This is a genomic window from Enterococcus sp. DIV1206, from assembly GCF_051712485.1.
Lineage (GTDB): Bacteria > Bacillota > Bacilli > Lactobacillales > Enterococcaceae > Enterococcus > Enterococcus faecalis.
Window position 1 is genome coordinate 2643015 of sequence record NZ_JBIOOZ010000001.1, and the last position, 57671, is coordinate 2700685.

General features: G+C 38.7%; 58 protein-coding genes and 1 pseudogene (1 of these 59 only partly in view). 5 read left to right on the forward strand and 54 right to left on the reverse strand.

Annotation, left to right across the window (positions count from 1 at the left end):
• Together IGK86_RS13090 and IGK86_RS13095 are read right to left on the reverse strand one after the other, a co-directional pair.
• Positions 1-247, reverse strand: a pseudogene (locus IGK86_RS13090) (iron chelate uptake ABC transporter family permease subunit); its annotated part reaches 629 nt to the left of the window's first position; the annotation flags it as partial.
• Positions 244-1191: an ABC transporter permease gene (locus tag IGK86_RS13095; RefSeq protein WP_002354960.1), complete on the reverse strand. Its 948-nt coding sequence runs from the start codon at positions 1189-1191 to the stop codon at positions 244-246. The pseudogene IGK86_RS13090 and the gene IGK86_RS13095, both read right to left, overlap by 4 nt.
• A gap of 184 nt (positions 1192-1375) precedes the next feature.
• Here IGK86_RS13095 and IGK86_RS13100 point away from each other — a divergent pair, with 184 nt between their 5' ends.
• On the forward strand, positions 1376-1828 hold the full coding sequence (locus IGK86_RS13100) for a YueI family protein (protein ID WP_010707017.1): 453 nt from the start codon (positions 1376-1378) through the stop codon (positions 1826-1828).
• Between the two features lie 214 nt (positions 1829-2042).
• Here the strand turns inward: IGK86_RS13100 and IGK86_RS13105 are convergent, their stop codons facing one another.
• The 3 genes from IGK86_RS13105 to gshAB all read right to left on the reverse strand — a co-directional run bounded on the left by IGK86_RS13105 (position 2043) and on the right by gshAB (position 5035).
• Positions 2043-2144: a putative holin-like toxin gene (locus IGK86_RS13105; protein ID WP_162780856.1), complete on the reverse strand. Its 102-nt coding sequence runs from the start codon at positions 2142-2144 to the stop codon at positions 2043-2045.
• Between the two features lie 330 nt (positions 2145-2474).
• Positions 2475-2576, reverse strand: a complete 102-nt coding sequence (locus tag IGK86_RS13110; protein WP_224800345.1) for a putative holin-like toxin — start codon at positions 2574-2576, stop codon at positions 2475-2477.
• A gap of 188 nt (positions 2577-2764) precedes the next feature.
• Entirely contained in the window at positions 2765-5035 is a 2271-nt protein-coding gene (gshAB, locus tag IGK86_RS13115) for a bifunctional glutamate--cysteine ligase/glutathione synthetase (protein ID WP_016617384.1), read from the reverse strand.
• A 170-nt stretch (positions 5036-5205) separates the two neighbouring features.
• On the opposite strand from gshAB, the gene IGK86_RS13120 reads away from it, so the two are divergent.
• Entirely contained in the window at positions 5206-5706 is a 501-nt protein-coding gene (locus IGK86_RS13120; RefSeq protein ID WP_016617385.1) for a cysteine hydrolase family protein, read from the forward strand.
• A 345-nt stretch (positions 5707-6051) separates the two neighbouring features.
• Entirely contained in the window at positions 6052-6948 is an 897-nt protein-coding gene (locus IGK86_RS13125) for a YitT family protein (protein WP_002354953.1), read from the forward strand.
• Positions 6949-6998: 50 nt separating this feature from the next.
• Here the strand turns inward: IGK86_RS13125 and IGK86_RS13130 are convergent, their stop codons facing one another.
• From IGK86_RS13130 to IGK86_RS13250, 25 genes are all read right to left on the reverse strand, one after another.
• Positions 6999-7397, reverse strand: coding sequence for a VOC family protein (locus IGK86_RS13130; RefSeq protein ID WP_002354951.1), 399 nt, complete (start codon positions 7395-7397; stop codon positions 6999-7001).
• A 119-nt stretch (positions 7398-7516) separates the two neighbouring features.
• The gene (locus IGK86_RS13135) at positions 7517-8002 is read right to left on the reverse strand and encodes a cupin domain-containing protein (protein WP_016617386.1); all 486 of its coding nucleotides are present in this window, start codon (positions 8000-8002) and stop codon (positions 7517-7519) included.
• 160 nt (positions 8003-8162) lie between these two features.
• Entirely contained in the window at positions 8163-9491 is a 1329-nt protein-coding gene (gene ftsY, locus IGK86_RS13140; RefSeq protein WP_010707013.1) for a signal recognition particle-docking protein FtsY, read from the reverse strand.
• A 2-nt stretch (positions 9492-9493) separates the two neighbouring features.
• Positions 9494-10321, reverse strand: coding sequence for a Cof-type HAD-IIB family hydrolase (locus tag IGK86_RS13145; protein ID WP_010821153.1), 828 nt, complete (start codon positions 10319-10321; stop codon positions 9494-9496).
• A 24-nt stretch (positions 10322-10345) separates the two neighbouring features.
• The gene (smc, locus tag IGK86_RS13150) at positions 10346-13924 is read right to left on the reverse strand and encodes a chromosome segregation protein SMC (protein ID WP_438742562.1); all 3579 of its coding nucleotides are present in this window, start codon (positions 13922-13924) and stop codon (positions 10346-10348) included.
• Between the two features lie 20 nt (positions 13925-13944).
• Positions 13945-14637: a ribonuclease III gene (gene rnc, locus IGK86_RS13155; RefSeq protein WP_002354946.1), complete on the reverse strand. Its 693-nt coding sequence runs from the start codon at positions 14635-14637 to the stop codon at positions 13945-13947.
• A 254-nt stretch (positions 14638-14891) separates the two neighbouring features.
• A complete protein-coding gene (locus IGK86_RS13160; RefSeq protein ID WP_010776174.1) occupies positions 14892-15410 on the reverse strand; it encodes a transporter accessory protein in 519 nt (172 codons plus the stop codon).
• Between the two features lie 352 nt (positions 15411-15762).
• The gene (locus tag IGK86_RS13165; RefSeq protein WP_002368441.1) at positions 15763-16029 is read right to left on the reverse strand and encodes a hypothetical protein; all 267 of its coding nucleotides are present in this window, start codon (positions 16027-16029) and stop codon (positions 15763-15765) included.
• On the reverse strand, positions 16016-17374 hold the full coding sequence (locus IGK86_RS13170) for a hypothetical protein (protein ID WP_002406483.1): 1359 nt from the start codon (positions 17372-17374) through the stop codon (positions 16016-16018). Before IGK86_RS13170 ends, IGK86_RS13165 begins: the two co-directional genes overlap by 14 nt.
• Positions 17319-18101 carry an ATP-binding cassette domain-containing protein gene (locus tag IGK86_RS13175; protein ID WP_002378963.1) on the reverse strand — a complete coding sequence of 261 codons (783 nt, stop codon included), beginning with the start codon at positions 18099-18101 and terminating at the stop codon, positions 17319-17321. The genes IGK86_RS13170 and IGK86_RS13175 overlap by 56 nt, the downstream gene beginning before the upstream one ends.
• Entirely contained in the window at positions 18098-18319 is a 222-nt protein-coding gene (locus IGK86_RS13180; protein ID WP_002368444.1) for a hypothetical protein, read from the reverse strand. Before IGK86_RS13180 ends, IGK86_RS13175 begins: the two co-directional genes overlap by 4 nt.
• 376 nt (positions 18320-18695) lie before the next feature.
• Positions 18696-20477, reverse strand: coding sequence for an oligopeptide ABC transporter substrate-binding protein Opp2A (gene opp2A / locus IGK86_RS13185; protein ID WP_010776175.1), 1782 nt, complete (start codon positions 20475-20477; stop codon positions 18696-18698).
• A gap of 28 nt (positions 20478-20505) precedes the next feature.
• Entirely contained in the window at positions 20506-21429 is a 924-nt protein-coding gene (opp2C, locus tag IGK86_RS13190) for an oligopeptide ABC transporter permease Opp2C (RefSeq protein WP_002365358.1), read from the reverse strand.
• Between the two features lie 27 nt (positions 21430-21456).
• Positions 21457-22419 (reverse strand): oligopeptide ABC transporter permease Opp2B, encoded by a 963-nt coding sequence (gene opp2B / locus IGK86_RS13195; protein WP_002354943.1) that lies wholly within the window; start codon positions 22417-22419, stop codon positions 21457-21459.
• Positions 22419-23363: an oligopeptide ABC transporter ATP-binding protein Opp2F gene (gene opp2F / locus IGK86_RS13200; RefSeq protein ID WP_002354942.1), complete on the reverse strand. Its 945-nt coding sequence runs from the start codon at positions 23361-23363 to the stop codon at positions 22419-22421. Before opp2F ends, opp2B begins: the two co-directional genes overlap by 1 nt.
• Positions 23363-24403, reverse strand: coding sequence for an oligopeptide ABC transporter ATP-binding protein Opp2D (gene opp2D / locus IGK86_RS13205; protein WP_002367425.1), 1041 nt, complete (start codon positions 24401-24403; stop codon positions 23363-23365). Before opp2D ends, opp2F begins: the two co-directional genes overlap by 1 nt.
• A gap of 263 nt (positions 24404-24666) precedes the next feature.
• The gene (gene acpP, locus IGK86_RS13210) at positions 24667-24906 is read right to left on the reverse strand and encodes an acyl carrier protein (protein WP_002354939.1); all 240 of its coding nucleotides are present in this window, start codon (positions 24904-24906) and stop codon (positions 24667-24669) included.
• Between the two features lie 136 nt (positions 24907-25042).
• Entirely contained in the window at positions 25043-26044 is a 1002-nt protein-coding gene (gene plsX, locus IGK86_RS13215) for a phosphate acyltransferase PlsX (protein ID WP_002354938.1), read from the reverse strand.
• A 102-nt stretch (positions 26045-26146) separates the two neighbouring features.
• Positions 26147-28183 carry an ATP-dependent DNA helicase RecG gene (gene recG, locus IGK86_RS13220; protein ID WP_016627513.1) on the reverse strand — a complete coding sequence of 679 codons (2037 nt, stop codon included), beginning with the start codon at positions 28181-28183 and terminating at the stop codon, positions 26147-26149.
• 115 nt (positions 28184-28298) lie between these two features.
• The gene (locus tag IGK86_RS13225; RefSeq protein ID WP_002354936.1) at positions 28299-29975 is read right to left on the reverse strand and encodes a DAK2 domain-containing protein; all 1677 of its coding nucleotides are present in this window, start codon (positions 29973-29975) and stop codon (positions 28299-28301) included.
• Between the two features lie 82 nt (positions 29976-30057).
• The gene (locus tag IGK86_RS13230) at positions 30058-30420 is read right to left on the reverse strand and encodes an Asp23/Gls24 family envelope stress response protein (protein ID WP_002354933.1); all 363 of its coding nucleotides are present in this window, start codon (positions 30418-30420) and stop codon (positions 30058-30060) included.
• Between the two features lie 248 nt (positions 30421-30668).
• Positions 30669-31724 carry an ABC transporter permease gene (locus tag IGK86_RS13235; RefSeq protein ID WP_025188422.1) on the reverse strand — a complete coding sequence of 352 codons (1056 nt, stop codon included), beginning with the start codon at positions 31722-31724 and terminating at the stop codon, positions 30669-30671.
• A gap of 85 nt (positions 31725-31809) precedes the next feature.
• Complete coding sequence (locus IGK86_RS13240) at positions 31810-32493, reverse strand: ATP-binding cassette domain-containing protein (protein WP_010713717.1); 684 nt, start codon at positions 32491-32493, stop codon at positions 31810-31812.
• Between the two features lie 156 nt (positions 32494-32649).
• Entirely contained in the window at positions 32650-32862 is a 213-nt protein-coding gene (locus IGK86_RS13245) for a hypothetical protein (RefSeq protein WP_016617389.1), read from the reverse strand.
• A gap of 95 nt (positions 32863-32957) precedes the next feature.
• On the reverse strand, positions 32958-33713 hold the full coding sequence (locus tag IGK86_RS13250; RefSeq protein ID WP_016617390.1) for a LytR/AlgR family response regulator transcription factor: 756 nt from the start codon (positions 33711-33713) through the stop codon (positions 32958-32960).
• Positions 33714-33921: 208 nt separating this feature from the next.
• Between IGK86_RS13250 and rpmB the strand changes: the two genes are divergently transcribed.
• Positions 33922-34110: a 50S ribosomal protein L28 gene (rpmB, locus tag IGK86_RS13255; protein WP_002354928.1), complete on the forward strand. Its 189-nt coding sequence runs from the start codon at positions 33922-33924 to the stop codon at positions 34108-34110.
• A 102-nt stretch (positions 34111-34212) separates the two neighbouring features.
• Here rpmB and IGK86_RS13260 read toward each other — a convergent pair whose 3' ends face one another.
• The 11 genes from IGK86_RS13260 to gmk all read right to left on the reverse strand — a co-directional run bounded on the left by IGK86_RS13260 (position 34213) and on the right by gmk (position 45925).
• Complete coding sequence (locus IGK86_RS13260) at positions 34213-34857, reverse strand: thiamine diphosphokinase (RefSeq protein WP_016617391.1); 645 nt, start codon at positions 34855-34857, stop codon at positions 34213-34215.
• Entirely contained in the window at positions 34854-35507 is a 654-nt protein-coding gene (rpe, locus tag IGK86_RS13265) for a ribulose-phosphate 3-epimerase (RefSeq protein WP_002354925.1), read from the reverse strand. The genes IGK86_RS13260 and rpe overlap by 4 nt, the downstream gene beginning before the upstream one ends.
• A 23-nt stretch (positions 35508-35530) precedes the next feature.
• The gene (rsgA, locus tag IGK86_RS13270; RefSeq protein WP_002359046.1) at positions 35531-36424 is read right to left on the reverse strand and encodes a ribosome small subunit-dependent GTPase A; all 894 of its coding nucleotides are present in this window, start codon (positions 36422-36424) and stop codon (positions 35531-35533) included.
• 248 nt (positions 36425-36672) lie between these two features.
• Positions 36673-38829, reverse strand: coding sequence for a serine/threonine protein kinase IreK (gene ireK / locus IGK86_RS13275; protein ID WP_010824012.1), 2157 nt, complete (start codon positions 38827-38829; stop codon positions 36673-36675).
• Positions 38826-39575, reverse strand: coding sequence for a Stp1/IreP family PP2C-type Ser/Thr phosphatase (locus IGK86_RS13280; protein ID WP_002354922.1), 750 nt, complete (start codon positions 39573-39575; stop codon positions 38826-38828). The genes ireK and IGK86_RS13280 overlap by 4 nt, the downstream gene beginning before the upstream one ends.
• 1 nt (position 39576) lies before the next feature.
• Positions 39577-40956 (reverse strand): 16S rRNA (cytosine(967)-C(5))-methyltransferase RsmB, encoded by a 1380-nt coding sequence (gene rsmB, locus IGK86_RS13285; RefSeq protein WP_016617393.1) that lies wholly within the window; start codon positions 40954-40956, stop codon positions 39577-39579.
• A 5-nt stretch (positions 40957-40961) separates the two neighbouring features.
• Positions 40962-41903, reverse strand: coding sequence for a methionyl-tRNA formyltransferase (gene fmt / locus IGK86_RS13290; protein WP_002368448.1), 942 nt, complete (start codon positions 41901-41903; stop codon positions 40962-40964).
• Positions 41896-42390: a peptide deformylase gene (gene def, locus IGK86_RS13295; RefSeq protein WP_002371656.1), complete on the reverse strand. Its 495-nt coding sequence runs from the start codon at positions 42388-42390 to the stop codon at positions 41896-41898. The genes fmt and def overlap by 8 nt, the downstream gene beginning before the upstream one ends.
• A 26-nt stretch (positions 42391-42416) precedes the next feature.
• The gene (gene priA, locus IGK86_RS13300) at positions 42417-44849 is read right to left on the reverse strand and encodes a primosomal protein N' (RefSeq protein WP_002365371.1); all 2433 of its coding nucleotides are present in this window, start codon (positions 44847-44849) and stop codon (positions 42417-42419) included.
• 154 nt (positions 44850-45003) lie between these two features.
• Positions 45004-45306 carry a DNA-directed RNA polymerase subunit omega gene (gene rpoZ / locus IGK86_RS13305; protein WP_002354916.1) on the reverse strand — a complete coding sequence of 101 codons (303 nt, stop codon included), beginning with the start codon at positions 45304-45306 and terminating at the stop codon, positions 45004-45006.
• A gap of 4 nt (positions 45307-45310) precedes the next feature.
• Complete coding sequence (gene gmk, locus IGK86_RS13310) at positions 45311-45925, reverse strand: guanylate kinase (RefSeq protein WP_002354915.1); 615 nt, start codon at positions 45923-45925, stop codon at positions 45311-45313.
• A 222-nt stretch (positions 45926-46147) separates the two neighbouring features.
• On the opposite strand from gmk, the gene IGK86_RS13315 reads away from it, so the two are divergent.
• Positions 46148-47629: a DUF1958 domain-containing protein gene (locus IGK86_RS13315; protein ID WP_438742568.1), complete on the forward strand. Its 1482-nt coding sequence runs from the start codon at positions 46148-46150 to the stop codon at positions 47627-47629.
• Positions 47630-47671: 42 nt separating this feature from the next.
• On the opposite strand, the gene IGK86_RS13320 is transcribed toward IGK86_RS13315, so the two are convergent.
• From IGK86_RS13320 to gnd, 13 genes are all read right to left on the reverse strand, one after another.
• Positions 47672-47977, reverse strand: a complete 306-nt coding sequence (locus IGK86_RS13320; protein ID WP_002383233.1) for a hypothetical protein — start codon at positions 47975-47977, stop codon at positions 47672-47674.
• 55 nt (positions 47978-48032) lie between these two features.
• Complete coding sequence (locus IGK86_RS13325) at positions 48033-48917, reverse strand: YicC/YloC family endoribonuclease (RefSeq protein ID WP_016617394.1); 885 nt, start codon at positions 48915-48917, stop codon at positions 48033-48035.
• Between the two features lie 16 nt (positions 48918-48933).
• Positions 48934-49152, reverse strand: coding sequence for a YdbC family protein (locus IGK86_RS13330; protein ID WP_002381076.1), 219 nt, complete (start codon positions 49150-49152; stop codon positions 48934-48936).
• Between the two features lie 175 nt (positions 49153-49327).
• Positions 49328-49798, reverse strand: a complete 471-nt coding sequence (locus IGK86_RS13335; RefSeq protein WP_002354908.1) for an ASCH domain-containing protein — start codon at positions 49796-49798, stop codon at positions 49328-49330.
• Positions 49799-49963: 165 nt separating this feature from the next.
• Positions 49964-50617, reverse strand: a complete 654-nt coding sequence (locus IGK86_RS13340; RefSeq protein ID WP_002354907.1) for a bifunctional 4-hydroxy-2-oxoglutarate aldolase/2-dehydro-3-deoxy-phosphogluconate aldolase — start codon at positions 50615-50617, stop codon at positions 49964-49966.
• A 4-nt stretch (positions 50618-50621) separates the two neighbouring features.
• Positions 50622-51695 carry a mannonate dehydratase gene (uxuA, locus tag IGK86_RS13345; RefSeq protein ID WP_002388613.1) on the reverse strand — a complete coding sequence of 358 codons (1074 nt, stop codon included), beginning with the start codon at positions 51693-51695 and terminating at the stop codon, positions 50622-50624.
• Positions 51696-51718: 23 nt separating this feature from the next.
• Positions 51719-52171: a PTS sugar transporter subunit IIA gene (locus tag IGK86_RS13350; RefSeq protein WP_002354905.1), complete on the reverse strand. Its 453-nt coding sequence runs from the start codon at positions 52169-52171 to the stop codon at positions 51719-51721.
• A 76-nt stretch (positions 52172-52247) separates the two neighbouring features.
• Positions 52248-52754, reverse strand: coding sequence for a PTS system mannose/fructose/N-acetylgalactosamine-transporter subunit IIB (locus IGK86_RS13355; RefSeq protein WP_002354904.1), 507 nt, complete (start codon positions 52752-52754; stop codon positions 52248-52250).
• A 21-nt stretch (positions 52755-52775) separates the two neighbouring features.
• Positions 52776-53648, reverse strand: coding sequence for a PTS system mannose/fructose/sorbose family transporter subunit IID (locus IGK86_RS13360; RefSeq protein WP_002354903.1), 873 nt, complete (start codon positions 53646-53648; stop codon positions 52776-52778).
• Positions 53649-53668: 20 nt separating this feature from the next.
• The gene (locus tag IGK86_RS13365; RefSeq protein WP_002354902.1) at positions 53669-54505 is read right to left on the reverse strand and encodes a PTS mannose/fructose/sorbose/N-acetylgalactosamine transporter subunit IIC; all 837 of its coding nucleotides are present in this window, start codon (positions 54503-54505) and stop codon (positions 53669-53671) included.
• 12 nt (positions 54506-54517) lie between these two features.
• Entirely contained in the window at positions 54518-55621 is a 1104-nt protein-coding gene (locus tag IGK86_RS13370; protein WP_010713712.1) for an iron-containing alcohol dehydrogenase family protein, read from the reverse strand.
• A 14-nt stretch (positions 55622-55635) separates the two neighbouring features.
• Positions 55636-56637 (reverse strand): D-isomer specific 2-hydroxyacid dehydrogenase family protein, encoded by a 1002-nt coding sequence (locus IGK86_RS13375; RefSeq protein ID WP_016617396.1) that lies wholly within the window; start codon positions 56635-56637, stop codon positions 55636-55638.
• Positions 56638-56649: 12 nt separating this feature from the next.
• On the reverse strand, positions 56650-57585 hold the full coding sequence (gene gnd / locus IGK86_RS13380; RefSeq protein ID WP_002378821.1) for a phosphogluconate dehydrogenase (NAD(+)-dependent, decarboxylating): 936 nt from the start codon (positions 57583-57585) through the stop codon (positions 56650-56652).
• Positions 57586-57671 lie beyond the last annotated feature (86 nt).

Consider the following 57671-nt stretch of genomic DNA (forward strand, 5'->3'; position numbering starts at 1 on the left):
CATACAAGGAATCCATCCCTAAAATGTTTGGCGTTAGGAAATGATTTTGCGTGACCGTTTGGAAACTAATGGTTGAAAAAGCCGCAGCGATTCCGACAAATATAAAAGCCAATAACTTTTTCCCTCGTAACGCCAAAGCAAAGGACCAATTGCCATAAGTGTTATAAGTTAAATAACAAAGGCTCACAATTACTACGGCAGCTAAAAGCAAAAGTAATGAAAGCCATTTTTTTAAAGGCCGTTTCATTGTTTGCGCCCCCTTAGTAATAATAAAATGAACAAAATGCTCCCTAATGTTCCGACAACCACGCTGACAGGAATTTCATAGGGGGCAATCAATACTCGTGCTAAAATATCACAGATTAACAAGAACAAACTCCCACAAATCCCAGTTAACCACAAGGTATTTTTCATATGATCGCCATAACGTAAAGACACGAGATTGGGAATCACAACTCCTAAAAACGGAATATTCCCCACCATCAATAAAACGATGGCACTTGCTAAAGCAACCAGCGTCAAACCTAAAAACTGAATTCGCTGGTAATGGACGCCAAGACTATTTGCAAATGCTTCACCCATACCAACGACAGTGAAATGATAAGCAAATAAATAAATAACAAACCACAAAGGAATCATTAAGAATAACCATTCATAATTCCCTTTCATAACTGTGGAAAAATTTCCTTGTAACCAAGCAGACATATTTTGAACCAATTGGTATTGATAGGCAAAAAATGTGGCAATTGAGCCTAGAATGTTACCAAACATCACGCCCACCAAAGGGACCATCACTTGATTCTTACTTGGTAATAATCGAATGAGCGCTAAGAATAATAAGGTCCCGCTTAGCGCAAAAATAAAAGCAATTGCCGTTCGATAGAGAAACGGAGCTGTTGGGAAAAATAACATTGCGACTAAAATACCCAACCTTGCACTATCGGTTGTTCCAGCGACACTAGGAGCGACAAATTTATTTTGTGTGAGTTGCTGCATAATCAAGCCAGAAATACTCATCGTACTACCAGCAATGATTAAACTCAACGTGCGGGGAACACGGGTGGTAAATAAAACAAATTGTTGCTGCGCATCTAATTGAAACAACTGAGAAAGTGCAATGTCCTTCACCCCTATCACTAATGACAATAAACTGAAAAGTAATAGTAGAACAAACAAACCAATCTTTTTCATGAGAAAACTCCATTTTTATTTAATTGAGAATGATTCTCATTCTTAATTACAGTGTATGAGAAAACCATCACAAATGCAACCACTTTTTTTCCTTTCTTAAAAACTTCTTCTCAAGCCGACTGACCAACGACTTATCTAAGATATGCTATAATGGAGGGAAACGTTATGAAAGGAGTGTTACTGAATGGCGAATGATGACTTACAACAACGTCTGGATAAAGGAATGTACGGTACGCCCCTCGTCAATCCTGAAGAACAACACAAATATATGGGTACATTTCGTGAACGCTGCCGTCTCTCCATGACCGTCGCTGAAATGAAAGATACACAGAATCAACAACATTTATTAGAAGAATTAGCGAAGCATCCTGAAGTTACAGTACTTTTAAATGGCGAAATCTCTTCTGACCTGCAAAGTACCTATATTAAATTATTAAATCAGCATGGCGCAACCTTTAAGATTGTTAACAATTTTGTGGAGAACAACCCTGACTCTCTCGGCTTACTGTTAGCTGAAAAACATGCAGTCGATGAACCTGTGATTGACGTTACAGAAAAATATCCTCAAGCAACCGAAACGCCAAAAGAAGAGCCAACAGCTAAAAAAGGCTTCTGGCAAAAACTATTTCACTCATAAAAAGCTCAAGAAAAGTTATGAGTCATTGGATTGTTTAAACATAAGTTATGAGCGCTTCCATTTATAATAGAATTGTGCTATTATAAAGATGAAAAAGAGAGGTATGCGGGTACATACCTCTCCTTTATACCAGCGCCAGTTATAAGAACTGGTGGCTTACTGAGTTAAATTTTTGTTACTATTTAACCGTTCGGCCTGTCAAGCTTATGAACGGTTATTTTTTATTGTTTTTCGTTGCTTCAAGGATACCGAAAATCAGTAACGCAACAAGGGTTGCAAAACTAATCATCAATTCCAATGTCGCTTCGATTGACAAAAAAAATGCTCCTTTCGTTAAAGTGCATCGGATACACATAGGCATCACCTGCCTCTCTAACTCAGAGCCACCGTCATACAACTTTCATTGGTAATAGCTTTAGTATAACCTATTGGGTTCACTAAGAAAACGTTTTTATAGGAATTTTCTATAAAATGATATAAGTTATGAGCGCTTCCATTTTAAATAGAATTATGCTATTATGAAAATGAAAAGAGAGATATGCTACTACATACCTCTCCTTTTATACCAACACCAGTTATAAGAACTGGTGGCTTACTGAGTTAAGTTTTGAATCTTAACCGTTCGGCCTACGAAGCTTGTGAACGGTTATTTTTTATTGTTTTTCGTTGCTTCAAGGATACCGAAAATCAGTAACGCAACAAGGGTTGCAAAACTAATCATCAATTCCAATGCCGCTTCGATTGACAAAAAATGCTCCTTTCGTTAAAGTGCATCGGATACACATAGGCATCACCTGCCTCTCTAACTCAGAGCCACCGTCATACAACTTTCATTGGTAATAGTTTTAGTATAACCTATTGGGTTCACCAAGAAAACGTTTTTATAAAGAATACCGCCAAAAAATCTATTATGAATTTTTTGGCGATATTCTTTTTTTATTGAACCACTTCTGGGTATAAAAGTTTTAAAACGTCCATTGTCAAGCGTCTACCCTGTCCAGCGTATGGATACACATGCATGTGCATGGCTGGATTAAAGTTCGCTTCGATAATCCCGTACGTTAAGCTATCACGTGTGCCTTTTACGTCTTTATCAGGAATGATTAAATCAATGCCACAAATTTTGGCTCCTAAAGCAGCTACGGCCTCAATGGCGATTTGTTTATAACTATCATCAATGACATCGGTCATATCAATCGAATCCCCGCCCGTGCTAACATTAGAATTTTCTCGCAAGTACACGATTTGCTCTTTTTCTGGCACAGAATAGATAGTTAAACCTTGTTCTTTCAACATTAGTTTTTCTAAATCATTTAACTGGATTAATTCTAGTGGTGCACGGTGATTGGTCCCCCGCAATGGATCACTATTTTTAGCGGCCACCAATTCTTCTACAGTGTGTTTGCCATCTCCGGTAACATTGGCTGGCACGCGCAACATGATGGCTTTTACATCATTATCTAACACAAAGAACCGATATTCTGTTCCAGGTAAAAACTCTTCAATTAAAACCGCTGTGTCCTCTTTAAAAGCAATCCGTAACGCTTCCGTAAAGTCTTCCAACGAAGCGCCTTCTTTAAAAATGGTAATTCCTAAACCGTAATTCGTTGATTTTGGTTTCACGACAAACGCTTTATTGGCGTAGCGTAAATGTGCTTCTTGTGACTCAATAAAAGATGAAAATTCTTCACCGCCAGGCACATGGAACCCTGCTGCAGACAAAATTTTCTTTGTCACGGTTTTGTTTTCCATAATCAATGGTACCACGTAGTTATCTTTGCTAGTCATGTTGGCATTTTTGACGTATTCAATGTGCTCGCCATGTTGCAGTTTCAAAAATTGCTCTTGTTCATCTAAAATTTCGATTTCCAAACCTTTTTGAATCGCATCAAATAAGAAAATTTGTGTGGATAATTCCATCTCACGGAAACCAGCTAATTGATAAGGGCGTTCAAAGGCCATACTTTGATATTGGTTTCCAAAAATATTTCCCAGTTCACTGTTGGAGTTTTCTTGAATAATCGTCCACATTTTGCCAGAAACGGTGTCTTGTGGATTCCGCAGTTGTTGATAATACTTACCGACAACTTCTTTGCCTTTACGAATGCCTAGAGCATCTAACATATCAATCATTTCTGAAAAAATCCGATCGCCTTCTGCAATTAACTTAATCGTTTCATGAGGATGACCAAGAGCCACTTGTTCATTAAAAATATCGCCAGTTTTTACCCATTCATCCGCTTCTTCTTTTTCATCTGTCCACAATAAATACAACATGAAATAATGTAAGAAATCCACGGTATCTTCCACAATGCCTAAACGTGAAAAAGGATTTAAGTCTAAATTACGCAACTCGATATAACGAATACCTGTTTTAGGCAGATCAGACATTTGTTTCCCGCCACGTAAGCGTACAGGCGCATAAAATTCTTTTTCTTCAGAAAGTAAACCATTTTCCACCATGCGATGAATATCTTCTAAATAGCGTTCCAATGAGGCATACGATACTTTCACATTGTCATGATTTCTGTAGCCATACGTACTATTCCGAATACTGCGAATGGGTTCTTGCGGTTGGTCGTCATAGACTCTAAAGTAGCCGTCTTCACTAACTGGCGAAGCCCCAAAAAGATACGTAATTAACCAACGATAACGTAAAAAGTTACGGGCAACTTTCATGTACACTTTCGTTTTAAATTGTTTGCAATCTGTCACTTCGGATTGTTCATCATATAATTGCTGAATCAGGGCTTGGTCATATTCAAAATTAAAATGAATTCCGCTGACCATTTGTTTTCGTTTGCCATACTCTTTTGCCAAATAACGACGATATAACACCGCATCATATTGATCTAATTTAGCGATTTTAATCTCTTCATCTTTTGTTGGTAATTGTGGCGGCATACTTAATGGCCACAGCATTTCATCTTCTGGAATCGAACGACGAGCCACATCGTGAATGGCATCTAAAAAACGAAGCATTTCTGTGCCGCTATTTGCTACAGGCGTGATTAGTTCTAATTGTGTTTCACTAAAATCTGTTTGAATATATGGATGATAAGAACGGTTACCAAAAACCGTTGGATGATCAGTTGTCGCTAAAAGCCCTTCTCGTGTACTACGTTGGTTTTCTTTTTCTAAACCAAAACGAGCCATCAATACGTAAGGACGAACATTTTTCTTTTGCATTAATTCTCTATAATTCATCTTGTCGCCTTTCTTTCTACAAACTATCTGTTTCTCTTACTATTATATAGGAAAACGAGTAAATATGCTGTTTTTTTGAACGTTCACTTGGGAATTTTCGAGACACTTTTAGAGAGCGCCTTTTTCCGTTATACTGAAAACAACTAGTTTATAGAAAGTGGGGATTGCTCATGAAAAATCGTGCATTACTTTTAATTGACTTTCAAAAAGGCATCGAAAGTCCGACGCAGCAATTGTACCGTCTGCCAGCAGTGTTGGAAAAGGTCAATCAGCGTATTGCTGTCTACCGCCAACACCATGCGCCCATTATTTTTGTTCAACATGAAGAAATCGAATTACCTTTTGGCTCAGACTCTTGGCAACTTTTTGAAAAGCTGGATGCACAGCCCACAGATTTTTTCATCCGCAAAACACATGCGAATGCCTTTTACCAAACAAATTTAAACGATTTATTGACGGAACAAGCCGTTCAAACGTTAGAAATTGCTGGTGTCCAAACCGAGTTTTGTGTGGACACTACAATTCGGATGGCTCATGGTTTAGGCTATACGTGTTTGATGACACCGAAAACCACTTCCACCTTGGATAATGGACATTTAACCGCGGCACAAATTATCCAACATCATGAAGCTATTTGGGCTGGCCGCTTTTTGACTTTTTTGAGCCTGTGACAAAAATCACTTTGGATTTTTGTTCCGGGCTCAAAATCTGATAAACGGCGGGAACAGAACCAACTCCTTCGGAAATAAGCCGAAATTCTCCAAAAATTAAAGAGCAATTTTCGGAAATTTCTTCTTATTTCTCGGAGCTAAACGGTTCTGTCCCGACCTCTTTTCCAAAAAATTGTTTGTTCACTATGTTTTCTTGTCGGATTTCATGTTAGTATAAGGAAAAAGTGTTCAGTTGATTAGTTGAAGATTTAGAGTGTGGGACATAAGTCGATTAGGCTTGTCTCTCATGTTCTGTCTTTTTTTATGTCATCATTCACTAAACTAATAAATAATTGGAGGTATTTTATGAACAAATTTTTTACAGCCCAACGTTTAAAAGACACCGCCTATGTAACAGTCGGTGCATTCATTTTGGCCATTTCAATCAATGCGGTCTTATTGCCAAATAAACTTGTCGCAGGCGGAGCCAATGGCATTAGTATTGTTATTAATTATGTTTTCGGGATTAGTCCCGCCATTGTTCTTTACGCCATCAATATTCCTCTTTTAGTGCTTTGTTTCTTACTTCTTGGGAAAGAGGTCGGTGTCAAAACCATTTATGGCAGTCTTATTTATCCATTTTTTGTAGGAATTACTTCAGGGATGCCTGTTTTAACACATAATATTTTTCTAGCAGCATTATTTGGCGGTATTATTACAGGTGCTGGCCTAGGCTTGGTTTTCCGTGGCAATGCCTCAACTGGTGGCACAGCAATCATTTCACAAATTGTCAATAAATACTTCAAAGTTTCCTTAGGTATTGCTATTTTATTCGTCGATGGTTTAGTCATTTTATCAGCAATGTACGCTTTTAATGCAGATATTGTGTTATTCTCTTTAATTTGTTTATTTACAATTGGTCGTGTCGTTGACATGATTCAAGTTGGCCTGGTTCGCTCGAAGAATGTGATGATTATTTCACCAAAATATGTCGCTATTCAAGAACGCTTATTACGTGAACTAGATAAAGGTGTGACCTTGGTGCCAATCGAAGGCGGTTATCGAAACGCGAAAGGCATGCTCTTAATGACCGTCATTCGTGAAAAAGATTTTCCCCGCTTAAAAGAAGCCATTCTTGAGATTGATGAAGAAGCCTTTTTGATTTCAATGAGTGCAAGTGAAGTCTACGGAAAAGGATTTAGCTTGAAAAAAGTAGCTGATTCTTATGGTGTTGAAGCTACTAATGCCAATAATTTACAATAGTTTTTTGTATGAAAAGAGCCGCAAAATCTGTAGAGATTTTGCGGCTCTTTTTACATCTTCATCCAGACAGGTTCTAAGCTATTGCCATCCAAATCTTGCACTTCTAAGCCATACATTTGCTCTTCTGGTATTCCCATATCAACTCGGTAGCAGTTGCCTCCGTTAGCTTTGGCGGTTTCACCAAACTGTTTTACGGCTTCGGCACTCTCTAAACTAAAGGAAATTAATGCTCCACTGGTTGTTTGCGCATCAATAATTTGCTTTTCTTGGATAAATTTTCCATAAAAGTCATGGTTCAACAACATAATCCAAAATTGATCATCCCACATCATCGAACTAGCTTCCTCTGTTGAAAATTCCTCGTTCTTTTTGAATCCAAGTTTTTCATAAAATGCTGTAGAACGTTGGACATCCGCTACTGGGAAGTTAACAAAAACCATTGTGCCCATGTGATTCATCCCTTTCTTTTAATCATCTACGACAGCTAAGTGTGCGTTGCGACAAAATCAACAAGCTTGTTTGATTTATACTAGCATATTCATAAAAGAAATGTTACTAAAACGTTTTCTTAAGGTAATTCTCGATAAGCCAAGTGCTGAATGATTTCACTATGTTGTGGATAATCGTTTAACAATTCCGCTTGAGTAAATAACTCGAAGTCTTCAAACTCAAAGCCTGGTGTAACCACACAACTGACTAACGCAAATCCTGTCGCTACTGTAGAGCCAAAGATTGTGCCGGCAGGAACTGAGAACGAAAGCTGTTGTCCTTGAACTAAGTCTTTCCCTAACTGAACAGCTTGATACGTTCCATCAGGAAAAATACAGTGAACGGTTAATGGCTGACCATCGTGAAAAAACCATAATTCATCCGCTTTTAAACGATGAAAATGTGATGGACTTTCTGTGTTTAATAGAAACAAAATCGCTGTATGCAATGCCCGTTCGCCTCGTTTGGTCGGAATCAATTGTTCACTTTTATTGGTTTGTTTAAAATAACCGCCCTCAGGATGCGCTTCTAATCCTAACTTCTCAATCCATATTTGTTCTGTCATCTTCTCCCTCACTCCTTCATTTTTTTCAGAAACGATTTAGGAAGAACTTAGAACATCCGTCTCAATCCTAAAATAAACGGCGGGACAGGAGTAGCTTCTTCATTCTTGAAGCTAAATACTCCTGTCCCACGTTCTTCCCAAACCTGTTTATTTTCTACAACTAAACATCTTTTAATAAGCCTTTAAATAAGCCCATTGCGAAATCGTTGGCATTGAATGGTTCTAAATCGTTAATGCCTTCACCTAGACCAACTAATTTCACTGGCAAGTGTAATTCATTCCGAATAGCAATGACAATACCACCTTTGGCTGTTCCGTCTAGTTTGGTTAAAACTAAGCCAGTGACATCGGTTGTTTCTTTGAACTGTTTGGCTTGCGTCATCGCGTTTTGGCCAGTAGTTGCGTCCACGACTAAGAGAACTTCGTGAGGCGCATCTGGAATTTCTCGTTGGATGACTCGTTTGATTTTTTCTAATTCCTTCATTAAGTTGACTTTATTTTGTAAACGACCTGCTGTATCCACTAGCAAAACATCGGCCTGTTCTGCTTTGGCACGTTCCACTGCATCGAAAACGACCGCTGCTGGATCGCCGCCAGCATTCCCACGTACAACTTCAACGCCAGCCCGTTCACCCCAAACAACTAATTGATCGATGGCGCCCGCTCGGAACGTATCGGCAGCGGCCATTAAAACTTTCTTTCCTTCCAACTTGTATTGATGGGCTAATTTACCAATGCTGGTTGTTTTACCAACTCCATTAACACCAACAAATAAAATCACGGTTAAGCCATTTGGCTGTAAGTTAATTGCATTATTTTCATTAATTCCTGCTTCTTCATACAAATCAACCATTTTTTCAATGATGGTATTTTGAACTTGAGCTGGTTTTTTCACATTTCGCAGTTTCACTTCTTGTCGCAAGGCTTCTGTAATTTTTAAGGATGTATCAAAGCCTACGTCTGCACCAATTAACGTTTCTTCTAATTCTTCAAAGAAATCTTCATCAACGCTTCGGAAATTAGCAAACAATTCGTTCAACCGTTGACCAAATGTTTTACGTGTTTTTTCCAAGCCTTTTTCATATTTTTCTTGGACCTGCTCTTCTTTCGACTCTTCAATTTCTTCTGAAACCTGCGTGTCTGTTGGTTCTGCCAAAGGGGTTACGACACTACTTTCTTCCTCAGGCACTTCCACAACAACTTCTTGTGTTTCCTCTGTCAAGATTTCTTCTGGCTCTTCTTCTAATGCTTCTTCTACGCCAGCTAATTTTTCCATTTCAGCGTTATCTGTTAAATCGGCTGTTTCTGCGACTTCTTCCGCTGCCGTTTCTGGTGTTGTTTGCGCCTCTTCTGCTGCGGTTTCTTTTGATTCAGCAGGCGCTGATTCATCACTTGGTGTTTCGTCTACTGTTTCTTCAACAATCTCTTGTTTTTCTTCTTCCTTTTTTTCAGCGGAAAAAGCTTTTTTAATTTTATCAAAAAATCCCATTCTTATTGGCCTCCTTCCAACGGCGTTAAAATATATTTTTCGACCGCTTTGGCAACGCCATCTTGGTCATTCGTGTCTGTAACGACATCTGCGGCTTCTTTAACTAATGGAATCGCATTTGCCATGGCGACACCTAAGCCAGCGTATTCAATCATCGGTAAATCATTTTCTTCGTCCCCTAGGGTCATGATTTCTTCCGCACGGATTCCTAAATCTTTGGCTAACAAGGAAATACCATAGGCTTTCGTAATCCCTTTTGGCATAAATTCTAATAAGTTATTTCGCGTTTTAATAATTTCAAAGCGCTCATAAAAGGAGGCCGGAATTTCCTTGATGCGTTCATTTAAATACGCTTCATCAATCGCAACAACAACTTTGTTATAAATTCGATTCGGGGTTAACTCTTCTAATTTGTAGGACTCAAAGGTTAATAATTTGTTTAGAGAACTATAAATTGAAGGATAATTAGGTGCAGAAGGCAATTGCATCACGACCTCATCGGATAAGACATCAAACGGCATGTTGAGTGTGGTTGCTAATTGGTACAGCTCATTAATCGCTTCCAAGGGCATCAATGTTTTCTCAATAATGGCCCCTGTATCATTTTTTTGAACCAATCCGCCGTTAAAAGTAATGCTATAATCGCCTTCCTCTTGTAAACCTAATTCTTCTAAGTAAGGACCAATAGCTGCCAAAGGTCGACCTGTGCAGATAACAACTTTCACGCCTGCTTGTTTCGCAGCCATCAGTGCTTGTTTATTCCGTAAAGAAATCTCTTTTTGGCTATTTAATAATGTTCCATCTAAATCAATAGCAACTAATTTTATCAAACGTTCGCTCCTCCTTGCTTCTGGCTAATTGCTTTTTTCAATTGCGCCACCTTCTTTGACCTCTTCCAAGCGAACTGAAACGATTTTTGAAACCCCAGATTCTTGCATAGTCACGCCATATAAAACATCTGCGGCTTCCATTGTCCCTTTACGATGTGTCACCACGATAAACTGTGTGCCATCTTCAAATTCGCTTAAATAATGGCCAAAACGAGCTACGTTGGCTTCATCTAAAGCTGCTTCTACTTCATCTAAAATACAGAACGGAACGGGTCGAACACGAATAATTGAAAAGAGTAATGCAATCGCCGTTAATGCCCGTTCGCCTCCAGACAACAAGCTTAAATGTTGTAATTTTTTCCCTGGTGGTTGCGCCTCAATCTCAATCCCTGTATTCAAGAGATCCTCTGGGTTAGTTAGCACCAGTTCTGCCCGTCCGCCACCAAACATATTAGGAAATACCACTTTAAACTGGCCACGAATTGCTTCAAAGACTTCTTTAAACCGTTCTTTCACTTCTTGGTCCATTTCATCCATAGTTTCAAATAATTGTTCTTTCGCATTTAATAAATCATCACGTTGACTGACTAAAAATTGATGGCGTTCATCGACTTGTTCAAATTGCTCGATGGCACTTAAGTTAACAGGTCCTAACCGCTCAATTTCTTGTTTTAGGCGTTTCACTGTTTGCTGCGCCTGCGCTAAATCATCGATTGGGAAATACGCTTCATAGGCAGCTTCAAAGGTTAAGCTGTATTCTTCCTGTAAGTAACTTAACGAGCTATCTAATTGCATTTCTGCACGATTTTTTAGGACTTCAATTTGTGTTTTATCTGCTAAATACTGTTGTTGGCGTTTGTTTTCTTCCGCTAATTTTGTATCTAACTCGTCTACTTCTTCTTGCAACGCTTGTCGTTGACTACGTGCCGTTTGTAAAGACGTTTGCAATGCTGTTTGTTTCTCCGCTAATTGCGCGACTTGTGCCGCTAAGCCTTCTTCGGTTAACTGGTGATCGCTAGAATGGCTACTTAGTTGTTGTAGCTGTTGACGGATGGCCGTTTCTCGAATCAACAATTCGTCCAATTGTTCTTGTTTGTCTTGCTTTTGACGAGCAAAATGGGCACATTGTTCCGCCGCTACTGCTTGTTCTGCTTGAACTGTCGTCAAGCGTTCTTGCGCTTGGGCTTTAAAGGTTTCCATTTGGCTAGCTTCTTGTTCCACTTGTTTCATTTCAGCATCTAAACGTTCTTTCGTTGCCATTAAGTTTGCTTGTTGCTCTGTCAATGTGGCTTTTTTCGTTTGATATTCGGTTAAGAATTGATGTAATTCTCGTGATTCATATTCAAACAGACGTTTTTCTTTTGTTAAACGAGTAATCGTTTCTGTTTGATTGGCTAATTTATTGTCAATTTCTTGTTGTTTTAAGCGATTTTGTTCACCAGCAGAGCGCAACATTTCTGCACGTTCCGTGGCTGTTTTCACTTCTTGCGAGAGCGCTTGGACTTCTTGTTCTACACTTCTCAGTTGTGTTTCTAATTGAGTCATTTGTTCAGTAATTGTTTGAAGTTCTTGCGCTTGTGAAAATAGGCTTCCTTGGTTGCCACGTTTATTGGCTCCCCCAGTCATCGAACCGCCAGGATTCATCACATCGCCTTCCAATGAGACAACGCGATATTGGTAATTGACTAATTTTGCTAACTGGTTGGCACTCGTTAAATCTGCCGCTAAAATCGTGACGCCTAAGAGATTTTGAATAACGGTTTGTACTTGTTCTGGATAACGAACTAATTCACTGGCAATCCCCACGAAGCCCGGTGCACCAGCCAAACGATTCTGAACCATCGCCGATACAGAGCGTGGCTTAATGGTAGTCAATGGTAAAAAGGTTGCTCGGCCACTGTGTTGTTGTTTTAAGAAGGTGATGCCTGCACGACCATCTTTCTCATTTTCCACAACAATATGTTGCGCCGCACCACCTAAGGCCGTTTCAATCGCCAACGTATATTCTTTAGGCACTTCAATTAACTCAGCCACTGCGCCAACAATCCCAGTTAATTGGTTTTTGTGACGCAATACAGCTTTCACGCCTTGATAGAAGCCAGCGTAATTTTCTTGAATTTCTTGCAAACTTTTTTGGCGTGCCTTCGCTTGTTGCACTTGATTCATCGCTTGGTACATATCGTTTTGACGCTGTGCTAATCGTTCACGCTTGGCTTCAAGCATTGCTTTCAACGCAGTGTATTCTTCCAGCTGTTCTTGTAAGCCTTGTTTTGCAACTTTTTGCTCTTTTTCTAGCGTCTCTTTCATTGCGAGAGCTTCAACCATCTGTTCTTCTAGCGCTTCGTGTTTTGCTAGCGATTGTTGATTTTTAGCTGTTTCTTGTTGATATTGTCGTTCTAAATATTTTAAGTCATTGGCTGTATTGGCTTGTTCTTGCATGACTTCCACATACTGACTGCGCAATTCTTCCATCAATTCTTTAGAAGACTTACTATATTTTTCCACATCTTTCGTTGCCAAAGCCAATGCTTCTTTTAACGTCTGACGTTGTGCCGTTTTTTCTGCGATTGCTGTTTCCAGCGTCTGCAATTCTTCTCGATAACGAACAATTTTTTCGGCCGTTTCTGCCAATGTCTCTTCGTATTCGCTGGCCGTTTGGGAGGTGTGTTTGGAACGTTCAATTAAAACATTTTTTTGTCCTTCTGCTTGTTTCAACGCTTCTGTCACTTGTAATAATTGTTGTTGTTCCGTTTCAATTTGTTCATCTAAACGATTGCGCTTGCTGCGTAAACGTACCAATTTGCCTTCTAAGTCATGGACTTGCTTACTTGCGTCAGCTAACTTTTCTTCAATGGCTGTTAATTCTTTCGTTTTCGTTCCCCAAATAGCTTTTGCTTCTTGAATTTCGGTCACAGTTAAATTGACATCAATTTCGGTAAGTTCTTCTTTCAAAGCTAAATACTTTTTAGCCGCATCTGCTTGGGCGGCTAGAGGAACTAATTGGTCTTCCAACTCGTAAATGATATCTTGGACACGACTTAAGTTGTCCTCGGTTTCAAAAAGCTTTTGTTCAGCCTTTTTCTTCCGTTGTTTGTATTTTAAAACGCCCGCTGCTTCTTCAAAGATCCCACGACGGTCTTCAGGTTTACTATTAAAAATCGCTTCAACTTTCCCTTGTGAAATAATTGAAAAAGATTCTTTGCCTAACCCTGAATCCATAAATAAATCTTGAATATCTTTTAAACGGCACGCTTGTTTATTAATAAAAAAGTCACTTTCGCCCGTTCGTTTTAAACGACGGGTGACACTAATCTCACTATAATCCAATGCTAAATAATGGTCGCTGTTGTCTAACGTCACGGTAACTTCCGCAATATTTAGCGGCTTACGACCTTCCGAACCGGCAAAGATAATGTCGTTCATTTTGCCCCCGCGAAGGTTTTTCGCAGATTGTTCACCTAATACCCAGCGAACGGCTTCCGTGATATTACTTTTCCCACTTCCATTCGGACCAACCACTGCTGTCACATCATCTTCAAATTCAATAATGGTTTTATCTGCAAATGATTTAAATCCTGTAATTTCAATTCGTTTTAAATACACGAATATTGCTCCTTCCAGCCTTACTGAGGAATACTTTTCAGTGCCCGCTCAGCGGCATCCTGTTCAGCTAACTTCTTCGATTTTCCTTGGCCTAACCCAATGAGTTCACCATTCATGTAAACTTCAGTGAAAAAGGTGCGGTCATGAGCAGGGCCTTCTTCTTTAATTAAACGATATTCAATTGAAACATCGCCTTTGCGTTGTAAAACTTCTTGTAATTGTGTTTTGTGATCCATCTCATGTGAAAAAGCACCGGCATCAATTTTCGGAAAAATAACGTCTTCAATAAATTTCTTGGCTGCGCCAACTTTTTGGTCTAAGTAGAGGGCACCTAAAAAGGCTTCAAATAAGTCACATAATAATGATGCACGTGTTCGTCCGCCCGATGCTTCTTCTCCTTTACCTAATAAAATGTAGTTGTCGAAGTGACATTCTTTCGCAAATTTGGCTAAACTATCTTCCCGAACGATGGCTGCGCGCATCTTCGTTAATTTTCCTTCTGGAAGTTCTGGGAATTTTAAATACAAATATTGTGAAACAATTAATTCTAAAACTGCATCTCCTAAAAATTCAAGACGTTCATTATCGGATAATTTTAAATAGCGATGCTCATTCACATAGGATGAATGAGTAAAAGCTTGCTCTAATAGATTGACATCATGGAAAACAATGCCGTAACGTTCTTTTAACTCTGTTGTTAACTGATTGTCCATTCTCCACATTCCTTTACATTTATTTACACCTTGTTTCATTATACTTTTTTTTTCACTTTTTTTAAATGGTTCTATTCAGAAAAAGCCTGTTATTCACTGTGTTCTCATTATTTTTTAGAAAAAAAAAAATAAATCACCTCTCCAGCTATCAAATCAGCCACTGCTACCCCATAAAAAAAGAGAAAACGTAGCAACGTTTTCTCGGAATTTTTTGAATAAACGTACCAGCAAGAGACAATAAAAAAAGGATTCAGTTATTCACTTTCACTAAATATTAACATCTCATTTAAAGATTGGGATAATTCTTCTTTTTGTCGTCTTTTTAATTTTGTTTTAGTCGCATCATGATTCTTTACTGTGCCTATATGAACCTGCACCTCTTTCTTATTATTTATAGCAACAATAAAAGGTACAGAAAGCGACTCATCCCCAGTATATTTTTGATAAAATTTTTGTAATAATTCATCATCATTTTCTGTATAGTCATCATCACGAGTATTTACAGCATAAGCATTCATACTTTCCTTCTCTAATTCTTTATCTAGTATTGGTAATAATTCTAGACACCAAGGACAAGTCGGAAAGCCAAAATAATAAATTCCTTGTTGTCTGTTCACCAGATTTTCCATTATTTTTGAAGTATCAGTATGTACAAACTGTTTTGTCTCGTCATTATATGATACATACTTATTTTGATTAAACGCTAAGTAATAACCAAAAACAAATATAATCAAACTAACAAGAAAAATAATGAACACTTTTCTTTTTTTCATTTATTTCTCCTCCTAAAAATTTGAAAAATTGAAAGCAAAATTATTTCTCCATCTGCAGTAAACGGTAAGAGATTAAAAATATTACTAATACAAGATACTTTTAAAATCACAGTATAATAATTTAATGGCAAAATTATTCCTACTATAACCAAGAAAAGCGGAGATATCGCTGAAATCAATAAATTATCTAGAGGATTATTTCTGTTCGTATACACCACTTTAAATGGGTATAGACCAACTCTCTTTATATAAGCATTGTATTTGAAGAATTTGGCTAAAATAAAATGTAACCACTCATGTACAAGTAACACGACATATATTGACAACACATACAATATTGATAACTTAATAATCATATTTTCTTTTTTCCAAATAACCCAGTCAAAATATAGACAACTAACAATAACAACAAATAGAGTACTAATACCTTAATTGTCAAACCAAAAGTAGTTGAAATTTCATGTTTACTTATACGATTATCAATCGTAATTCCTAATAAGGTAGTGACTTTCGTTGATTCTGTGCGACTGGTATGGAATAGCTCCCATAATGTTTCGATCACAAGAACTAACAAATAGATAACTGTTATACTTCCTAAATATTTACTATTCTTTTTCATTTCTCACCTTCTTAATTACTAACAAATGCAAGAGTACTAAAACAATTAGAATCAACCAACCAAAAGAGCGATTTGTCAATAAACTAACTAGAACAAATACAATAAATAATAACAATAATGAAGTCGTTTCATTTAAACTTCCTTGTGATTTTGGAAATACATATCCCAAAATTATAGCTACTAATGATAACGACAACGCTGTAATTAGTTGAGCTAACTCCCCAAATCCCCAAAAACAAAGCAGTAACAATGGCATTGCCAACATTATCACTAGCAATAGTTGACTCAACCATTCATTTCTAATTTTTATTCTCAATAAATCGTATTGTTTTCTGAAATCAGCAGTAATATCTCCATAGCTTAATAATAAAACGCCTGAAAAGGCCATAACAGTTGTCAAAATGAATAACATTGTTCTTAAACCACTTTGGAAAAAAATAACCAACATAACAACTGTAGTAAAACTAATAAAATACCAATTCGCTTTATAACGAAATATAACTTTATTTAAGAATGGAATGTATATATATTTTGAATGTTGAGACATTTGATTTTCAAGAATACTAATTAGTCTTAATAGACCTATACTAATAAGCATTAAACATACCACTATTAGAAAAAAAGTGATAGGAATCATATAGGAGATACTCCACAATTGGTTTGCTAGAAATAATTCTAAACCATAACGAAAATCAAAAAAATAAAAAGTAGCAAAAATCATTAATAAACTATCACCTATCACTTTGAGACTATTGATTTGTTTCACTCTTCGTTTCAAAAAGAATGTAAACAAACAATGTATAAACTCAATCACCCCAATTACCACTAGGTAAAAAAGATGCTGAACAATAAAAAAAATGACATATTCAATAGGAACAGTCGTCACAAGTTTAATAGCTGGCGTAGAAATGATCATAACTAATTCATAAAGCAATATCATAATTACAAATTTGAATAGCATAAAAGATAAGCTGATGTCTTTCTTTCTAAAAGGCAATGTTTTCACAAAAAATAAGGAGTTTTTATCTAATGCAACAGTATTATCAACTAAAATATATGCTATTATACCTAAAACAAATGTATTACTAAAATAACTATAAAAAGTTATTTTTCGACCTTGTTCTATCAAAATATGACTAATTTTTTCTGAATCTGGTACAATTCTAGCTAATTCACTCATATTATAAAAAAAGTATGCAAAATAGATAAAAAATACACACACACCTATTACGATGCGAGTACTCTTTTTTGACAAAATAGAGTGCTTGAGCAAACCTCGTAAAGCATTATCAATAAATAACTCGATTAATAGGATGATATCCTTTGATGTATTTAATTTTTTCATGAATTTTCTCCGTACTTATCACTTCTTTTTCTAAATTCTCTGACGCCCCTAAAAATGGAGTTAAATTGCCATTGGACATCAATAAAATATTCTCTGAAAACCTTTCAATAATTAATTTATTATGAGAAATAATCACTATCCCTACTTCTCTAGATAAATTTTCAAACAGCTCTAACGTAAGCAATGTTGTCTCAAAGTCAAGTCCATTAAATATTTCATCACCTAATATATAATCAGTGTTAGCTAGTGCTGCTGCAACTATTTGTATTTTTTTCTTCATACCAAATGAGTACGATTCTATTAAATTAGTTCCAGCAAATTTTAAATCAAATAGTTCTAAAAAATCATCTATCCGTTCTATATCACTACAGCGATATCTTGATAAAACAAAGTTTAAGTACTCTTTACCCGTCATATAATTAGGTAGATAAAATTCCGATGGTATATAGAATATACATTCTTTAAACTTTTCAGAATCATTAGAATAGCTCTCAATAAATACCTTTCCAGACGTTGCATCTTTCAATCCTACAATACAATCTAATAAAGTAGTTTTCCCACTTCCATTTATACCTACAATCACACTAACTCGGTTTTTAGGCAATGAGATAGTTATATTATCTAAAACTTTCCTATCAAATTTTTTTGTTAAATTTTCAATTCTTATCATAAGTTTCTTAACAAGAAGCCTCCATAAAATAGAGGCTCCTTCCTCCTTAAATATCAACGTTTACAATTGAAGGTAACGTGTACCAAGTCGGGAACACCAATTTTAATACTCCCAGCAAATGTTCCACCTACCCAACTACAGTAAACTGCATAACCAATACAGCCAATCACTGAAAGTAATATTACAACTGCCCAAACCCATTTTACAGTTATTTCTTGTGAATATTTTGATTGCAACGCAAGCAAATAATTCTCCATATAAAGTGGCATATCCATTCACTCCTTTCTTTAAATATAAGTTTTAGTTATAAACAATACCAAACACACCTTCAAAAACTAACTAAAACTTAATCTAATTGTAACTTATCGTTCTTTATACGTAAAGGTAGTATTATATATATAATAAAAAAAATAACATTTCATAACAAATATGTAGATATACACACTAAATAAAATAAAAAAACAGAACCTCCCATCAAAAACCATACTGCATAAAAAACAATTCATCTATAACAAAAAAATAACGCATACATATAAATTGTAATTGCTTAAAGTAACAAAAATTTTCACATAAAATAAGATGGCCTAAGAAACTATCCTATCCAAAAAAACAGATTCTAGAAGAGCTTTATGTCTTCTAGAATCTGTTTTTTTATTTCCGTGAGTCTGCAGTGACACCCACCGTTGCCCATGGATTATCTTTCGTATCAACTGCCCAAGTAAAGTCAACTACACGGTCGTTGACAGGCAAGACTTCATTTCTGTAAAGCGTTGGGATTACAAACGCTTCATCAATGGCATACTCTTGCCAATCGTAGAAGGCTTTTTTACGTTTTTCTTCATCAAATGATGCTTTTGAATCAATCGCATCAAGTAATTTAGTATTTTCTTCTGACTCAAAACGTGTATAGTTAAAGGCTGAGTTTGGACCATATAAGCCGGTTGGTGAAGGATCTGAACCTGTGCCCCACGCGCCTTGATAGATATCTACTTCTGGGTCATCATTTTTCAATTTATCATAGAAGGCTTGGAAATCAATTAAGCGTCCTGTTGTATACGTTACGTTTAAGCCAATTTCTTTCCATTGTTGGACATAGTAATCAGCAAGTGGTTGTGCAGTTTCGCCGCCTGACATTGAAGCAAACTTGATTTCTAGTGGTTTGCCTTCTTTGTCTTCGCGAATGCCATCGCCGTCTACGTCTTTATAGCCAGCATCATCTAATAATTTTTTCGCTTTGTCTAAATCAAGCGTATAGCCTTTCGCTTCGCTATCATGCAAGCTCTTGAAGACTGGTGGAATTAACGTTGTTGCCCCTGTTCGTAAGCCGTTGTAGAATTTTTGGCCGACTGCATCATTGTCAATTGCATAGCCCATGGCTTGACGTAAGCTTTTATCTGCCATTTTAGCTTTTGGATTGTATTTCACTGTATTGGTTTCTTTGTCAAACGTACCCATTTTAAAGCCAATATACGTGTAGGCTTGTTCGGGACGTCCTAAGATTTGATACCCTTCAGTATCTTTGTATGTTGGATACGTATCTGTTGGCATTGATAATGCAATATCGTATTGTTTCGCTTTCATCGCTTCTACAATGCTCGCAGAAGGAACAGATTTGAACACTAATTTATCTAATTTAGGTTTGCCACCGTAGTAATACTCATTTGGTAGGTATTCAACAGATTCACCTGTCACAATATTACTCATGTAGTATGGTCCAATAGTCACAGGGTTTTTACGAACTGCATCGCTTGATTCCATGTCTTTAACAGCAATTCCTTCAAAGGCATGTTTTGGTAAAACTGAACCCCAAACACCGCCACCTAATTGTTGCATTCCTGGGTGAACTTCTTTGTAAGTGATTTTAACTTCTTTATCATTGACTTTTTCTATGCCAGAAATGGTTGGCGATTTACCATCATGGTAGTCTTCCATACCAACAATATTCGTAAAGTTATCATCATAACGAATCCCTGTATAGTCTTTATGACCAATGACTTCATAAGAGAAAATCACGTCATCTGCCGTCACATCTTTACCGTCAGACCATTTTAAATTGTCACGTAATTTAATGGTTGCTGTATTGGCATCTTCATCTAATTTCAGATCCGCAGGACCCCCATCGACAATCTTAAAGTCTGCATCATTGTTAAATAATGGCTGTACCGTTGGAAGCATGTATTGTGCATCATAGTTGTCTTGATAAAATTCTTGCTGGAAAAGTCCTTGGAATTGTGTATCCATAACTACAGCGACATCTAATGTCCCGCCATCAATTACTTTTTTATCATTTTTAACAGCGATTGGCATTTTTGAAATGTCTTCTGTTTCCGTTGCTTTATTGCCCCCGCCTTTATTGCCGCCACCACATGCAGCTAACCCGAATACTAACACAGAAGCTAACGTGATTGCACCTAAAATCCGTTTCTTGCTCATCTCTTTTCCTCCCTCATTTTTTGGCTAATTAGCCTAATCGTTGTCGTGCATCTGCTGAGCGCTTAAATGCTTGTCCAACATAGTTTATACTTAACATCAAGACTAAAATTAGAATTGATGCAGGTAACCAAACCCATTGTTTATTGACTAATACATCCCCACTGCTGGCGTAGCCAATTAAGGTTCCTAAACTTGGGACACTTTGTGGTAACCCGAAGCCTAAGAAAGTTAACGTTGTTTCGATCCCGATATTGGCCGCGAAATTAATCGTTAAGTTCGTAATAATTAATGAACTTAAATTCGGCATAATTTCTCGAAACATAATTTTAAAATCGCTTGTTCCCATTGTCTTAGAGGCACTAACGTAATCTCGGCGCCCTTCAGATAACGTTTTACTGCGGAACAACCGCGCTTTTCCAACCCAATAAAACGCACACATAATCCAAATAAAGGACCAGATACTATATTTAGGAATCACGGAAACGAACACAATAATAATTAACATAATTGGCAAAATCATAATAAAATCCACGATACGCATCAAAATATTATCAATCATGCCTCCATAATAACCGGAAATAATCCCTAAACCGACCCCGATAATAGACGTAATAATCGTAATGGCAAAACCGATTAAAATCGAGTTTCTAGCCCCGATAATCAATTGTCCTAAAACATCACGACCCCCTTCATCGGCACCTAAAATGAACTTGGTGCCATTCATTGTAACGGTACCTGGTTCCGCATATTTATCTAAAATACTTACATGCATAACGGCACTTTGGTCTAACACTAACGAACCGATAAAAACGGCTAATAAGATAATGACCAAAAGGATTAAAGAAAACATCGCCATTTTTTCTTTGACGAATTCTCGCGCAATCATCCGAAAGCCCATTGGTGGAATACTTTCTTGTAAGACTTCTTCTCTTTTTTCTTCTGTCAATTCCATTTTTATCACCCTTTCTTCGTGTTTTTTCTACTGAATTCGAATTCTTGGATCAACAATACTCATTACAATATCAGAAATTAAGGTTCCGATAAGGGTTGCCAATCCCAAAATCAACACGAGAGCGGTAATAACGGAATAGTCACGTTGAATGATACTATCAATAAATAATTTTCCAATTCCTGGGAAAGCAAAAATCTTTTCAATAACGACTGATCCGGCAATCAAAGCAGTAATTTCATAACCTAATTGAGAGGCAATTGGTAATGCTGCATTTCTAAAAATGTGTCGATTAAAAATTTTATTCGTTGGCACTCCTTTTGAACGAGCAGTACGAACAAAGTCCATGTTTTTAACATCAATCACTTCACTGCGCAAATATTGAATAGTGACCGCTGTCCCTAGCAACGCTTGAGTGACCCCTGGTAAAATTAAATGCTTCAGTTTATCTAAATAATACGGCCACGTTCCCTCAGCCAAACCAACAGTCACGGTTCCACTCGTTGGGAACCAGTCTAAGCGATACCCAAAAATAAAGAGCATAATCAAGGCAAAGATGAATAATGGTACGGCAAAACTGAAGAAGTTGTAGATAACCACCATTTTGTCAAACCATGAATTTTGGTAACGGCCAGCAATTAAACCGAAAGGAATGGCGATTAAATACGTGATTATAACTGACACAGCGGCCAATGCAATCGTATTCCCCACCCGACCAGCAATGAGCGTGGACACAGGTAATTTAAAGATAAAACTATGACCAAAATCTCCATGTAAGGCATTGCCAATCCAACGGAAATATTGTTCGTACCAAGGATCATTTAACCCGGCAGCTTCGCGCATGGCTTCAATCACTTTCGGGTCTTGGTTCGGATTAATCAATCCTGTAAACGGATCACCTGGCATCATTTTAGCCAACAGGAAAATCAAGACACTTAAAATAATCACTTGCGGAATCATCAATAACAAACGGCGTAAAATTGTTTTCCACATTATTCAGCACCTCCATTTTTTAACGCTACTTGGTGGGTTGGACTAATCGCATGTAAGTTATAAACCCGCCCATTTTCATCATAATAGTCTTTATGATTTTCCCGATACTCTTGCTCAACTCTTCTTCGTTCTTCTTTGTGAGCTTCTCGGTTCGCTACGTCAATTTTAGGAATTGCTGAAAGTAAGCGTTTGGTATAAATGTGTTGTGGATTAGTGTAAATATCTTGGCGTGTACCGATTTCTACAAAACGGCCTTTGTACATAATGGCAATGTTGTCACACATATGTTTAACTACGCCCAAATCATGGGAAATAAATAAGTAACTTAACCCATATTCCTGTTGAATGTTCTTCATAAAATTCAATACCTGTGCTTGCACAGATAAGTCCAGTGCTGAAACAGGTTCATCTGCAATAATTAATTTGGGGCTGGTAGCCACCGCTCGGGCGACGCCTAAACGTTGGCGTTGTCCACCAGAAAATTCATGAGGATATTTGTACAACGCATCTTCTGGCATCCCCACAATGTCCAACAAACTTTTGACTTTTTTCTTTTCTTCTTGGTCACTTAACCGTTCAAAATTTCGAATTGGTTCGGCGATAATATCTAGTACTCGTTTTTTAGGGTTTAAACTTGACATCGAATCTTGGAAAATCATTTGGACATCTTTGTTGTATCCAATCGCTTTTCGACTTCGCGGCTTGGTTACATCTTGTCCTTGATAAATAATTTCACCATTTGTAATTTTTTCTAAACCAATAATTGCTTTTCCTGTCGTTGATTTTCCAGAACCCGATTCACCAACTAACCCATACGTTTTACCTTGTTCAATCATGAAATCCACACCATCAACCGCCAAAACATGATCAGTGATTCGATTGAAGAAGCCGCTGCGAATTGGATAATGAACTTTTAAATCTTTAATTTGAATAATTTCTGTCATTACGCTTCCCCTTCCCCGTCTCTAAAATGAAAATGTTTATAACATGTACAACGAACATAATGATTCGGTGCAACTTCATGTAATGTTGGATTTTCTTCATGTTCCGATGCATCAATCCAAGGAATTCGTGGGGCAAACCGACAACCTTTTCTAGGTAATTTGGTTAACGAAGGAACAATCCCTTCAATCACATGAAGTTCTTCTTCATCGGAATTCTCTTGGGGAATGGACTGAAGTAAGGAACGTGTATATGGATGTTTCGGATGACTAAACAATTCTTCAGCAGTGGCTACTTCTACAAACTGACCCGCATACATAACCGCTACACGATCAGCCATTTCCGCAACTACACCTAAGTCATGGGTAATTAAAATAATGCCGCTTCCCGTTTCTTCTTGTAAATCTTTTAACAAATCGAGAATTTGTGCCTGAATGGTAACGTCTAAGGCCGTTGTTGGTTCATCTGCAATTAAAATCGGTGGTTTACACGCGATTGCAATGGCAATAATCACCCGTTGGCGCATGCCGCCAGACAATTCATGAGGATACTGTTTCCCGACACGCTCTGGGTTGGGAATCCCCACTTGATCTAACAGTTCAATGGCCCGTGCTTGTTTTTGTTGTGCAGTCATTTTGGTATGATACGTGAGACTTTCTTTAATTTGGTCTTCAATTCGCATGAGCGGATTCAGTGCAGACAACGGATCTTGGAAAATCATCCCAATATCGTTTCCTCTGACTTTGTTGTACAATGTTTCATTAAACGTAGTTAAGTTTAAATTGTTGTATAAAATTTCCCCAGTAATTTTGGTATGATTGGGATCATGTAAGCCCATAATCGTTGTTGCTAAGGTACTTTTTCCACAACCAGATTCTCCGACGATTGCCAGAATCTCATTTTTCTTCAATTCAAATGAAACATCATCGACGGCATTATAATAATCATCTTTGATTCTAAATGCTGTTTCTAATCCTGAAACCTCTAGTAATTGTTCATTTCCTTGCATCCATACGCACCCCTTACGTCCTTTCAAAAACATTATATAAATTAACTAATATTTAATGATAGCACTTTCTAATTTTTATCAATGTTAATTTACAGCTCATTGTTTTTTCATAATTTTATAGAATTATTCCATAAAAAGCAAGATAAAATAACTTTTTTCGCAGTTATTTTTTTACATGTATGATTTTTTTTACAAAAATATGTGTAAAAATAGCCTTATTGCTTAATAAAATAACCATTATGTACGCAAAAAAAGTCGATTAACAGGAATGTTAATCGACTTTGTCTTATTATTTTTTATGAATTACTCACAATATAATCTACAGCGGCACCAACTGTTTCAATTTTTTCTGCATCTTCATCTGAAATCTCTGTTCCAAATTCATCTTCAAGTTCTAAAACAAACTCCATTACGCTAATTGAGTCAGCGTTCAAATCATCTTTAATGTTTAATTGATCTGTTACTTGATCCGCTTCAATATCAAAGTGGTTTGAGATAATCTTCGCTACTTTTTGAAGTACTTCTTCACGAGTCAACTGTATTCACCTCCACTGCTTTTGAAAAAAGGTTCTTTCTTTTACTAAAACGCTAAGATACATTGTACTCACAATTTGGCTATTTGTCCATCTTTTTTTCATTTGAGTAACAAACTGATGTCAAGACAATTGCAAATTACTCTGCTTTGCCTTCATAATATTCCACTAATTGTGGGACAACTTGGGTTTCTAACATTGTATGAATTTGACGAATGGTGTAGCGGACGGCATCAGGACCCGTGGCCCCATGCGTTTTAATGACTGGCGCTTTTAAGCCAAATAAAACCGCTCCCCCATGTTTTGAGTAGTCCATTTCGTCTTTCATGCCACGCAACGCATTCTTTAATAATAAGGCGCCCATTTTTCCTTTGACACCTTCAGAAAGAATCGCTGTTTTCAGCAAGCTCATCATGTTCATAGCTGTGCCTTCGATGGATTTTAAAACGGCGTTTCCTGTGAAGCCATCTGTCACCACCACGTCAGCTACGCCATTTAATAATTCTCGTGCTTCAACGTTTCCGACAAAATTAATCGTTTCATCTGCTGCTAACAATTCGAAGGCTTTTTTCGTTAATTCACTGCCCTTTGTTTCCTCAGTTCCGTTATTTAATAGACCGACACGAGGATTCTGAACGTTCCGAACTTTTTCAGCATAGAATGAACCTAAAACGGCATACTGAACCAAATGTTCTGGTTTATTGTCTGCATTGGCTCCTAAATCTAACATGTCAAACCCTTTATCTGGTTCTCCCATGACAGGTAAAGTTGACATCAAACCGGGACGTTCCACATTTTTGATGCGGCCGACAATGAACAGACCCGCTGCTAACAGCGCTCCGGTGTTGCCTGCAGAAAAAATCGCATCGGCTTCCCCATTTTTAACTGCTTGCGCTGCTAAAACCATGGAAGCAGTTTTCTTACGACGGATTGCTTTAACTGGCTCATCATCACTAGCAATTTTTTCATCGGTATGAATAATCGTAATGTTTTTTTCATCGGTGATGTATTTTTTTATTTCGGCTTCTTTTCCATATAATTGAAATTCAATGTCTGGGAAGTCTTGTTTGGCTAGCATAACCCCTTCAACAATTGCTTGTGGGGCGTTATCTCCACCCATTGCATCTACAGCAATTTTCATGAGTGATTCCCTCCTACTTTTTTGTTTCCTAACAAGTATAACATATTTTTTTCAAAGAAATACGCATTGGCTTTTACTTTCTGGCTTCAAAAATTACCTCTTCTAATCGAAAAATTGGGCCGCCTCATCTTGGGGTTTCACTCGATTGGCTAAGCCTTGATAAGCAGGATATTGCCACCACTCTTTCACTTTCCATAGGGCACTTGCTTCTTGGCGCGCAACTTCTAAAATGTTAAAGTCCGTCACGATATCTCCTACCGCAAATTGAGGCACCCCTGATTGCCGTGCACCGAACACTTCCCCAGGTCCGCGAAGTTCCAAATCACGCTCACTCAAGACAAAACCATTGGTGGTTTCTGTCATGATTTTCATACGCTCAACGCCCATTTCATTTTTCGGATTGGCCACTAAAATACAATAAGATGCACTGGAGCCACGCCCCACACGTCCCCGTAACTGATGTAATTGTGCTAACCCAAACCGGTCCGCATCCATAATTAACATCACTGTGGCATTTGGTACATTCACGCCAACTTCAATAACGGTGGTAGAAACCAATAATTGCAGCTGATTGTCTTTGAACTCCTGCATAATGTCATCTTTTTCTTGGTTTTTCATTTTACCATGTAGTAATCCCACTTGATATCTTGGGGAATAAAAGCTTTGCATATGTTCAAAAATTTCTGTTGCGTTTTTCACATCTAAGGCTTCTGATTCTTCAATCAATGGACAAATAATATAGGCCTGATGTCCTCGAGCCAGCTCTTTTTCCATCCATTCTAAAACAGTATCTAACTGCGGCGGCCGAATCCAACGTGTTTCGATTGGAATCCGTCCAGCTGGCATTTCATCGATGATTGATACATCCATTTCGCCATAGGCTGTAATGGCCAGCGTTCGAGGAATCGGCGTGGCCGTCATGAATAAAACATCTGGTTTTAAGCCTTTTTCTCTTAATATTTTTCTCTGGTTCACACCAAAACGATGTTGCTCATCGGTGATTACCAAACCTAATTGATGGAAACTGACATCTTGTTGTATCAAAGCATGGGTCCCTACCACAATGTCAATCTCGCCATTGGCCAGTTCTTCGAGGATTAGACGACGTTCTTTCGTTTTGGTGGAACCTGTTAATAAGGCCGTTCGCACTTCTAATGGATCAAACAACTGCTGTAAGCTTTCCATGTGTTGCTGCGCTAAAATTTCAGTCGGAACCATCAACGCTCCTTGAAAGCCAGCGGTCATGGTGGCGTATAGCGCAATCGCAGCCACTACCGTTTTCCCACTCCCCACGTCACCTTGAAGCAATCGTTGCATATGCTTCGGACTTCGCAAGTCTCGACAAATTTCATTGGTCACTTTTTTTTGGGCGCCTGTCAATTCAAACGGCAGTCCTTGGGTGAACGTTTTTAAGCGATCCACGTCATATTGAATAGCTAAACCATTTTTTTCCGCTTTTTCTTGTTTCTTCAATCCTTGCATTTTAAGTTGGAAAAGGAAAAACTCTTCAAAGACTACTCGCCGTTTGGCTTGATGGCTTTCCTCTGGATTACTGGGAAAATGCATCGCCCACATTGCTTCTTTTCTAGACATCAAGCGGTACTTTTCTAATAAATCATTCGGTAAAATCTCTTCAATCAGCGAACCATACTCTTCAAAAGCAGTGCGGATTAACTGAACCAACGTGCTTTGGCGGACTTTTTTATTCACATGATAAATGGGGGCGAAATCTTCATTGTCTCCTTTAGAAGCTAAGATTTTCATGCCATTTAATGATTTTCTCTTGGCATCCCATTTGCCATAAACAGCAATTTCTTCGGAAAGAACTACTTTGTCTTTTAAAAAAGGTTGATTGAAGAAGGAAACATTAATGACCGCATGTTCTTGCATCATTCGAAACGTTAACCGGCTCTTCTTATAACCGTACCGACTAACGACTGCTTCCGAAACCACTAGCCCTTTTAGCGTAACTTTTTCCTGATCCTGAATCTCGCTTAAATCCTTTTCTTGGATATCATCGTAGCGGAAGGGATAATACGTCAATAAGTCTTCAATTGTAGCAATCCCCAGTTCTTGTAAATTTTCAGCACGTTTTGGGCCAACACCGGGCAATACGCTGACTAAATCTGTGATGTCCATAAAATCCCCTCCTCATTAATATACGCAAAAAAATGGATCATTCATTAAATAGGCTGGTTCATTAGCCCTAACTAATGAACCAGCCTATTCGTTTTTATTTTTTCATCACGAAAACCTATTCTGCTGAGAATAAGTATGGATACACAGGTTGTCCACCTTCATGAAGTTCTGTTTCTAGTTCATCGTTTTCAGAAACTAAAATAGCGATTAGCTTTTCAGCTTCTTCAACCGAACCATCTTCGCCGACAATAATTGTCACGATTTCAGTGTCTTCATCGATCATGCGGTTCAACGTGTCTAATGATGCATTAAAACGATCTGCTTCAGAAACGACGATTTTACCATCAATCATTCCTAAGAAGTCATCTTTTTTAATTTCAACGTCATCAATGGTTGTGTCACGAACAGCTGTGGTTACTTGACCACTCACAACGCTGTCTAACATTTCCGTCATACTTGCTTTATTTTCTTCTAATGATTGTTGATCATTGAAAGCTAACATTGCTGTCATTCCTTGAGAAATGGTTTTAGATGGAACAACCGCTACTGGTACATCGGCAACTTCTGCTGCTTGATCAGCCGCCATAAAGATGTTTTTGTTGTTTGGTAAAATAATGACTTGCTCTGCATTCACTTCTTTGACTGCTTTTAAAATATCTTCCGTACTTGGGTTCATTGTTTGGCCACCACTAATAATGTAGCTTGCACCTAAACTTCGGAATAATTCTTGAACGCCTTCACCGGCTGCAATAGCAATCACAGCAAACGGTACGCGAACTTTTTCAGTCAACGCTTCTTGCTGAGCATCGCGTTCAACTAACGTTTCATGTTGTAAACGCATATTGTCTACTTTTATTTTTACTAACGAACCAAATTTTTGGCCGTAGTTCATCACTTCACCTGGATGCTCGGTGTGTACGTGAACTTTGATAATTTCGTCATCGTTAACGACTAATAGAGAATCGCCTAGTTCATTTAAGTAGTTTCTGAATGTTTCATAATCAAAAGCGCTGTCCACGGTTGGGCCTTCGCCGATACGAACCATAATTTCTGTACAATAGCCAAATTTAATGTCTTCTGTCGCAACGTGGCCACTAACACCACGGTGATGTTCAGCATTAACCATTTCGTCCATTTCGGCAGGACTTGGTTCATACGTTTCAGTTGGTAAAAATTCACCACTAAGCGCTTCTAAAAATCCTTCATAGATAAATAGTAGTCCTTGACCCCCACTATCTACAACGCCGACTTCTTTTAGGACAGGTAATAAATCAGGTGTTTTCGCTAAGGCACGTTTAGCACCTGCTACAACAGCTGTCATAACTTCGATACAGTCATCTGTTTCTTTCGCTTTACGTTCACCAGAACGCGCCGCTTCACGAGAAACAGTTAAGATTGTTCCTTCAACAGGTTTCATCACTGCTTTATACGCTGTTTCTACACCATGTGTAAATGCAGCGGCCAAGTCTTTGGCATTTAATGTTGTAACCTCAGGAATTTGTTTTGAGAAGCCGCGGAATAATTGAGATAAAATAACCCCAGAATTTCCACGAGCACCCATTAATAACCCTTTGGATAACGCGCCTGCTAATTCTCCTACTTTTTCAGAGCGAGAATCGGCCACAGCCTTTGCACCACTGGTCATTGATAAGTTCATATTTGTTCCTGTATCACCATCGGGTACAGGGAAAACGTTTAATGAGTTGACATATTCTGCATTTGTGTGCAGACGAGTCGCACCTGCCTGGACCATTTCCTGGAACTGACCTGCGCTGATTTCTGTTACATTCACCTAAAAAATCCTCCTTCAGATTTACCGCTAACGGCAACACACGACTTCCTTGTGCAATTGCATCGTTGACAGTACACTACCTCTAATCCGGTAATACACGAACTCCTTGAACAAAAACGTTAACTGAATTCGCAGTGACACCTAATAATGTTTCAAGATTATATTTTACTTTTTCTTGGACGTTACGAGAAACTTCAGAAATTTTTGTACCATAACTAACAATCGTGTAGACATCCACTGCGATTCCGTTGTCTTCTTGACGAACAACGACACCACGTGAGTAATTCTCACGACGTAAAATATCGTTTAAGTTATCTTTAATTTGATTTTTGCTTGCCATTCCGACAATTCCGTAAATATCTGTCGCAGCTCCGCCAACTACTGTAGCGATCACATCATTGGTAATCTCAATGGTACCTGCGGGTGTTTGAATTTTTACAGCCATTGATGAAAGCCTCCTTATAAGAGCACATTCGCCCTATTTTCTTCCATAACATTTTATCATATCCAGCCTTTAATTAAAAGGAAGTTCGTCAGATATTATAGACCCTTCCTCATAATTACCAACATTTGTACAATTTACAACGTTTGTCGTGCATTGTCAATGCAGAAAAAGACAAGATTCGACTTGGTTCATTGAATCTTGTCTGGTGATTTTGTTTCAACTGTAAATTAAGTAAGCCTAGGAATTTATTACATCGTTTCAAAAATCTTTACGTTATTTAAAAAAACAGCTGTCAAATAATTAAATGCCATCGCACAGGCGCCTAATATAATAAAACCAACTAAATAGACGTTCTGTGGCATCTGTAATTCTTGTAATGTAACAACTTTAAATATATCGATATAGCTGTAAGGAATAAATTTTTTCACATTAGTAAGTAGTTCGCTTTGTGCCACTAATGTATAACCAAAATAGGAAATAATTACAATTCCTATTGATGCTAGCGATTTTTTGACGAGAGCACTAATCATTGTTAGGAAAGAACTCAGAAAAAAAATAACCACTAAATAGTAAGGAATAAAGCGAAATATTAATTCCCAGACAGTTATCGTAGAATAGCCTAATTGTTCATTACCGATAATCAGTGGATAATCCCCTGTATTGAAACCGTTGAGAATTCCAGCAACTAGAAAAACAAGTCCTGCACTCCCCAGTAAAAGAGCAAAACTTAGGAACGTATTACTGAGATTCTTTTTTAAAATCAGTTGTTTAAAACCTTGCAACACGGGAGCATAGAGATAAAAACTTTTATTTTCAAAATCTCGTGAAAGGCTGTCACCCATTAAAACGATAAATAAAATAATAACTAAGACCGATGAGAGAAACTGACATAACCCGATTAAAAAAGGAAAAGCTCTAATCGGCAATCCAAGGTCCGTTTCAAAGTCCAGTTTTCTTTTATTTAATTCTGTAATTAAAAGCTGATCATTTTCCAAACGAATTCTTTCTTGTAAAGAATCTTGCCCTTGCACAGATTGTGAATTTAAAAGGATATCCTTCTTCTTACTTTCCAAATTCCAATATGTTTTGTAATTTTTTGTTGCCAAACTATCTAACTGTTTTTCTAAAAGATTTAGCATTTTTTCTGTCGATGCAATATATTCTTGAATAAATTGTTTTGTCTTATGATCAATCGAAGCTTGTTGCTCATCATTTTTAGCAGTTTTTATCTCTTCTGATAGAATAGTAATATTTTCTTTTATGCTATTTTCACTATTTATTGCAAATGTTCCCACCATTCTCATTGCCGAAAATAATTGCAAGGTACATAATAAGAAAAAAACAATTGCAAGGATGCTATTTTTTTTATTTTTCAAACTTTTCAACAATTCAAATTTCATGGGCTCCCCCCTCTATCAAGTTTTCATATAATTGATTCAAATCTAATTCTGATTTGTTGCTATAAATTTCTACTTTCTTGTCATAAACAAAGGCAATCCTGTCTGATATATCACGGACATCATATAATTGATGGGAGGACACTAAAACAAGTTTAGTTTTTTTCAACTTTTTCATTAATTGAATCGTTTTTCTTCTATTTATTGGATCTAAGCCATTCATCACTTCATCGAAGATAATAATTGGCGTATCCAAACTCACTGCTAAAACAATCAGCAAGAGCTGACGCATTCCTAAAGAATAGTTACCCACTTTTTTCTTTAATATCTCTGGTACAGCATAATAAGCAAGTAATTCATACGCTTTTTGTAATTGCGTTTCATTTAATAATAAAAGATGTTCTTCTCCACTTAATCCATCCACTAAAATTGTATCATTCAAAAAGAAACTAACTTTGCCTACGACATCGAAGGTATTGCTGACTTTGGTCCCAGCCAAATGAACAGTTCCTTCATCCACGGGGGCCATCCCTGCAATTATTTTCAGTAAGGTACTTTTCCCAGCACCATTTGGCCCCACAAATGATATCAGTTTCCCCTTATCAATAGATAGTGTCACATTTTTTAAAACCTCGTTATTTCCGTAACGCTTGCTTATGTTATCAAGTTCAATCATTTTATTAGCCTCCACCAAAATGTTATGTAAACGGATACAGAACAACTTAAAAAATCCTGTATCCTGAGAGCTGATTTTTTCCTATCACTACCTGTAGCTGTAATAATAAGCAGTTGTTTTCGTTTTATAGATTCCGTTCGAACCCCAATATGTGCCTTAACCACTGCGATAACAATATTGATTATAATAAATTGTTCGCCAATAGTTATCAATACGAAAAATATTTCCAGCCAAATTATAATTATAGACCATTGAGCTCTTCACTGTAGTAGCCATTGAAGCAGCTTCTACCTTTCTTCCAGAATAAAACAAGCTCAAACCTACCAATAAGAACATCGCAACAATTATTTTAAGTTGTTTTCTTTTCATAGACTTTCCTCCTAATTACTATCAGCTCTTAGAATAAACTTAGCATAATTCTTAAATAAAATACCCGTTTTTTCTTAAACGACTACTAAAAAAGCCTACTTGTATTTTATATTCCGTTCTATTAATTTTAGTTTTAATTGTTTCATTCCTCGTACCGAGACTAAGCAAATATCCTCGTTGCTCATTCTAACTAATCGGTCTTTTATTGATACTTGTTTTATATGGTTTAAATTAACCAGAAAAGATTGATGACATCTACATAGGATTTCAAACTCTTTTTCAAAGTCCCTTAAGGTTCCATAAATTTCAAAATACTCAGTTGCTCGATGAATAACTATTTTATGCGGAATATCAGAAGATTCTAAATATAATATTTCTGATAAATCGACAGTTCTTATTTGATGTTTTTCTATTAACTGAACTGTTCCTCTGAATAAATTTATTTGTTTAAAACGTTGATTTGCGACTCTTATGCACTCATGCACCCTTTTTTTCAATCGTTCTTTTTCCGTTTCTGTAATAAAATCCATTGCCTCTAGCTTATAATCATAGGATTTCCTTAGAAAACAAGGATTACTTGCTAAAAATACTAATTTACTGAAACCATCATCCAATTTTCTAACTGCTATCGTTGCTTCTAAACTATGTACATCTTCATTCTCTTCAATTCCCCAAAAAATCAGCCTCGGTTTTAGAGGATTTTTTTGAATATAAGTAATGACTTCGGAGCCCTCATTAACAGATAAGACGATTTTCATTTCAAACTTTTCTATCAGTATCAAACGAGGAATCCATTTCTCCAGCCATTCTCTGCGCCTTTTTTGTTTTTCACAAATAATTATTTCAATCATTCCAGTTCTCCTTTCACGTTTCTAATTAAATTCTAATCTAATTAGTAATTTCCTGTCAACTTTGTTCTAGACTTGTGGTTTGTTGAAAAGCTAATTTTATCACTATCAACTAAAAATCTTCTTGCAAATCAGTGCCTAATATGATAAATTAAGTTAGTATGAGCTGAATATTATCGCTCCAAGATCAAGGCAAAGGAGGAAACTTAAAATGGCAAAAGTATGTTACTTCACTGGTCGTAAGACTTCAAGTGGTAATAACCGTTCACATGCGATGAACTCAACAAAACGCACTGTGAAACCTAACTTACAAAAAGTTCGCGTATTAATCGATGGTAAACCTAAAAAAGTTTGGGTGTCAACTCGTGCTTTGAAATCTGGTAAAATCGAACGTGTTTAATAAACTTAAATAAGCAAAGCTGGACGTTCGTTGTTCGGCTTTTTTTATTGCAAAAAAAAAGAAGTTGGACCTTCATCACTTTGCTGAAGGTCCAACCTCTTTTTACTTATCTTTACTTTGAATAACCGCAATCATCCCTGCATCGAAGGAAAAAGCAGCGGCTTCTTCGATAAATTCATTACTTGCATACGATGTTGGGTAAGGAACATCTTGATTGGTTAATAAATATTTACTGCGTCGTAGCGTCAAGTTTTCTACAGGCGTCAAACAGCAGTAGGCCAGATATTCTTTATCTGGCTCTTTTGGTACGATATACGAACCAGGGGCGTAATACTGGATGCTATTTTGACGATCGCATAGACGGATTTGGCGAAGTACGCCTTGAAATCGTGGTTCAAAGGGTAACCAAAGATTGGCTAACAGGTGGTCAATTCTGCCCCCTGTCGCACCGATAATCGTCATCTCTGCTTGTGGAAATCGTTGTAAAGCTTCTTGAAGCGCTAATTGTGTATCTGTATCATCTTTTTCAGCAGGTGCTTGGATGAGTGTTTCGGCAGTTTCTTGGACAAAATGGTATTCTTCTCGTGATAATGAATCAAAATCGCCCACTGCTAATTGTAACGGTAAATCGGCCTCTAATAAATGGAGACAGCCGCGATCAATACCTACGAAATAATCATACGTAGCTGGTTCAATGGTTGGCCAATCACTTGGATCGCCGCCAGCTACCAGTAAGACACGACTCATTTGTCTAGCACTGCTCTCAGTGCATCGATTCGTTCTTGAGGATTTTCAGCATTATAAATGTAGGAGCCTGCAACAAACACTTCCGCACCAGCTTCTTTGCAGCGTGCGGCAGTTTCAGGAACAATCCCGCCATCGACTTCAATTTCATAGGTGTATCCTTTTGTTTCTTTCCATTCTTTTAATTGAGCAATTTTTTCTAGTGAGTTTTCAATAAATGATTGTCCGCCAAAGCCTGGATTGACAGTCATTACCAAGACTTGATCTGCCAAGTCTAATACATTTTCGATCATCGAAAGTGGTGTCCCAGGATTGATGGTTACGCCAGCTTTCACACCCGCATTTTTAATCATTTGTAAGGCACGATGAATATGGGGTGTTGCTTCTTGATGGACGGTAATAATATCCGCACCGGCTTCCGCAAAGGCATTGATATAATTTTCAGGTTGTACAATCATCAAATGAACATCCAATGGTAGTTTTGTCACTGGACGAATCGCTGAAACGATATTCGGTCCTAAGGTAATGTTGGGCACAAATTGACCATCCATGACATCAACATGAATATAATCTGCTCCTAATTCTTCTACTAAACGGATATCTCTTTCTAAATTGGCAAAATCGGCACTTAAAATGGATGGTGCTAGTTTCATTTGGCTCGCTCCCTTTATATTTGCTATGATTTTTTCTTATAAACAGGTCGTCGATTCTCGATTTCCATTAAAAACTGTAAATAATTTTCGTAACGACTCGTCGCAATGGTTCCCGCTTCCACTTGGCGTTTCACTTCACAACCAGGTTCTTTGTGGTGCATACATTCACGAAACTTACAGTGAGAGGCCGCGGCAACAAATTCAGGAAATTGCTTTGGTAATTCCACTGCTTCCATCTCCAAGAAATCGATGGCACTAAATCCTGGTGTATCAGCAACCAAACCGTCGTATAACGGAATCAACTCCACGTGACGGGTCGTATGTTTGCCCCGTCCTAAAGATTGGGAAATTTCCGCAGTTGCTAGTTGTAATTCTGGTGAAATTTGATTCAACAATGTTGATTTTCCAGCGCCTGATTGTCCCATAAAAACAGTCAACCGTTCTGGGAAAAAGCGTTCTAATTCTTTGGTGGCTTCTACGTCTTCCGAAGCGATTACCGCATAACCTAACGCTTCATAAATCTGTTTAATTTCAGTGACTTCTTGACGTTGCGGCTCATCTAATAGATCAACTTTCGTTAAATAAATAACTGGTTCTATATCCTTATACTCTAAGCTGACTAAGAAACGATCCAACAAATTAAACGAAAAATTTGGCGAAACCATACTCATGACAACCACACCTAGATCCACATTTGCAACAGGCGGGCGCACTAATTCATTTCGTCTTGGTAAAATTTCCAACACATAACCATCTGTTAAATTATCGCTTTCAAAAAGTACTTCATCTCCCACGAGTGGCGTAATTTTTCGATTACGAAAATTCCCTCGCGCTCTTGTTTGATATGTTTCTCCATCTGCGTATACATAATAAAAACCGCTTAACGCTTTTCTGATTTGACCTTTCAGATAAACCACTCCTAACTACTTTCGAATATACAGGATAGTGGCAGAGAAATCAAGGGAGCCTCTCGATTCTATTAATTAAAAAGAGCCTAGGACATAAGTCGAAATGACTTACCTTCCTAGACTTAAACCTTAAGATAAACGGCGGGACAGGAGCAGCTTCTTCTTATTGCTGAGAAACACTATTTGAAAAGCAAATAGATGTTAAACAGTACCTACTTGGTTCTTGAAGCTAAACACTCCTGTCCCAACCTCTTGTCTTAATTACTCGTACTACTTTCACTAGTGGTGCTTTTTGAATCATTTGCTTTTGAATAATAAACCGTAACAGCGTCGCCTTTTTTGACTTTGCTGCCAGCGGATGGGCTAGTTCGTTCAACGACTTGGCCATCGCCAGAGCCAGATAATCCTTGTTCATTGATTTTAAGGCCAGCGTTATTGATGCTGTCTTCTGCAGCTTTTGGCGAATAACCTGAAATATCGGGAACAGTTACTGAGTCGCTGCCTTTGCTGACATGTAAAGTAATCGTGTCATTTTTCGGATCAACAGCGGTACCAGAAGCTGGTTCTTGACTAATCACAGTATCTTTTTCAACTTTGTCGCTTTCTTCGTCCACTCGTTTTATTTGAGATTCTGGGATACCTAAAGCAATTAAGCGACTTACCGCATTATCATAAGAAATTCCGCTATAATCAGAAAGTGTCACTTTGTCGCTACCTTTACTTACATATAATGTCACTTGACCATTTTTAGGTACTACGGTGCCCCCTGGTGCGGGGTCTTGCGTAATGACTAAACCTGGTTCTACCGTATCGCTTGCTTGGTCGACACGCGTAATTTGAGATTCAGAAATACCTAATTGTGCCAGTGCATTTACTGCATTTGTGTAAGAATAACCGGCGTAACTAGGCAAAGTAACCGCTTCTGGTCCTTCACTGACCGTTAAAGTGACGTTGTCTTTTTTCGGATCAACTTTTTTACCTGCAGCTGGTTTTTGTTTAATAATGTTATCTGTAGACACAGAATCACTGTATTCTTTTTTCGTTGTAATTTGGTCTTCTGAAAACCCTAGTTTTTTCAAGGCTTCGACAGCAGATTCATACGATTCCTTTGTATAATCGGCCATCTCAATTTTTTCTGTTCCAGAGCTGATATATAAAGTAACAGATCGGCCTTTTTTCACAGATGATTTTGCTTCGGGGTCTGTTTTGACCACCTTGCCTTCTTCAATCTTATCGTCGGGAATTTTTTTGGTTTCACTATCGACTTTCAGCCCGGCACTTTGTAGCGCTTGTGAAGCGGCCGCTTTCGTTTCATTTGTAACATCAGGAACTTCAACGTCTTTACCGCCCGACATTGCAAAGGCTAAGCCACCTATTGCTAAAGCAATTAATGCCGCAATTGCTAAGCCAATCCACAATTTTTTGCGGTTTTTCTTCGGTGGTTGTTCAGCTAAAATGTCATCTGCGATATCTTCTGGAACTTCGACAGGCGTTGTCTCTTCCGGTTCAGCGATGTCTTCGGGAATCGGAGTTAATACTTTCGTTTCTCCTAATAAAGCCGTTGGTTCCCACGCAGGTTCGTTTAAACGACTGGCTGACAAGGACGTGTATAAGTCTTCTGCCATCTCATTCGCTGTTTTGTAGCGATCGCTTGGGTCTTTTGCGGTTGCGTGACGAACCACATTTTCCAATGATTGAGGAATCCCTGGATCAAACATTTTGACAGAAGGAATTTCTTCTTGAAAATGTTTTAAGGCAATCGTTACGGCTGATTCACCATCAAACGGTACATTCCCCGTTAACATTTCATAGAGAATAATTCCCACAGCGTAAATATCTGATTGGTTAGTCGCCATGCTTCCGCGCGCTTGTTCTGGCGATAAGTAATGCACCGAACCTAACATTGTGTTCGTTTGCGTAATTGACGTTTCTGACAAAGCAATCGCAATCCCAAAGTCAGTAATTTTGACTGTGCCGTGTTCGTCAATCAGAATGTTTTGCGGTTTTAAATCCCGGTGAATAATTCTATGTTCATGTGCCATTGCGACAGCAGATAAAATTTGTTGCGTAATGTCCACAACTGTGGAATAAGGAATTGGGAAATGCGTTTGGATGTAACGTTTTAAGTCCATTCCTTTCACATATTCCATGACTAAATATTGTAGTCCATCTTCTTCGCCTACATCGTACACACTGACGATATTCGGGTGAACCAGCTCAGTTGCGGCTAGTGCTTCACGCTGAAAACGTCGGATGGCGGCTTGATCGTTTTGGAAGTCAAAGCGCAAGACTTTTACTGCAACGTCTCGGTCTAAAATTAAATCGTGTGCTAAATAGACGTTGGCCATGCCGCCGCTTCCGATGCTGCCAATAATGTGATATCGACCATTCAGCTTCTTGCCGATTTCTATCATTGGTTTTCCTCCTTCTGTTCGTCAAAGTGTATCACTAACACGGTAATGTTATCTAAACCACCCGCTTCATTTGCTTGGGCAACGAGTTGGCTTAATTTGGATTCTAAGGGATCTGACGTCTCTAAAATTTCTAAAATTTTTGTCTCAGGAACCATATTGGTTAAACCGTCCGAACATAACAGTAAATAGTCATTAGGCAGCCATTCATGATTGGTTACATCGACTTCGACAGTGCCAGGCATTCCCAAAGAACGTGTTAGGACATTTTTTCGTGGATGATTTGCAGCCATCTCACGAGTAATCTCCCCTGATTTTACTAGTTCATTCACTAAAGAATGATCTTCTGTTAATTGTAACATGTGTTGGTCACGAACTAAATAAGCACGACTATCCCCCACATTTGCTAAGACAAATGAATCCGGTAAAAGAATGGCACCAACCACGGTTGTCCCCATTCCTAAATACTCTGGTTTCGATTGTCCGCGTTCATAAATTTTTTCATTTTCCTTTTGAATTGCTTGAATTAACCACTGTGCAGATTTTTCAGCTGAGTCGACAGACGCATTGGACCAACTCTCACCTAAATTATTGACTGCCATTTGGCTAGCGACATCACCTGCTTGGTGGCCACCCATGCCATCTGCTAAAACAGCAAAGGTTATGTGTTGTTGGTTCTCAAAAACGTTGGCATAATCTTGGTTCGTATTTCTTTTGCGACCGACATCTGATTGAACGTTGATTTCCAAATTATTTCACCTCATTTGAACTAACTTTCCGCATACAGCAAATAAAGAAGCCATCTGTCATGTATTGATGGGGATACAGAACCAGTTCTTGCTCTTTTACTACTGCTTGGACGTTTTCATTTGCAACAATTTCAATTTTTTCAAATTCAGGGTGTTTGGCTAAAAAGGCTGCCACTACTTCCTGATTTTCTTCTGGCGTAATAGTACAAGTGCTATAGACCATTATACCCCATTGTTTTAGTGTTGGGGCAACACTTTCTAAGATTTCTAACTGAATTTTAGGTAAATTTTGAAAATCATTGGCCGTTTTATGGTATTTAATGTCTGGTTTACGGCGCATTAGCCCTAAGCCTGAACATGGTGCATCAACTAAAATCCGATCAAAGGTTTCTGCGGGAAATTCTTCGGCCACTTGTCGCGCATCAAGCTTTTCTGCTTGGACGACTTCCGCCACATGGAGGCGTTGCGCATTTTCATTAATTAGCTTAATTTTGTGCGCATGAATATCTAAAGAAGTCACACGACCACCTGCTTCAGCCTCTAAAAAAGTTGCGATATGAGTCGTTTTGCCACCAGGAGCCGCACAAGCATCCAAGACACGATGATGCGGTTCAATTTGCATCGCTGGAGCCACGAGCATAGAGCTTTCATCTTGAATGGTTAAACAACCGTTAATAAACAGTTCACTGCCAGCTAAGTAGCCTTTTTCAGCGACAACACCATAAGGGGAAAGTTGACTTTCCTTCGCGGCAATCCCTGTTTCTTGTAATTCTTCCAGCGCTTCTTCTCGTGAAATAAACCGCGTGTTTACTCGACCACTCGCATGACTTTTTTCAAATAATGACAAACCCAACTGCCGTGTTTCTTCTTCGCCTAATTGGGCAAGTAATTTTTCTGTTAACCAACGTGGCATGCTAATTTCCGTTGCTAAACGATCAACTGGATCGCTAATTGCTGCCAAACTAGGTGCTCCATTTCGTTGGAACGCCCGCAGCACGCCATTCACGAATTTACCAATCCCAGGATTGCCACGACGTTTGCCAATTTCAACCGCTTCATTAATGACTGCATGATCAGGCACTTTATCTAAATAAAGTAATTGATATAACGATAAAATCAATAAATTTTTCACCCAATTATCGACTTTTTGCTGTTTCTTAACAAATGGTGTTAAGTAGTATTCCAACAATAATTTGCGACTAATTGTGCCGTAGACAAGTTCTGTAAACAAGCGGCCATCTTTCTCGCTTAGTTCTGATTTTGTCATCATTTCATTAAGTAAAAGATTGGAGTACGCCCCACCTTTATCCACACGTTCGATGGTTTCTAAAGCAACGTATCGAACAGAACGTTTTAATTTCTTGGGGATTTTTTCAGCCATTTTTGTTAGTCCACCTTATCTTTTTCTGCGACATTTTGACCAACGCCATTTAAAAATTCTTGAATCGTTAATTGACCTTTACCTGCTGGTTGCAGGCGATCAATTTGAAGGACTGTCCCTTCACCACAAGCAATCCATAGCGCTTTTTTACTACGCTGGATAATCGTTCCTGGGGCGCTGGTTGTTGTTTCAGTCAGTGGTGTCACTGCCCAAATTTTCCAGTTGGTCCCTTGATAGGTTGTGAACGCTGTTGGCCAAGGACGCATACCACGCACTTGGTTATCAATTGCCTCAGCAGTTTTTTGCCAGTCAATTCGTTCTTGTTCCCGGGTAATATTTGGTGAAAAAGTAGCCTCTTCTTCCACTTGTGGAATAGGCGTGATTTCGCCAGCAATTAGCTTGGGTAACGTTTCTAATAAAAGTTCTTTTCCTAGAATGCTTAATTTTTCAAACATGGTGCCTACATCGTCTTGTTTCGTAATCGGAATTGCACGTTGCGCTAAAATCGCGCCAGCATCCATTTTTTTCACCATTTCCATAATCGTGACGCCTGTTTCTTTTTCTCCTTCAATAATCGAGTAATGTACAGGTGCGCCGCCACGATATTTTGGTAAAAGTGAGGCATGGACATTAATCGCACCTAGTTTGGGCGCTTTTAAAATTTTCTCTGGTAAAAATTGTCCAAAGGCTGCTGTCACAATTAAATCTGGTGCTAAGTCAATCACTTTTTCCATTTCAGGAGAACCTGAAATTTTCTCTGGTTGTAAGACTAATAAGTTATGTTTTAAAGCTGCTTCTTTGACAGGCGTTGGGGTAATCACTTTTTTTCGGCCAACTGGTCGATCTGGTTGCGTGACAACCGCTTGAACGTCATAGCCTGCCTCGATTAAACTTTCTAAAATCGGAACAGAAAAGGCTGGTGTGCCCATAAATACAATTTTAGTCATCAAAATGTTCCTCCATATACGCTTCTAAATCTTCTGGTGCAATTTTCTCAATCATTTTATCGATAAATAACTCGCCATTCAAATGATCAATTTCGTGTTGAAAAGCTCGAGCTAAATAGCCGTAAGCCGTAACTTCCATTTCTTCACCTTCACGGTCAAAATAACGGACAGTCACTTCATCTGCTCGTTCAACGGTTCCATATGTTTCTGGAATACTTAAACAGCCTTCCACATCAATACTGGTTCCCTTTTTTTCAATAATCACTGGATTAATTAGTTCAAAACGACCAGATTCTTCATCGATTTCAATCACTGCCATTTGCAAATTTTTACCAATTTGCGGGGCTGCTAAGCCAATCCCATCATGGGCCAGCATTGTTTCATACATATCCTCTAGTAACTGCACAATTTCATCGGTAATAATCGTCACAGGTTGAGCCTTCATTTTTAAGTGTTCGTTCGGGTGAATCACAACTGGATAGCGCATAAGTGCTCCTTTCAAAGCTGTATTTTTTAAATAAAATTCATGGGTTCTGCATCAATGGAAAGCTTTAAGCCACGAGCCGTTGCTCGTTGTGTATCGGTTAAAATTTCTTTCAATAATGGTTGAAGCATTGGTTCTTGTTTATACTTGATAATCACTTGATAAAAGTATCGATTATTGACACGCATAATTGCGTTGGGCGTTGGTCCCAACAAAATAGCTTGCGGCGATAAGCCTTGTTTTAATTTCGTCGCGATTTGAAACATTTGTTTCGCTGCTTCATTTTCTTCAGGATGGCTAGCCGTAATTTGGACCGTAAAATAGTACGGCGGATAATCCCCACGATGACGAATATACATTTCTTTTGTATAAAAATCTTCATAATCTTGGGCTTTTGCCAATTGTATCGCATAATGCTCGGGGTTAAAAGATTGAATGATGACTTCCCCCGGTTTTTCAGCGCGACCAGCGCGACCGCTGACCTGTGTCAATAACTGGAAGGTCCGTTCACTAGAACGAAAATCGGGTAAATTCAAGGCGGTATCAGCATTTAAGACACCGACTAACGTCACATTTGGAAAGTCCAGTCCTTTGGCAATCATTTGTGTGCCTAATAAGATATCCGCTTGTCCTTCACCAAATGTTCGCAAAATCTTTTCATGCGCACCTTTGCGACGGGTCGTATCAACATCCATTCGGAGAATACGACTGTCTGGTAACAACGTTTGTAATTCTTCTTCTACTTTTTGTGTGCCTGTTCCGTAGTAGCGAATTTTATCTTGGCCACAGTTAGGACAGCGATAAGGAATCCGTTCTTCATGTCCACAATAATGACATTTCATTGTTTTACTATCCATATGCAAAGTCAAGGAAATATCACAATTCGGACACGGCAACACATAGCCACAATCGCGACACATCACAAATGACGAATAGCCACGGCGATTAAGTAGGAGAACACTTTGTTCGTTTTTCTCTAAGCGTTCTTGGAGTTTTTCTTGCAACGACATGGAAAAAGAAGAGACATTGCCATTTTCTACTTCTTGCCTCATATCCACTACATCAATCGTAGGCAAGGTTGCCGCTTGATTGGCACGCTGTGTTAATCGTAACCGCTGATAAACATTTTTTTGTGCGCGAGCGCGTGATTCCAAGGACGGCGTGGCACTGCCTAAAACAACAGGGCAATGATGGTACTCCGAACGCCAAATCGCTAAATCTCTCGCGTGGTAGCGGGGGGTTTCTTCTTGTTTATAACTTGCCTCGTGTTCTTCATCAATAATGATCACACCGATGTTTTCGATTGGCGCAAAAATGGCAGAACGCGCGCCAACCACCACTTCCGCTTCTCCTCGTTCAATCTTCCGCCACTCGTCGTATTTTTCACCTTGCGATAAGCCACTGTGCATTACAGCAACATGTTCGCCAAAGCGACTTTTAAAGCGTTGCACCATTTGCGGAGTTAAAGAAATTTCAGGGACAAGCATAATGGCTGTTTTGCCTTGGTTAAGAACTTCTGCAATGACCTGTAGATAAACTTCTGTTTTCCCGCTTCCTGTAATACCTTCCAATAAGTAGGTTTGGCTTTGCTGTTCTTGGACCGATTGTAAGATTGTTTCCACAGCCACCTGTTGTTCTGCATTCAAAGATAACGCAGTCGTTTTTTCAAACGTCTGATTAGCAAACGGATCACGATACGCTTCTTTTTCAATGAACGTTAACCAGCCATTTTTGGCCGCTTCATTTAAAAGTGCGGTACTGAAACCTAATTCTTTCATTTCCTTCACAGCGGTGACTTTTTCAGTGCCCAAGCGTTGTAAATAGTAAAGAAGTTGCTCTTTCTTCTTAGCTCCCTTGCGTAAACCCAAACGAATTTCCTCTAATTGTTCAAATTCCTTAGCGGCTTGAATGAAGCGGACCATTTTGACTTTATTTCTCGTCGTAACTTCGTAGCGAATATCGACTTTTTGCTGTTTACGCAACGCCATTAGTTGAGGCAAAAGCCCACGTTCTTGCGCTTGGTCCCACGAAATTTCCTCTAAACCATAAAATAACTGATCTTGTAATTCTTCAGAAAGCTCATCCGTTAAATAAATATATTTTTGGTAATCGGCACGCATTACGCTAGGCAACATGGTTTGCAAACAAGTGATTTTAAAAGCAAACGTTTTTTCCTTCATATAATCAGCTAAAGCCAACATTTCTGTATTTAAAACAGGTTTTAAATCCAACACCGCCACTAGTTCTTTCAACTGAACATTGGTTTCGTCAAGAACCGTTGCAGCCATTGGTTCAATGGCTAGAACAAACCCTTGAACATGCCGATTACCGTTACCAAAAGGCACTTCTACACGCATGCCGACAGCCAATTGCTCATTTAAATTTTCAGGAACTAAATAAGTGAATGGTTGATCGGTTTGCATCGTTGGTACATCCACAATAACTTTGGCTACTTTTTGCATGGTGCGTCCTCCTTTTTATGTAAATTCTCTTTGCCTATTGTACTAAAGATTGACTGATTTGTCTTGTGTGTCTCGTTGGCACCTTTCAGAATAAACGAAGAGAAAGCCTCTGAAATAGACAGACGGCTTTCTCCATTCGTTGACAATCATTCAATTAATTTTTTTCGTCACGTAAACGGTTTTCTAATTCTTTTTGTTCTTGTTCACGTTGGCGTTTGCGTTCTTCACGTTCAATGCGTAGACGTTCGCGTTTTTCTTCAGGATTTGGATCACTGATCACTGTTCCTGCTTCGATTTCTTCTAACGCACGACCCACACTTTTTACAGAATCAAAGGATTCAACGGTTGGTTGAACACCTTCATCTAATTCATGCGCACGTTTGCTTGCTAAAATAACCAAAGAATATTTTGAAGGGACTTCTTTTAACAATGAGTCAATTGACGGTTTTAACATCATAAGGCTACATCTCCTCTAACATTTTAATATATTTTCCAATTACACGGTCAACACGGAAGTGCTCACTCGCGATAATGTCTTTAATTCGTTGCACGGCTAAAGGAACTTCATCATTCACTACCGCATAATCATACAGCGCCATCATTTCGATTTCTTCTCTGGCCACAGCCATTCGTTCTTCAATCACAGACATTTCGTCTGTTCCGCGGCCAATAATTCTTGATTTTAATTCCGCTAAATCGGGGGGTGTCAAAAAGATAAATACGCCATCAGGCACTTTGTCTTTGACTTGTTTAGCCCCTTGGACTTCGATTTCTAAAAAGACGTCTTTGCCTTCATCTAGCGTCTGGTTAACATACGTTAATGGTGTCCCATAATAGTTACCAACATATTCCGCATATTCCAACATTTCTCCAGCTTCAATCATCGCTTCAAATTCTTCTCTTGAACGGAAATAGTAATCTACTCCATCCACTTCGCCTTCTCGCTGTTTCCGAGTGGTCATTGAGATTGAATATTGAAAATCATTTTCTTCACTGTCGAAAATAGCCTTTCTTACAGTCCCTTTCCCCACTCCTGAAGGACCTGACAATACGATTAATAACCCGCGCTCTGACATAACGACTTCCTTTCAAAACATAATTTCACAGTATTAGTTCTATTTTGCACTTTTTTTCTGCAATTTTCAAGACTTTCTTGGAGATTCACTGAAAAAATAACATTTCTTCTTTAATTTGGCTTTCATAACTTGTTCTTTTTTTAAACAAATTACCTAGAATTCCTATACAGGCAGCCATTTTTTAAGTAAAATGAAGTGATGACTCCTTTAGGATGAAAAAACGTGAATAAGAAAGGACTGAGAAACATCGCACGAATTAAACCATTTACATTGTTTCTGCTAGGCTTAGTTGTCAGTTGTGGGGCCTTTTTTGCCCAACCTACTGTGACTCACGCAGAAGAAGATATTACCGCAATTGCTAAAAAAATGGGAACGACCCTGAAAGCGGATGGCATTCCCAAAGCAGCCATCGTTGTTGATGCTGATTCTGGAGAAATTCTCTGGTCGCAGCAACCAGATTTAGCGTGGAATCCTGCCAGTATTGCCAAAGTGATGACCATGTACTTGGCCTTTGAAGCAATGGAGCAAGGAAAATTTACAATGGATACGACTGTGACTGCTACGCAAAAAGATGTCGATATTTCTAAAATATATGCCATTAGTAATAACAAAATTACGTTAGGTGTTGCTTATCCAGTCCGTGAACTGTTAAAAATGATTGCTGTCCCCTCTTCTAATGTGGCGACTCTCATGTTGGCAAACTTAATTTCAGGGAACCAGCCTACTGACTTTGTTCATTTAATGAATCAAAAAGCGGCTGAATTAGGGATGACAAATACTACCTATTACAACTGCAGTGGAGCGCAAGCAAGTGCCTTTAACGGCCTGTATCAAATGCAAGGAATTGACCCAAATGGCGATAACGTCTCTACAGCTAGAGATTTAGCTTCACTAACCTATCATTTTCTGAAAAATTATCCAGAAATTTTAGAAATCACCAATAAACCAGTGGTGAAAACAATGGTCGGCACGCCTTACGAGGAAACGTTTGAAGCGTACAATTATTCTTTACCAGGCGCTAAGTATGGTTATCAAGGCGTGGATGGTTTAAAAACAGGCTCTAGTCCAACAGGCGGCTTTAACTATATTGCGACTGTCAAACAAGGAGATTTCCGTTTAATTGAAGTCATTTTAGGCGTTGGTAATTGGCAAAACCAAGATGGTGAATACGAACGGCATGTGGCTGGGAATGCTTTGCTGGACTATGCCTATACGACATACGAACGCAAAAAACTTTTAGACAAAGGGCCACAAACCATTGATCATAAAAAAGTCACTTTGGCTAACGATTTATACGGTGTCATTCCCAAAGGCAGTCAGCCTACTTTTAAATTAGTAGCAGGGCAGGTGCAAGTCGACACGCCTTTGACATTGTTAAATAGTACTGTTCAAGCGCCTAAAATGGCTTACCAAGAAGTTAAGCCAAAACAAACAACAGCTGAAGCTGCGGAAGAATCAAACGAACATTCTGGGGATACCACCGTTGCAGAACCGAATCATTTTATTCCCAAATCGATTGCCACAAGTGTTTTAGTCCTTTTCGGGCTGATTTTCTCAGTAATTACCCGTCAGCTTCAAAAACGTTTAGAACGTCAGAAAAAACACGGCAAAGAAAGCAGTAAAACTGCATCCATGCGGACAATCTTTTTAAGTGCCGCAGTTCTTTCTTTCCTATGCGCCGTTGGCTTGTTTCTTTTATTCTAATTAAAAAAATACCACCAAGCGTGAAATGCTTGGTGGTATTTTTTATAAGCCCATATTAGAAAGCGTATTGACCACGTTCATCAATTCATCGCGACGACGAACTTGTTTGTCGACAGGGCCGTCAACTTCTTTCACGTCAATGCGCACAACAAAGTGACGATTCAAAGTAACAAACGTGTCTTCGTTAATTTGGATATTTAACTCTGTTTCAGAATAGCTTGCACAAGCATCTTGCCAGACGTCAAATGGTTCTCTGTCTGAAGCGACTTCTGTTTTTACCACAGAACGACCACTTAATTCTTGAAAGGTTACATCATAAAATTTAGTCATTGCTTTCACCTCTGTCATTTATTCGTTACTTCTATATTATAGCGTTTTCTGGAAAAACACGAAACCATTTTCTCTATTCGACATTTTGAATTTGTTCCCGAATCTTTTCTAAGGTTGTTTTCATTTGAACGACACTATTTTTTATTTCAATTGGACTTGATTTCGAACCAATCGTATTGACTTCACAGTTCATTTCTTGAATTAAGAAATCTAGTTCTCGGCCCACTGGTTCTGTTTCGTCAAGCAACTGATGCAACTTATCAATATGGATATCCAAACGATCCAATTCTTCATGAATATCGCCTTTTTCCAATAAAATGGCCATTTCTGTTAATAAGCGTGTTTCATCCACTTGGCTACCTAACCATTCGTTTAATTTCGCTTCAAAACGTTGACGGTATTCTTGTTCAAAAACGCCCACAAACGCTTGCAGCTCTTGAATTGATTGGGTCAACACTGCTACATAGTCAAGCAGGACTTGTTTAATTTGCGTTCCTTCTTGCACACGGCTTTGGTCAAGACTAGCGATGGCTGCTTCAAATGCTTGAACAAGAAATGGTTCAAATGTCTGATCAGCAATTTCTGCTTCCACTATTTCGACAAAATCATTTTGCTTTAATAAATGGTTGACCGTGTCCCCTGCATCAAACGTTGCTTCCGGATAGTTTTCCTTTAAATGTTGATCTACCGAAGTTAATAATTGATCAATTAAGTCCCACTGCACGCGCACTTCTTTTTGATTGTTGCCGATTTTTTGGAGATTTACATAGACTTCCACACGCCCACGTTTTAACGTGCGTTTGATTACTTGCCGAATCACCAGTTCATAGGCATTCAGTTCCTTTGGCATACGCAATTGAATATCTAAAAACCGCTGATTAACACTTTTGACTTCGATATCCAATTGATAATTTTCATTTTGAATGGTCTTTTTTCCAAATCCAGTCATACTTTTCATTGACAGGGTGCTCCTTTTACATGGATTTAATTGTTTTGCTTAATTCAGCAAATTCTTCGTTGGTTAAGGTGATGCCTTTACCCATTTTTTCGTGATCAGGGGCCCACTCACGCAAATCAAATTTTGGTGGACGACCATTCCAACTAATTAAATTCAATTCTTTACGCCAGCCACGAGCATTCTCAGATAACACAGCGACTTCTTCTAAAATTTCATATGAAAATTCTTCTTTCATAACATTCACTCCTTGTTAGTATTCCTTAGGTTATTGTACCATCTTTTCCTCGACACTTAAAATACACATCTCTTTTCTATCACCCTGTCTATATAAACATACGCAACTTTTTCAAAAAATCAGTAAAAAAAGCGGCGACTGCTCGTTTCAATCGTGTCAGTCACCGCTTCTCTGTCTATTCTTTTTCTGTATAAAGATCCACCACTTCAAAACTTTGGCAAACTAACAGCATGTCGGGATAAAATTGTAGCTGATAGGGGGCCAGTTCTTCTTTAAAGAACCGCGCATGCTCTTCATACCAATAATCCAGCGTCAAATCTCCTTCACCTTCCGCTTGTGCAAAAGATTCTGAGACCTTATTCATGGGCATAATTTCAACTTTGGTTGTTCGAATAATAGCCAGCGGTTGAGACTGACCATCTAAAATTATGTCGTATTGACCAGCTTTAGGGAGTTGTTCTTCTTCCATCTTATAAATATCTAAAGAAGAACATGTCGCTGTCTTACGACCAGAAACAACCAATTGACCCAAACGATTACCCATCTCAGAAGAGCCATCACCAAACATCCACACATCGGGCATCAACATATCTAATTCATGTTTATCTAAAAAGTTTTGCCAGAACACTTCTACATTTTTTAACATCCTTTGCTCTCCTTTTTATTTTTACTTCACGCAACCTTCTTTCACTAATTATACATAACTGATTGCTTTTCTCCTATACTATTTTTACAAAATGAAAACTAAAATAATGTCAGTAACATTTGGACAAAAAAAAGAGGACTAAGTAACAAAACTTAGCCCATCTTTTTATTTTGCTTGTCGTTCTTTGATTTTCGTGAGTAAAGATTGAACATGCTGGCGTGCCGAAGCTTCATCTTCTTGAAGCATTTTTTCTGATAAAATAAAGGAACCGCCCACTGCTAATACTTCTTTGGCTTCCACATACTCTATAAAGTTTGTTTCATCAATCCCACCAGTTGGTAAAAATTGAACATCATAAAACGGACCGCTTAAACTTTTAATGGCTTTTAACCCGCCATAAATATCGGCTGGGAAAAATTTAACCACTCGTAAGCCATACGCCAGCGCTCGCTGAATCTCCCCAGGCGTAGCTGTTCCTGGAAAAATAGGCACCTCATTTGCCAGACAAAAATCAATGACTTCTGGAACAATCGCTGGGGAAACAATGAACTGTGCACCGTTCGCTACTGCCTCTTGGGCTTCTTTCAAGGTTCTAACAGTTCCTGCGCCCACAATTAAATTCCCTGAAGCAGCAAGTTGTTTGATGGCAGGCAAGGCCAGCTGACTCCGAAAAGTGACTTCAATAAACGGTAATTCGTTTTCTACTAAGACTGATTCTACTTGTGGCAAATAGCGTAAATCTGTTGCAGTGTATAGTGGTAAAAGTTTACATGTCGCTAATTGTTGATACAGTTGATTTTTTTCAACTTTTGTTTCCATTCTGTCACTTCCTATTTTGTTTGGCTTTGGTTGCTTCGTACAGTCCTTGAATATAGGTCAACCCCATTGCTCGATCGTATAAACCATAACCAGGCATCGCTTTTTCATCCCAAATTGCCCGCCCATGGTCAGGGCGAATAACGCCTTCATACCCTACGTCTACCAGTGCTTGCATTAATTCCGCCATATCTAACGAACCAGCGACACTCGGATGCGCCGTTTCTTCAAAACGATGCTCGCCTAAATACTTCACATTGCGGAAATGAACAAAATTAATTCTGTGACCTATTTCACGAATCATAGTAGGCAAATCATTCGTCGGGTCCGCACCGAGGGAACCTGTACAAAATGTAATCCCATTTGCTGGTGAGTCCACCAAGGAAAGGATCCGTTTTAAATCCGCTAAATTTTTAGTGATTCTTGGCAAACCAAAAATTTCCCAAGGTGGATCATCGGGGTGAATCCCCATTTTGATATTTTCTTCTTCACATACAGGAATCACACGTTCTAAAAAGTAGCGCAAATTTTCGACCAAATCTTCTTCCGTTACGCCGGCATACATGGCTTTCAATTCTTGAAATTGTTGCAAACGCTCCTCTTCCCAACCTGGTAACCGGAATCCTTTTGACTGACTGTGAATTAATTGATACATGTCTTCTGGCTGCATGTTCTCTACCACAGCTTGATCAAATAACAACGATAAACTGCCATCTTCATTCTCATACGCCAAGTCCGTTTTAGCCCAACCAAAAATAGGCTTGAAACTGTAGCACACTAAGGAAATTCCACATTTCCCCAAGTTACGTAACGTTTGGCGATAATTATCAATATAGTGGTCTCGTTGATCCGTCCCCGCTTTAATGGCATCATGAATAGCGACACTTTCAATTCCTAAAAGCGCTAATCCTTCTTGTTCCACCGATTGTTTAAGTGCCTGAATTTCGGCTACTGTCCAAACATCACCTGGTAGTTTATTTAACAAGGTACCGACAACACCAGTAATTCCTGGAATCTGTCGAATGTGTTTTAACGGAATGGCATCGCCTGCCGCTCCGTACCATCTAAATCCCCATTTCATTGCTTTCACCCTTTACTACATTCTTAAAAATCATCGTCCTCATCCTCTTCGTCCTCAAAGGAAGTCATAGAAATATCCCATGCTTGCACACTTTCTTTGCCTTGCGCAACAATCGCTTGCGCCGCTTCAGCAATCGGTGTGCCTAATAATTGATGGTTTATCGCTTCTAAGACCATTGGTAGGTTGGTACCACTCACCACAAAGATTTTCTTTTGTAGTGCTGGTTCGAGTTCGTTAATCACCAAAACTGCCTGATTGTAAGGACTCGCACTTAATAAGTCAACCATGACCAACACGCCATCCCCTTGTTGGACGTTCTCAATCGCTGTTTTAATTTGTCCGCCTAGTGCTTGGACATCGTCTCCACTATTTAGATTAACAGTTTCGATATTTTCGGTTGCGCCCATAATCACGGTAGCTGCGTCTTTCGCACCGTCACTTAGTGCACCGTGTGTAGCAATCACAATCCCTAACATAAAAGTTCCTCCTTCAATTCAGTGGCTTGAGTCATTACTTCAAACAGTCATGCAATGACTCAAGCGACTGGTCTTTTTATAAATTAAATTTGCCTAGAACCTCTTTTAAACTAGTTTTTGGTGCAGAAGGCGTTGCTTGGAAATAAATATCTTCTACGCCGTACACCTCATGTAGTTCTTTTAATTTTTCAGCATCTTCTTTGTTTAAATAAACAGATTTGGTTACTAATAAATCTTTTTCTGGATTTTTCTGTGCAATACCGCCGATGTTTAACTCCTTCATAGGGACTCCGTGTTTTACTAAGTCATAAATTACAGAGACGGTTTTAGCGATTAAAATACAGTTGTACTCTTTGAATTGGTATTCATCCCAATAAAATTTAGCTTTTTCCGGCGTAATGACAATGGTTTTTTGTCCTGTCCGACTGCCTGCACTTTTGTATAAATCACGCATAAATTTATCCTTTGCCACCACTTCATCGACAACGAAAATGGAATTAACGCCACTTTTTTGGGACAAGGTCACCATCACTTGTCCATGAATTAATCGTTCATCTACTCTTGCTAAATTTACTACGCCCATTTGATTCACGTCCTTTTCTTTTTATAAAATACCGACTGTTGCTAAGACAATTAAGATACCTGTTAACCACAATAATGCTTGCGTAACTTTCAAGCCTTTTTTCGTATAGAACCAATACACGCCCATCACGACAGCTAGCGGCAAGAGTCCTGGGACAATCTGATCAAGGATATCTTGGACCACAAACTCACGGCCAGAAAGTTTAAATTGAAGGGTTGAAGAAACTTTGACATAATTACCAGCTAAAATTCCCATCATGAACAACCCTAAAACAGATAACATTTCAATGGCTTTTTGAATCCCCGCACTTTGCATTAAGCCTGTGGCATTCCGCCCCATTTTGAAGGATTGTCTCGCAAAGAACACACCTAACAGTACTTGATAAAGGGCAAACGCCACAAATGGGAAAATCGCACCTAATGCGCTACCTTGTTGCGCCCACGGCACCGCAATCGCAATAAAAATATATTGAACCGTGCCTGAGTCAATCGCATCACCAATCCCCGCTAACGCGCCCATCAATCCAGCTTTGGTGTTATACATTAAATCATCTTGCATCATGATTTCGCGGCCTTCATGTTCTTCTTTGGCCCGCTCTTGTTCCATGGAAGCCATCAGCCCAGTAATGACCCCGCCGCCCCAACTTAATTGCGTATTGAAAAACAGCAGTTGACGCATATAAGCGGCTTTTAATTGTTCATCGTCTTTATATAATTTCTTTAAAAGTGGCATCATTGCGTACAATAACGAAGGCGCCAAGTAACGTTCAAAGGAATGGGGAATTTCATTGGCAAAATGCCAACGGAGATAGGCTTTTGTAACATCTTTATTGGTAATTTCTTCTGGTGCTAAATTCGTTGTTTTCGGCACGACTTTTTCTGTTGTTTCCGTCATTTCAGTTCCTCCTTTTTCTTTTAAAACCCGTCATCGTAATCGTCATCATCATCAAAATCAGTGGTGGCACTGGCGGAACCAGCACTTTCTGCTACAGGTTTGCCTTTTTGGACTTGCACAAAAATTAACGCAATAATTACGCCAAAGATGGCATACGTTACCATGGTAATTTCCAATGACTTAAAGACGATACTCATGAAGTATGCAAGGAAAAAGAAAACCAAGAAATCTTTTCGACCAATGACATAGACCGTTGTCGCAATCCCAATTGCGGCTAAACCACCACCTACTACTTCTAACACGTGAATCACAACGGTTCCTTCTAATGCTTTAATAATATCGGCAATGACTGGTGCCCCTAAATAAAGAGCAAAAAAGACTAATGGAACGAATAAAATAAATGAGGCAATCGTTGGATACCAGATAATTGAGCGGGCAATTTTTTTAGAATTTAGTTCAGCCACCGCACGATCGGTATACTTCCCTAAAAACGTGTTAATAAAGAAACGGAATTGATATAAATAACTTCCTAAAAGACCGACAGGAACCGCTACGGCGATAGCGGCTTCCGGCTTCAAATTCCCTAGCAACGCAACTGGCACAGCAATCGCTGCCGCAATTGATGGTTCTGCTGGCATAGAGCCACCTGGTGAAAAAACACCCATGTAAATCATTTGTAATGCTGCGGTGACGATCATCGCTTTCGGGACATCGCCCATCACTAAACCTGCTACTAACCCTGTCATTAAGGGCGAGAAACGCAACGTTAACGTTGCTCCTCCTCCAAGCCATCTGGACATAATTGCTGCCACCCAAAGCGCCATTATCAAACTTTGTAAAACACTTAACGTTTCCATAGTTCCTCCTTCTTATCCTTGGTTTTGGATATACTTTTCTAGCTCTTCAATCCCTTGACGTAAACGTTCTTCCGAAATCTCAATAGGAATTAAATGAACCTTTTCTTTTGAATCAATAAATTGAACCATTGCATCGAGTACTGTTTCTTCTGGGTAAAGGCCCATTTGTCGTAACGACATGGGCAAGTTTAGCTCTTGATAAAAAGGGATTAATGCGTCTATGATGGCCCACCTTTTTTCCAATGCTAATTGATAGAAGATGCCGTAAGCTACTTTTTCGCCATGTAAATAGTCATGACTTTTTGGTAAAAATTTACTCATAGCATCATGCATGGCGTGTGCTGCTGCATTGCGGGCGTATTTGTCGCCGAAGCCGCCGACTAATCCAGAAACAGCGAAAACAATTTCTGAAAGATGGACAAATTCAGGCGTGAGTTTGCCCTCGTCCATCGCTGCTAAGGCTGCTTTTGAGTCCCGCATAATCGCTTCTTGCGAAAGCTTGGCGGTCGCTCCCGCTAATTGTAAAAAGGGTTCCCCTTGCAAATGGGCTTGGCGTAAAATGGTCTCTGATTCATACCATTTCGCTAACGTATCAGCTAAACCAGCGACAAAATAATCACGGGGTGCATCAAGAAGCAACTTAGGATCGGTGATTAAAAACGCAGCTTGGCGAAAGAAATGTTCCGTTTTGCCTTCGGCCGCGCCATTTTCTTGATACATCACAGCTAACGGTGTCCACGGCGCACAGTTACTAGCCAAAGTGGGGACCAAGCCAAAATTCAGATTGTTTAAATGGGCGCTGTAGCCCACTAAATCGGCTAACTTACCGCCGCCGACTCCCAGAAGAAAGTCAATCTGGTGTTCCTTTATTTGCTGTGAAATTTGTTCGGCGCCAAAATAACTACATTCTCCTGTGTAAGTGTGATAGAAGAATTGATACTCTGAATCTGCCAAGAAGGGCAAAAATGGCTGAGCTTTTTCAAAGGATACGGTGCCATGCACCACCAAAATTCGTTGGGCGTGATATTCCTTGAAAAGTGACGGCACCGAAGCTAAGGCGCCTTCGTGGTAACGATAAAATTGCGGTCCAACTTTCACTTTTAAATCAGTTAACATGCTCCTCCTCCTTCTTAACTAACGTAACGACTGACTTCTTGCACTGTCCGTTGAGGTAAAATACCTTGCACCACGTCTTCCACATCTTGCACGCATTTTTCTCCCATCGCTTGCAGGCATTCCATGGTATAAGCGGAGGTGTGCGGCGTCATTACTACATTTTCAAACGCAAGATAAGGATGATTTTTCCGACCTGGTTCCTCTTCTAAAACATCTGTCCCAAGCCCAGCAATTTTGCCCGATTGTAAGCCGACAATCATGGCTTCTTCATCAATCAAGGCGCCTCGTGCGCTATTGGAAAGATAGACGCCGTCTTTCATCTTGGCAATTTCCGCCGAGCCAATCATGTGATAACTTTCTTCAGTTAAATTGGCACATAAACAAATGATGTCAGCTGAAGCTAGCAACGTATCTAAGTCTACTTTTTTGGCTCCATAACTTTGCAGATAAGTGGCGGATTTATAGGGATCATACGCTAATACGTCACAGCGAAATCCGTTTCGTAACGTCTCAACGACACAACTTCCTGTGTTCCCAACACCAATGACACCCACAGTTTTGTTAAATAACGTCCGACCGACAAAATTCGCTCGTTTTTCCCATTGATCTGCTTTAACGCTGGCATCTGCAGCCACGGTTTGCCGTAAAACAGCTAGTAAATTTGTGATATTGTTTTCCGCCACGGCATCTCGTTCTACTAAAGCTGGGATGATGGAAACAATTGTGTCATGCTGTTTTGCAGCGTCTAAATCGATGTTGTTATACCCAATGCCGTGGCGAGAAATCAGCAATAATTCATCTTTATGTTCAAAAAATTCTTTCGTGAAAAATGGCGTCACGCTAGCAATAATAATCGTATATCCTTGTAAACGTTCCGCTAACTCTTTGCCACCAATTTCACTGTCGACTGTAAAATGCTTCACGGTGCCTATTTTTTCTAAGCGCGTCAAGTGTTCAGGAAAAATTTGACCAAAACTACTGGAATTCACTATGGCAATTTTTTGTTTTTTTAACATGACTAAACTCCTTTACTGACTTTTTACGACTTCATGCCCGCCAAATCCTTGTCGCAAAGAAGCGACCACTTTGTTTGAAAAATGATTTGCTAGCATACTTTCATTTCGAGTAAATAAGGACAACGCTGTCGTTGGGACGGGCATCTCCAAACGTAATGCTTCTTCAATCATCCATTTGGCTTCGCCATTTGCTGCAACTTTCCCTTCTAGATTGGCTAACGTAGGATTTTCCGCAAAAACCTCTTTCGCTAAGCCCATCAAGCGAGCTTCAATAATCGAGCCGTGATTCCACACATCGGCTACTTTCTCCAACGCAAAATCATATTCGGCAGCTTCTAATAAATTGAATCCTTCGCCCATGGCTTGCATCATGACGTACTCAATCCCGTTATGCACCATTTTCAAATAGTGACCAGCTCCTGATTTCCCAGCATAAAGATACCCTTGTTCACAAGCTAAATCTTCAAAAAATGGGGTTAACACCTTGACAGCTTCAGGCGCACCGCCAACCATTAAACACGCTCCTTCCCGCGCTCCTTTGATGCCACCAGAAGTACCACAATCAATAAAATAAATTCCTTTTTCCTTAGCAAGCTGAGCATTCGCGACACTATCATGAAAATTTGAATTGCCACTATCCACAATGATATCCTCTGGTGCTAATTGCTCTACCAATTCTGCCACTAATTGATTGGTAATCTGACCAGCGGGGGTACTTAAAAAAATCACCTTCCTTTTATTAAGCGCTTTCAATAATTCTGACAACGAATCTACAACGGAAAGACCCTGTTCTCTAGCAGTCGCTCTTGCTTCCTTTGTCACATCAAAGCCAATAATGGGCCAGCCTTGTTCGTGAACATTTAATGCCATGTTCAAACCCATTTTCCCAAGTCCAATAAAGCCAATGTCCATTTTTCTTTCACCTGCCTCTTTTGATACTTCAATCATAAAGGATAAAAAAAATAATGTAAACGATTACACTAATTAAAAAATATTTTTTATTTTTTAGCAAAAATCTTGCCTACTCAAAAGGT

Excerpts from the sequence above, each read along its gene's own strand:
- IGK86_RS13095 (WP_002354960.1), bottom strand. The coding sequence starts at position 1,191 with ATGAAAAAGATTGGTTTGTTTGTTCTACTATTACTTTTCAGTTTATTG.
- IGK86_RS13100 (WP_010707017.1), top strand. The coding sequence starts at position 1,376 with ATGGCGAATGATGACTTACAACAACGTCTGGATAAAGGAATGTACGGT.
- gshAB (WP_016617384.1), bottom strand. The coding sequence starts at position 5,035 with ATGAATTATAGAGAATTAATGCAAAAGAAAAATGTTCGTCCTTACGTA.
- IGK86_RS13120 (WP_016617385.1), top strand. The coding sequence starts at position 5,206 with ATGAAAAATCGTGCATTACTTTTAATTGACTTTCAAAAAGGCATCGAA.
- IGK86_RS13125 (WP_002354953.1), top strand. The coding sequence starts at position 6,052 with ATGAACAAATTTTTTACAGCCCAACGTTTAAAAGACACCGCCTATGTA.
- IGK86_RS13130 (WP_002354951.1), bottom strand. The coding sequence starts at position 7,397 with ATGGGCACAATGGTTTTTGTTAACTTCCCAGTAGCGGATGTCCAACGT.
- IGK86_RS13135 (WP_016617386.1), bottom strand. The coding sequence starts at position 8,002 with ATGACAGAACAAATATGGATTGAGAAGTTAGGATTAGAAGCGCATCCT.
- ftsY (WP_010707013.1), bottom strand. The coding sequence starts at position 9,491 with ATGGGATTTTTTGATAAAATTAAAAAAGCTTTTTCCGCTGAAAAAAAG.
- rnc (WP_002354946.1), bottom strand. The coding sequence starts at position 14,637 with ATGGACAATCAGTTAACAACAGAGTTAAAAGAACGTTACGGCATTGTT.
- IGK86_RS13160 (WP_010776174.1), bottom strand. The coding sequence starts at position 15,410 with ATGAAAAAAAGAAAAGTGTTCATTATTTTTCTTGTTAGTTTGATTATA.
- IGK86_RS13165 (WP_002368441.1), bottom strand. The coding sequence starts at position 16,029 with ATGAAAAAGAATAGTAAATATTTAGGAAGTATAACAGTTATCTATTTG.
- IGK86_RS13170 (WP_002406483.1), bottom strand. The coding sequence starts at position 17,374 with ATGAAAAAATTAAATACATCAAAGGATATCATCCTATTAATCGAGTTA.
- IGK86_RS13180 (WP_002368444.1), bottom strand. The coding sequence starts at position 18,319 with ATGGATATGCCACTTTATATGGAGAATTATTTGCTTGCGTTGCAATCA.
- opp2A (WP_010776175.1), bottom strand. The coding sequence starts at position 20,477 with ATGAGCAAGAAACGGATTTTAGGTGCAATCACGTTAGCTTCTGTGTTA.
- opp2C (WP_002365358.1), bottom strand. The coding sequence starts at position 21,429 with ATGGAATTGACAGAAGAAAAAAGAGAAGAAGTCTTACAAGAAAGTATT.
- opp2B (WP_002354943.1), bottom strand. The coding sequence starts at position 22,419 with ATGTGGAAAACAATTTTACGCCGTTTGTTATTGATGATTCCGCAAGTG.
- opp2F (WP_002354942.1), bottom strand. The coding sequence starts at position 23,363 with ATGACAGAAATTATTCAAATTAAAGATTTAAAAGTTCATTATCCAATT.
- opp2D (WP_002367425.1), bottom strand. The coding sequence starts at position 24,403 with ATGTTTTTGAAAGGACGTAAGGGGTGCGTATGGATGCAAGGAAATGAA.
- plsX (WP_002354938.1), bottom strand. The coding sequence starts at position 26,044 with ATGAAAATTGCTGTAGATGCAATGGGTGGAGATAACGCCCCACAAGCA.
- recG (WP_016627513.1), bottom strand. The coding sequence starts at position 28,183 with ATGGACATCACAGATTTAGTCAGCGTATTGCCCGGTGTTGGCCCAAAA.
- IGK86_RS13230 (WP_002354933.1), bottom strand. The coding sequence starts at position 30,420 with ATGGCTGTAAAAATTCAAACACCCGCAGGTACCATTGAGATTACCAAT.
- IGK86_RS13235 (WP_025188422.1), bottom strand. The coding sequence starts at position 31,724 with ATGAGAATGGTGGGAACATTTGCAATAAATAGTGAAAATAGCATAAAA.
- IGK86_RS13240 (WP_010713717.1), bottom strand. The coding sequence starts at position 32,493 with ATGATTGAACTTGATAACATAAGCAAGCGTTACGGAAATAACGAGGTT.
- IGK86_RS13245 (WP_016617389.1), bottom strand. The coding sequence starts at position 32,862 with ATGAAAAGAAAACAACTTAAAATAATTGTTGCGATGTTCTTATTGGTA.
- IGK86_RS13250 (WP_016617390.1), bottom strand. The coding sequence starts at position 33,713 with ATGATTGAAATAATTATTTGTGAAAAACAAAAAAGGCGCAGAGAATGG.
- rpmB (WP_002354928.1), top strand. The coding sequence starts at position 33,922 with ATGGCAAAAGTATGTTACTTCACTGGTCGTAAGACTTCAAGTGGTAAT.
- IGK86_RS13260 (WP_016617391.1), bottom strand. The coding sequence starts at position 34,857 with ATGAGTCGTGTCTTACTGGTAGCTGGCGGCGATCCAAGTGATTGGCCA.
- rpe (WP_002354925.1), bottom strand. The coding sequence starts at position 35,507 with ATGAAACTAGCACCATCCATTTTAAGTGCCGATTTTGCCAATTTAGAA.
- ireK (WP_010824012.1), bottom strand. The coding sequence starts at position 38,829 with ATGATAGAAATCGGCAAGAAGCTGAATGGTCGATATCACATTATTGGC.
- rsmB (WP_016617393.1), bottom strand. The coding sequence starts at position 40,956 with ATGGCTGAAAAAATCCCCAAGAAATTAAAACGTTCTGTTCGATACGTT.
- fmt (WP_002368448.1), bottom strand. The coding sequence starts at position 41,903 with ATGACTAAAATTGTATTTATGGGCACACCAGCCTTTTCTGTTCCGATT.
- def (WP_002371656.1), bottom strand. The coding sequence starts at position 42,390 with ATGCGCTATCCAGTTGTGATTCACCCGAACGAACACTTAAAAATGAAG.
- priA (WP_002365371.1), bottom strand. The coding sequence starts at position 44,849 with ATGCAAAAAGTAGCCAAAGTTATTGTGGATGTACCAACGATGCAAACC.
- rpoZ (WP_002354916.1), bottom strand. The coding sequence starts at position 45,306 with ATGATGTTAAAACCGTCAATTGACTCATTGTTAAAAGAAGTCCCTTCA.
- gmk (WP_002354915.1), bottom strand. The coding sequence starts at position 45,925 with ATGTCAGAGCGCGGGTTATTAATCGTATTGTCAGGTCCTTCAGGAGTG.
- IGK86_RS13320 (WP_002383233.1), bottom strand. The coding sequence starts at position 47,977 with ATGACAGAGGTGAAAGCAATGACTAAATTTTATGATGTAACCTTTCAA.
- IGK86_RS13325 (WP_016617394.1), bottom strand. The coding sequence starts at position 48,917 with ATGAAAAGTATGACTGGATTTGGAAAAAAGACCATTCAAAATGAAAAT.
- IGK86_RS13330 (WP_002381076.1), bottom strand. The coding sequence starts at position 49,152 with ATGAAAGAAGAATTTTCATATGAAATTTTAGAAGAAGTCGCTGTGTTA.
- IGK86_RS13335 (WP_002354908.1), bottom strand. The coding sequence starts at position 49,798 with ATGTTAAAAAATGTAGAAGTGTTCTGGCAAAACTTTTTAGATAAACAT.
- IGK86_RS13340 (WP_002354907.1), bottom strand. The coding sequence starts at position 50,617 with ATGGAAACAAAAGTTGAAAAAAATCAACTGTATCAACAATTAGCGACA.
- uxuA (WP_002388613.1), bottom strand. The coding sequence starts at position 51,695 with ATGAAATGGGGATTTAGATGGTACGGAGCGGCAGGCGATGCCATTCCG.
- IGK86_RS13350 (WP_002354905.1), bottom strand. The coding sequence starts at position 52,171 with ATGTTAGGGATTGTGATTGCTACACACGGTGCACTAAGTGACGGTGCG.
- IGK86_RS13355 (WP_002354904.1), bottom strand. The coding sequence starts at position 52,754 with ATGGGCGTAGTAAATTTAGCAAGAGTAGATGAACGATTAATTCATGGA.
- IGK86_RS13360 (WP_002354903.1), bottom strand. The coding sequence starts at position 53,648 with ATGACGGAAACAACAGAAAAAGTCGTGCCGAAAACAACGAATTTAGCA.
- IGK86_RS13365 (WP_002354902.1), bottom strand. The coding sequence starts at position 54,505 with ATGGAAACGTTAAGTGTTTTACAAAGTTTGATAATGGCGCTTTGGGTG.
- IGK86_RS13370 (WP_010713712.1), bottom strand. The coding sequence starts at position 55,621 with ATGTTAACTGATTTAAAAGTGAAAGTTGGACCGCAATTTTATCGTTAC.
- IGK86_RS13375 (WP_016617396.1), bottom strand. The coding sequence starts at position 56,637 with ATGTTAAAAAAACAAAAAATTGCCATAGTGAATTCCAGTAGTTTTGGT.
- gnd (WP_002378821.1), bottom strand. The coding sequence starts at position 57,585 with ATGATTGAAGTATCAAAAGAGGCAGGTGAAAGAAAAATGGACATTGGC.